47 protein-coding genes and 1 pseudogene are annotated in these 50,431 nt (G+C 66.4%); 30 read left to right on the top strand and 18 right to left on the bottom strand.

The window, feature by feature from the left end; genetic code table 11:
- Nucleotides 1-737: murein hydrolase activator EnvC family protein (locus RKE40_RS21110; RefSeq protein ID WP_316020183.1), on the top strand; the 737-nt coding region annotated here is incomplete at its 5' end.
- Nucleotides 738-971: 234 nt separating this feature from the next.
- Here the strand turns inward: RKE40_RS21110 and RKE40_RS21115 are convergent.
- Complete coding sequence (locus RKE40_RS21115; RefSeq protein WP_316020184.1) at nt 972-1,850, bottom strand: ATP-binding protein; 879 nt, start codon at nt 1,848-1,850, stop codon at nt 972-974.
- 300 nt (nt 1,851-2,150) lie between these two features.
- Between RKE40_RS21115 and yajC the strand changes: the two genes are divergently transcribed.
- From yajC to RKE40_RS21140, 5 genes are all read left to right on the top strand, one after another.
- Nucleotides 2,151-2,420, top strand: coding sequence for a preprotein translocase subunit YajC (yajC, locus tag RKE40_RS21120; RefSeq protein ID WP_066470227.1), 270 nt, complete (start codon nt 2,151-2,153; stop codon nt 2,418-2,420).
- Nucleotides 2,421-2,531: 111 nt separating this feature from the next.
- Nucleotides 2,532-4,142 (top strand): protein translocase subunit SecD, encoded by a 1,611-nt coding sequence (gene secD / locus RKE40_RS21125; protein WP_066469852.1) that lies wholly within the window; start codon nt 2,532-2,534, stop codon nt 4,140-4,142.
- 27 nt (nt 4,143-4,169) lie between these two features.
- Nucleotides 4,170-5,111, top strand: coding sequence for a protein translocase subunit SecF (gene secF / locus RKE40_RS21130; protein WP_066469845.1), 942 nt, complete (start codon nt 4,170-4,172; stop codon nt 5,109-5,111).
- A gap of 25 nt (nt 5,112-5,136) precedes the next feature.
- The gene (locus RKE40_RS21135) at nt 5,137-5,517 is read left to right on the top strand and encodes an Mth938-like domain-containing protein (protein ID WP_316020185.1); all 381 of its coding nucleotides are present in this window, start codon (nt 5,137-5,139) and stop codon (nt 5,515-5,517) included.
- Between the two features lie 220 nt (nt 5,518-5,737).
- Entirely contained in the window at nt 5,738-6,622 is an 885-nt protein-coding gene (locus RKE40_RS21140) for a phytoene/squalene synthase family protein (RefSeq protein ID WP_316020186.1), read from the top strand.
- A gap of 87 nt (nt 6,623-6,709) precedes the next feature.
- On the opposite strand, the gene RKE40_RS21145 is transcribed toward RKE40_RS21140, so the two are convergent.
- From RKE40_RS21145 to RKE40_RS21155, 3 genes are all read right to left on the bottom strand, one after another.
- On the bottom strand, nt 6,710-8,020 hold the full coding sequence (locus tag RKE40_RS21145) for an MFS transporter (RefSeq protein ID WP_316020187.1): 1,311 nt from the start codon (nt 8,018-8,020) through the stop codon (nt 6,710-6,712).
- Between the two features lie 294 nt (nt 8,021-8,314).
- Nucleotides 8,315-9,727, bottom strand: coding sequence for a methylenetetrahydrofolate--tRNA-(uracil(54)-C(5))-methyltransferase (FADH(2)-oxidizing) TrmFO (gene trmFO / locus RKE40_RS21150; RefSeq protein WP_316020188.1), 1,413 nt, complete (start codon nt 9,725-9,727; stop codon nt 8,315-8,317).
- A 150-nt stretch (nt 9,728-9,877) separates the two neighbouring features.
- Nucleotides 9,878-10,033 (bottom strand): DUF1127 domain-containing protein, encoded by a 156-nt coding sequence (locus tag RKE40_RS21155; RefSeq protein ID WP_083533033.1) that lies wholly within the window; start codon nt 10,031-10,033, stop codon nt 9,878-9,880.
- A 442-nt stretch (nt 10,034-10,475) separates the two neighbouring features.
- On the opposite strand from RKE40_RS21155, the gene RKE40_RS21160 reads away from it, so the two are divergent.
- The 4 genes from RKE40_RS21160 to RKE40_RS21175 all read left to right on the top strand — a co-directional run bounded on the left by RKE40_RS21160 (nt 10,476) and on the right by RKE40_RS21175 (nt 13,006).
- Entirely contained in the window at nt 10,476-11,135 is a 660-nt protein-coding gene (locus tag RKE40_RS21160) for a ceramidase domain-containing protein (RefSeq protein WP_316020189.1), read from the top strand.
- A gap of 223 nt (nt 11,136-11,358) precedes the next feature.
- Nucleotides 11,359-11,697, top strand: a complete 339-nt coding sequence (locus tag RKE40_RS21165) for an ArsR/SmtB family transcription factor (protein ID WP_316020190.1) — start codon at nt 11,359-11,361, stop codon at nt 11,695-11,697.
- A complete protein-coding gene (locus tag RKE40_RS21170; protein WP_316020191.1) occupies nt 11,694-12,161 on the top strand; it encodes an SRPBCC domain-containing protein in 468 nt (155 codons plus the stop codon). Before RKE40_RS21165 ends, RKE40_RS21170 begins: the two co-directional genes overlap by 4 nt.
- A gap of 179 nt (nt 12,162-12,340) precedes the next feature.
- Nucleotides 12,341-13,006: an RraA family protein gene (locus RKE40_RS21175; RefSeq protein ID WP_316020192.1), complete on the top strand. Its 666-nt coding sequence runs from the start codon at nt 12,341-12,343 to the stop codon at nt 13,004-13,006.
- 27 nt (nt 13,007-13,033) lie between these two features.
- On the opposite strand, the gene RKE40_RS21180 is transcribed toward RKE40_RS21175, so the two are convergent.
- From RKE40_RS21180 to RKE40_RS21190, 3 genes are read right to left on the bottom strand one after another with little or no spacing between them, the layout of a single operon-like run.
- Nucleotides 13,034-13,675: an invasion associated locus B family protein gene (locus RKE40_RS21180; RefSeq protein WP_316020193.1), complete on the bottom strand. Its 642-nt coding sequence runs from the start codon at nt 13,673-13,675 to the stop codon at nt 13,034-13,036.
- Nucleotides 13,630-14,454 carry an arylamine N-acetyltransferase family protein gene (locus RKE40_RS21185; protein ID WP_316020194.1) on the bottom strand — a complete coding sequence of 275 codons (825 nt, stop codon included), beginning with the start codon at nt 14,452-14,454 and terminating at the stop codon, nt 13,630-13,632. The genes RKE40_RS21180 and RKE40_RS21185 overlap by 46 nt, the downstream gene beginning before the upstream one ends.
- A 7-nt stretch (nt 14,455-14,461) precedes the next feature.
- On the bottom strand, nt 14,462-14,740 hold the full coding sequence (locus RKE40_RS21190) for a c-type cytochrome (protein WP_316020195.1): 279 nt from the start codon (nt 14,738-14,740) through the stop codon (nt 14,462-14,464).
- A 1,770-nt stretch (nt 14,741-16,510) separates the two neighbouring features.
- Here RKE40_RS21190 and RKE40_RS21195 point away from each other — a divergent pair.
- Entirely contained in the window at nt 16,511-17,611 is a 1,101-nt protein-coding gene (locus tag RKE40_RS21195) for a three-Cys-motif partner protein TcmP (protein WP_316020196.1), read from the top strand.
- Between the two features lie 9 nt (nt 17,612-17,620).
- On the top strand, nt 17,621-18,382 hold the full coding sequence (locus RKE40_RS21200; RefSeq protein ID WP_316020197.1) for a DUF5131 family protein: 762 nt from the start codon (nt 17,621-17,623) through the stop codon (nt 18,380-18,382).
- A 137-nt stretch (nt 18,383-18,519) separates the two neighbouring features.
- Here RKE40_RS21200 and uvrA read toward each other — a convergent pair whose 3' ends face one another.
- The 3 genes from uvrA to RKE40_RS21215 all read right to left on the bottom strand — a co-directional run bounded on the left by uvrA (nt 18,520) and on the right by RKE40_RS21215 (nt 23,669).
- Complete coding sequence (gene uvrA / locus RKE40_RS21205; RefSeq protein WP_390893474.1) at nt 18,520-21,495, bottom strand: excinuclease ABC subunit UvrA; 2,976 nt, start codon at nt 21,493-21,495, stop codon at nt 18,520-18,522.
- A 142-nt stretch (nt 21,496-21,637) separates the two neighbouring features.
- Entirely contained in the window at nt 21,638-22,816 is a 1,179-nt protein-coding gene (locus tag RKE40_RS21210) for an MFS transporter (RefSeq protein WP_316020198.1), read from the bottom strand.
- Nucleotides 22,817-22,997: 181 nt separating this feature from the next.
- Nucleotides 22,998-23,669 carry a GNAT family N-acetyltransferase gene (locus RKE40_RS21215; RefSeq protein ID WP_390893475.1) on the bottom strand — a complete coding sequence of 224 codons (672 nt, stop codon included), beginning with the start codon at nt 23,667-23,669 and terminating at the stop codon, nt 22,998-23,000.
- Nucleotides 23,670-23,924: 255 nt separating this feature from the next.
- Here RKE40_RS21215 and RKE40_RS21220 point away from each other — a divergent pair, with 255 nt between their 5' ends.
- The 8 genes from RKE40_RS21220 (at nt 23,925) to RKE40_RS21255 (ending at nt 31,446) form a co-directional block, all read left to right on the top strand.
- The gene (locus RKE40_RS21220) at nt 23,925-24,809 is read left to right on the top strand and encodes a LysR family transcriptional regulator (protein ID WP_316020199.1); all 885 of its coding nucleotides are present in this window, start codon (nt 23,925-23,927) and stop codon (nt 24,807-24,809) included.
- A gap of 323 nt (nt 24,810-25,132) precedes the next feature.
- On the top strand, nt 25,133-26,128 hold the full coding sequence (locus tag RKE40_RS21225; RefSeq protein ID WP_316020200.1) for an ABC transporter substrate-binding protein: 996 nt from the start codon (nt 25,133-25,135) through the stop codon (nt 26,126-26,128).
- Complete coding sequence (locus RKE40_RS21230) at nt 26,125-26,997, top strand: ABC transporter permease (protein WP_316020201.1); 873 nt, start codon at nt 26,125-26,127, stop codon at nt 26,995-26,997. The genes RKE40_RS21225 and RKE40_RS21230 overlap by 4 nt, the downstream gene beginning before the upstream one ends.
- A 90-nt stretch (nt 26,998-27,087) precedes the next feature.
- Entirely contained in the window at nt 27,088-27,387 is a 300-nt protein-coding gene (locus RKE40_RS21235) for a putative quinol monooxygenase (protein ID WP_316020202.1), read from the top strand.
- Between the two features lie 230 nt (nt 27,388-27,617).
- On the top strand, nt 27,618-28,889 hold the full coding sequence (locus tag RKE40_RS21240; protein ID WP_316020203.1) for a 3-phosphoshikimate 1-carboxyvinyltransferase: 1,272 nt from the start codon (nt 27,618-27,620) through the stop codon (nt 28,887-28,889).
- A 230-nt stretch (nt 28,890-29,119) separates the two neighbouring features.
- Nucleotides 29,120-29,830, top strand: coding sequence for a L,D-transpeptidase (locus RKE40_RS21245; protein WP_316020204.1), 711 nt, complete (start codon nt 29,120-29,122; stop codon nt 29,828-29,830).
- A gap of 239 nt (nt 29,831-30,069) precedes the next feature.
- Nucleotides 30,070-31,155, top strand: a complete 1,086-nt coding sequence (locus RKE40_RS21250) for a glycosyltransferase family 47 protein (protein WP_316020205.1) — start codon at nt 30,070-30,072, stop codon at nt 31,153-31,155.
- A gap of 81 nt (nt 31,156-31,236) precedes the next feature.
- Nucleotides 31,237-31,446, top strand: coding sequence for a hypothetical protein (locus RKE40_RS21255; protein WP_316020206.1), 210 nt, complete (start codon nt 31,237-31,239; stop codon nt 31,444-31,446).
- A 93-nt stretch (nt 31,447-31,539) separates the two neighbouring features.
- Here the strand turns inward: RKE40_RS21255 and RKE40_RS21260 are convergent, their stop codons facing one another.
- A complete protein-coding gene (locus RKE40_RS21260) occupies nt 31,540-33,066 on the bottom strand; it encodes a DUF1254 domain-containing protein (RefSeq protein WP_316020207.1) in 1,527 nt (508 codons plus the stop codon).
- A 65-nt stretch (nt 33,067-33,131) separates the two neighbouring features.
- The gene (locus RKE40_RS21265) at nt 33,132-34,142 is read right to left on the bottom strand and encodes a DUF1254 domain-containing protein (protein ID WP_316020208.1); all 1,011 of its coding nucleotides are present in this window, start codon (nt 34,140-34,142) and stop codon (nt 33,132-33,134) included.
- Between the two features lie 571 nt (nt 34,143-34,713).
- On the opposite strand from RKE40_RS21265, the gene ssb reads away from it, so the two are divergent.
- The 5 genes from ssb to RKE40_RS21290 all read left to right on the top strand — a co-directional run bounded on the left by ssb (nt 34,714) and on the right by RKE40_RS21290 (nt 39,157).
- Nucleotides 34,714-35,259 (top strand): single-stranded DNA-binding protein, encoded by a 546-nt coding sequence (gene ssb, locus RKE40_RS21270; protein ID WP_316020209.1) that lies wholly within the window; start codon nt 34,714-34,716, stop codon nt 35,257-35,259.
- A gap of 114 nt (nt 35,260-35,373) precedes the next feature.
- Nucleotides 35,374-36,012, top strand: a complete 639-nt coding sequence (locus RKE40_RS21275; RefSeq protein WP_316020210.1) for a VOC family protein — start codon at nt 35,374-35,376, stop codon at nt 36,010-36,012.
- Between the two features lie 166 nt (nt 36,013-36,178).
- A complete protein-coding gene (locus RKE40_RS21280; RefSeq protein ID WP_316020211.1) occupies nt 36,179-37,294 on the top strand; it encodes a M20 family metallopeptidase in 1,116 nt (371 codons plus the stop codon).
- 227 nt (nt 37,295-37,521) lie between these two features.
- Nucleotides 37,522-38,700 carry an E22 family MetX-like putative esterase gene (locus RKE40_RS21285; protein ID WP_316020212.1) on the top strand — a complete coding sequence of 393 codons (1,179 nt, stop codon included), beginning with the start codon at nt 37,522-37,524 and terminating at the stop codon, nt 38,698-38,700.
- A gap of 10 nt (nt 38,701-38,710) precedes the next feature.
- Complete coding sequence (locus tag RKE40_RS21290; RefSeq protein WP_316020213.1) at nt 38,711-39,157, top strand: GNAT family N-acetyltransferase; 447 nt, start codon at nt 38,711-38,713, stop codon at nt 39,155-39,157.
- Nucleotides 39,158-39,165: 8 nt separating this feature from the next.
- Here RKE40_RS21290 and RKE40_RS21295 read toward each other — a convergent pair whose 3' ends face one another.
- On the bottom strand, nt 39,166-40,128 hold the full coding sequence (locus RKE40_RS21295) for a GlxA family transcriptional regulator (protein WP_316020214.1): 963 nt from the start codon (nt 40,126-40,128) through the stop codon (nt 39,166-39,168).
- A 74-nt stretch (nt 40,129-40,202) separates the two neighbouring features.
- On the opposite strand from RKE40_RS21295, the gene RKE40_RS21300 reads away from it, so the two are divergent.
- From RKE40_RS21300 to RKE40_RS21315, 4 genes are all read left to right on the top strand, one after another.
- Complete coding sequence (locus RKE40_RS21300) at nt 40,203-40,868, top strand: DJ-1/PfpI family protein (protein WP_316020215.1); 666 nt, start codon at nt 40,203-40,205, stop codon at nt 40,866-40,868.
- Nucleotides 40,869-40,891: 23 nt separating this feature from the next.
- A complete protein-coding gene (locus tag RKE40_RS21305; RefSeq protein WP_316020216.1) occupies nt 40,892-41,239 on the top strand; it encodes a gamma-glutamylcyclotransferase family protein in 348 nt (115 codons plus the stop codon).
- Between the two features lie 72 nt (nt 41,240-41,311).
- Nucleotides 41,312-41,716, top strand: coding sequence for a hypothetical protein (locus RKE40_RS21310; RefSeq protein ID WP_316020217.1), 405 nt, complete (start codon nt 41,312-41,314; stop codon nt 41,714-41,716).
- A 99-nt stretch (nt 41,717-41,815) separates the two neighbouring features.
- Nucleotides 41,816-43,204, top strand: coding sequence for a PepSY-associated TM helix domain-containing protein (locus RKE40_RS21315; protein WP_316020218.1), 1,389 nt, complete (start codon nt 41,816-41,818; stop codon nt 43,202-43,204).
- A gap of 86 nt (nt 43,205-43,290) precedes the next feature.
- Here RKE40_RS21315 and RKE40_RS21320 read toward each other — a convergent pair whose 3' ends face one another.
- The 3 genes from RKE40_RS21320 to RKE40_RS21330 all read right to left on the bottom strand — a co-directional run bounded on the left by RKE40_RS21320 (nt 43,291) and on the right by RKE40_RS21330 (nt 45,065).
- Entirely contained in the window at nt 43,291-43,863 is a 573-nt protein-coding gene (locus RKE40_RS21320; protein ID WP_316020219.1) for a hypothetical protein, read from the bottom strand.
- Between the two features lie 2 nt (nt 43,864-43,865).
- Entirely contained in the window at nt 43,866-44,291 is a 426-nt protein-coding gene (locus tag RKE40_RS21325) for a hypothetical protein (protein ID WP_316020220.1), read from the bottom strand.
- A gap of 138 nt (nt 44,292-44,429) precedes the next feature.
- Nucleotides 44,430-45,065, bottom strand: a complete 636-nt coding sequence (locus tag RKE40_RS21330; RefSeq protein WP_316020221.1) for a MarC family protein — start codon at nt 45,063-45,065, stop codon at nt 44,430-44,432.
- Nucleotides 45,066-45,277: 212 nt separating this feature from the next.
- Here RKE40_RS21330 and gyrA point away from each other — a divergent pair, with 212 nt between their 5' ends.
- Nucleotides 45,278-48,082, top strand: a complete 2,805-nt coding sequence (gyrA, locus tag RKE40_RS21335) for a DNA gyrase subunit A (protein ID WP_316020222.1) — start codon at nt 45,278-45,280, stop codon at nt 48,080-48,082.
- A gap of 207 nt (nt 48,083-48,289) precedes the next feature.
- Here the strand turns inward: gyrA and RKE40_RS21340 are convergent, their stop codons facing one another.
- Both RKE40_RS21340 and RKE40_RS21345 read right to left on the bottom strand, forming a co-directional pair.
- Nucleotides 48,290-50,029 carry an AsmA family protein gene (locus RKE40_RS21340; protein WP_316020223.1) on the bottom strand — a complete coding sequence of 580 codons (1,740 nt, stop codon included), beginning with the start codon at nt 50,027-50,029 and terminating at the stop codon, nt 48,290-48,292.
- 148 nt (nt 50,030-50,177) lie between these two features.
- Nucleotides 50,178-50,431: pseudogene (locus RKE40_RS21345) on the bottom strand (iron ABC transporter permease); the annotation flags it as partial.

Here is a 50,431-nt window from a genome sequence, read left to right on the forward strand (position 1 = left end):
CTATTCCTGCCGCCCGCCCGGTCGCCGCCGCTCCGAAGGCGGTCAGCGCCGCCGAGGCGAAGGCGCAGGCCGCTGCCGAGGCGAAGGCCAAGGCTGCCGCCGACGCCAAGGCGATGAGCGAATCCCGGGCCCGCTTCGCCGCCGAGGCCAAGGCCAAGGCGGCTGCGAAGCCGGTGGCCGAGGCCAAGCCGGTTGCGCCGACCCCGGCGCCCGTCGCTGCGGTCAAGCCGAAGGCGGCGACCCAGGTTGCGAGCCTGCCGGCCGAGCAGAAGCCGGCCGCGCAGTCCAAGCCGGAGCCGAAGCCGGTCGCCGAGCCGCAGACCACCGCCAGCCTGCCGCCGAAGGCGGAAGAGCCGGCCGCCGGCCCGAGCGCCGATTTCCGCTGGCCGGCCCGCGGCCGCGTCATCGCCGGCTATAATGGCAAGGGCGGCAATGAGGGCATCAACATCGCCGTGCCGGAAGGCACGCCGGTGAAGGCAGCCGAGGGCGGCGTCGTCGCCTATGCCGGCAGCGAGCTCAAGGGCTACGGCAATCTCGTGCTGATCCGCCACCCGAACGGCTACGTCTCGGCCTACGCCCATAATGGCGAGCTCAACGTCAAGCGTGGCGACCAGGTCAAGCGCGGCCAGGTTGTCGCCAAATCCGGCCAGTCCGGCAACGTCAACTCTCCGCAGCTGCACTTCGAGCTGCGCAAGGGTTCGACGCCGGTCGATCCCGTTCCCTACCTGAACAACTGAGCCGAATTCACCATTCGACCGGATTCGCGAGACCCTGCCGGTCGACACGAGACGGGGCGGTCCCAGGAAAGGCCGCCCCGTTTTCTATTTGTTTGAAGGCGTCATGGTCGGGCTTGGCCAGACCATCTTGGAGGCCTGAAGCCGCCCGCGCTGAGATTCCCGGGTCTGCGCGGAGTTTATCACTGGGCCGATCGCAGGTCGGACCCGAGCGCTTCGCCCGAGAATGATGCGCTCTCAGCCCTCCAGCTTCTTCTCCAGCCTGCCGGCGAGGTCCTGGATGTACTGCCAGGCGGTGCGGCCCGAGCGCGAGCCGCGCGTCGTCGCCCATTCCAGCGCCTCGCTGCGCAACTGCTCGGGCTCGATCGCCAGGCCGAAATGGCTGACATAGCCGTCGATCATGGCGAGGTACTCGTCCTGGCTGCACTTGTGGAAGCCGAGCCAGAGCCCGAATCGGTCGGACAGCGAGACCTTCTCCTCGACGGCCTCTCCGGGATTGATCGAGGTCGAGCGCTCGTTCTCGACCATCTCGCGCGCCAGCAGGTGCCTGCGGTTCGAGGTCGCATAGAACACGACATTGGCCGGCCGGCCTTCGACGCCGCCGTCGAGCGCCGCCTTCAGCGACTTGTAGGAGGTGTCCTGCCCGTCGAAGGAAAGATCGTCGCAGAAGACGATGGCCGGGTGCGGGTCCGCCTTGAGCAGCCCCATCAGCACCGGCAGGCTCTCGATGTCCTCGCGATGGATCTCGATCAGCTTGAGGGGCAGGGCTCCGGCAGGCAGGCGCTGGTTGGTGTCGGCGTGCACTGCCTTGACCAGCGAGGACTTGCCCATGCCGCGGGCACCCCAGAGCAGGACGTTGTTGGCGGGCAGGCCGCGGGCGAAGCGCTCGGTGTTCTCGGCCAGCGTGTCGCGCACCCGGTCGACGCCGCGCAGCAGCGAGAGTGCGACACGGTTGACCTTCGGCACCGGGGAGAGAGCATGGCCCGCCGCCTGCCAGACGAAGGCGTCGGCGGCAGTGAGGTCGGGCGCGCGCTTTGCCGGCGGGGCGAGGCGCTCCAGCGCGGCGGCGATCCGCAGCAGGGTGTCGAGGGTCTGGTCGGCGGCGATGTCGGTCATCGGAAAGGGCTTCCGCTGGGCTGGATTGTACCGAACGGTACGGTACGCTCCATAGACCGCAGCGCAAGGCTGAAATCAAGACCATTGCGCGAAGGGCAGGGACCTCATAGGTGAGGGCGGCGAAGGGGGAAAACCGCCTCCTCGCATTGATTTCAGCTCGCCGCTGACTATAGTCCGCCCGTTTTTGCAACCCCCGCGCCGGCCGGCCGAGCACTCGGCCCGGCGACGTGAAGGAGCCTTCCCGTGATCACCCCCGCTTTCGCCCAGGGCCTTGGAGGCGGCGGCACCAACGACATCCTGATGTCGCTGGTCCCGTTCGTCCTGATTTTCATCATCATGTGGTTCCTGATCATCAGGCCGCAGCAGAAGCGGGTGAAGACCCATCAGGAGATGATCAAGAACGTCCGTCGCGGCGACACGGTCATCACCTCCGGCGGCATCATCGCCAAGGTCTCCAAAGTGGTCGACGACACCGAGATCGAGGCCGAGATCGCCGACGGCGTGCGCGTGCGCATTCTCAAGGGCATGGTCCAGGACGTTCGCTCCAAGGGCGAGCCGGTCAAGAGCTGAAGGCGCGCTAGGCGCGGCCGGACAGGGCATCTGAAGCGGGAGCCGGTCTTCTGATCGGCTTCCCTTCGACGCCCCCGGACCGTGCCGACGCAGAAAAGGCTTCCCAAGCAGATGCTTCGTTTCCAGGCCCGCAAGGTCATCGTCGTCCTCCTCGTCCTGCTCTTCGGCTGCGGGCTCGCATTGCCGAATCTGTTCTCGCCCGAAACGCGCAAGGCGATCGAGCAGGGCGCTCCGTCCTGGATTCCGAAGTTCCTGCTGCCGATCCATGCGGTCACGCTCGGGCTCGACCTGCAGGGCGGCTCGCACGTCCTGCTCGAGATCGACCGGGCCGACCTGATCCGCAGCCAGGTCATGCAGCTGCGCGACGACGTCCGCCGCATCCTGCGCGAGGAGCGCGTCTCCTTCCAGGGTGGCATCGGCCTGACGCCGCGCGGCGTGCAGCTGCGCGTGCCGGACGCCGCCGACCGGGCCAAGCTGCTGCCGAAATTCCGCGAGCTGGCGCAGCCGGTCGGGACGCTCGGCGCCTTCGGCCCGTCGGGCAACCAGACCATCGAGGTCAGCGAGACACCCGATGGCCTGATCCAGCTCAACGTCACCGAGGCCGGCTCGAACGAGCGCATCCGCCGCGCCGTCGAACAGGCCATGGAAGTGCTGCGCCGGCGCGTCGACGCGCTGGGCACGACCGAGCCGAACATCCAGCGCCAGGGCCTCGACCGAATCCTGGTGCAGGTCCCCGGCCTGCAGGATCCGCAGCGCCTGAAGGATATTCTCGGCCAGACCGCCAAGCTGCAGTTCCGCATGGTCGCGGATTCGCCCGGCGGCGATGTCGACATGCTGCCCTCGCAGGATGCCGGCGGCCAGCCGATCCCGGTGCAGCGGCAGGTGATCGTCGAGGGTGAGGACCTGATCGACGCGCAGCCGGCCTTCGACCAGCGCACCAGCCAGCCGATCGTCAATTTCCGCTTCAACATCCGCGGTGCCCAGCGCTTCGGCCAGGCGACGACCGAGAATCTCGGCCGCGCGCTCGCCATCGTGCTCGACAACAAGGTGATCTCGGCGCCGGTCATCCAGTCGCCGATCACCGGCGGCTCCGGCCAGATCTCGGGCAATTTCACGGTCGAGGCGGTCAACAACCTCGCCATCCTGCTGCGCGCCGGCGCGCTGCCGGCCAAGATGACGATCGTCGAGGAGCGCACTGTCGGCCCCGGCCTCGGCCAGGATTCGATCCAGGCGGGCAAGATGGCGACGCTGATCGCGACCGTGCTCGTCATCCTCTACATGATCGGCAACTACGGCATCTTCGGCGTCATCGCGAGCGTCGCGCTGCTCGTCCATGTCTGCCTGATCTTCGGCCTGATGTCGTTGCTCGGGGCGACCATGACCCTGCCTGGCATCGCCGGAATCGTGCTGACGATCGGCACGGCGGTCGACTCGAACGTGCTGATCTACGAGCGCATGCGCGAGGAATCGCATCTCGGCCGGTCGCTGGTCTCGGCGCTCGAGGCGGGCTTCACGCGCGCCTTCGCGACCATCATCGACTCGAACGTGACCATGCTGATCGCGGCGGTGGCGCTGTTCTCGCTCGGCTCCGGCCCGGTGCGCGGCTTCGCGGTCGTCTTCATCCTCGGCATTCTCACCACCGTCATCACCGCGGTGACGCTGACGCGGATGCTGATCGCGCTGTGGTATCGCCTGGCGCGGCCCAAGACCCTGCCGTTCTGACGCTGCTGGTTCAGGAGATTTAAAAGCATGCGTCTGCTTCGCATCGTTCCGGACAATACCCGCTTCAAGATCGTCCGCTTCCGGCGGTTCTCGTACCCGTTCTCGGCGCTGTACTCGATCCTGACCCTGGTGCTCTTCGTCACCGTCGGGCTCAATTTCGGCATCGACTTCCGCGGCGGCACCCTGATGGAGATGCAGGCCAAGAGCGGCAAGCCCGACATCGCCCATGTTCGCCAGACCGCGAACGCCTTCGGCTTCGGCGAGGTCGAGGTCCAGGAGTTCGGCAGTGCCGGCGATCTCTCGATGCGCTTTGCCCTGCAGCCCGGCGGCGAGGTCGCGCAGCAGGCAGTGGTCACCAAGGCGCGCGCCGCCTTCGCGCAGGAATACGATTTCCGCCGCGTCGAGACCGTCGGCCCGCGCGTCTCGGGCGAGCTCGTCCAGGCCGGCACGATCGGCGTCGTGCTCGCGATCATCGGCGTGCTGATCTATCTCTGGTTCCGCTTCGAGATGCAGCTCGCGATCGGCGCCATCGTCGGCACGATGCACGACATCGTCCTGACGCTCGGCTTCTTCCTGATTACCCAACTCGAGTTCAACCTGACCTCGATCGCGGCGATCCTGACCATCGTCGGCTACTCGCTGAACGAGACGGTCGTGGTGTTCGACCGCACCCGCGAACTGCTGCGCCGCTACAAGACGATGCCGGTCGAGGAACTGCTCGACCTCTCGGTGAACTCGACGCTGTCGCGCACCGCGATCACCTCGACCACCACGGTGCTGGCGCTGATCGCCCTCGTGCTCTTCGGCGGCACGGCGATCGAGGGTTTTGCGCTCGTCATGCTGTTCGGCGTGATCGTCTGTACCTATTCGGCGATGTTCATCTCGACGCCGGTGCTGCTCTATCTCGACGTCCGCGCCGGCCGGCTCGACCAGGGCGAGGACGCCGCCGAGGCCAAGGCCCGCGTCTGAGCGGGCTTGTCGCCGGGGCTGAACAATGGATCGTCGCTTCGACGGCTTCGTACCCGGCAGGCACCTGATCGACGCCTTTGGCGACGGCGGCTTCCGCTTCGCCGAGATGAGCCATCGCGGCTCGATCCTGGCGACGCCCGGCGGGGTTAGGATCTGGCCGGTGACCCGCTTCGCCGAACTGACGCTGGAGAGCCTCAAGCCCGTCTTCGACGAGGCGGAGGCGATCGACTTCTTGATCCTCGGCATCGGCCATGAGATCGCCTTCTTGCCGCCGAGCCTGCGCGATCCGCTGCGCGAGGTCGGGATCACCGTCGAGGCGATGGCGACGCCGGCGGCGGCGCGGACCTACAACGTTCTGGTCGGCGAGGAGCGGCGGGTCGCTGCGGCCCTGATCGCGGTGGAGTGATCAGGTCATGCTCGGGCTTGATCCGAGTGGCTCAGGTCGGATGAGCTGTGGTCCGTGCCTTTTCGTCCTGAGATTCTCGGGTCTGCGCTGCGCTTTCCCCGAGAATGACGGGTATCGATCAAATCCCATCGGCCATGCCCGGTCCGCGTAGCCAATCGGGAATGGCGAGCCTAGACTGACGGCGACTTCTGATCGCGTCACAGCGATCGCGGGAGGGTGCATGACAACCGAAACCGAGCATCGCGCCGGCACCGCACCGGCCCCGCTGTCGCAGGCCTATGCGCATTGCGCCGCGTTGCTGCGGGAGGCCGATCCCGACCGCTACGTCGCCTCGCTCTATGCGCCGGAGGCACTGCGGCCGGGCCTGTATGCGCTCTATGCCTTCAGTCACGAGATCGCGCGCGTCCGCGAGCAGGTCAGCGAGCCATTGCCGGGCGAGGTGCGCCTGCAATGGTGGCGCGACGTTCTCGAAAGCGGCGAGGCCGGCGGCAGCTCGGCGCACCCGGTGGCGCAGGCGCTGCTGGACACGGTACGCCGCTTCCGCTTGCCGGTCGCGCCGTTGTCCGGACTGATCGAGGCGCGCGTCTTCGACCTCTATGACGATCCGATGCCCTCGCTCTCGGATCTCGAGGGCTATGCCGGCGAGACCTCGAGTGCGCTGATCCGGCTTGCCTGTCTCGTGCTGGCGCAGGGGCGCGATCCGGGCGGGGCGACCGCCGCCGGCCATGCCGGCGTCGCCTATGCGCTGACCGGGCTGATGCGGGCCTTCCCCTGGCATGCGGCGCGAGGGCAGGTCTATCTGCCTGCCGACATTCTCGCCCGCAACGGCGTCACCCGCGAGGACATCGTGCGCGGCCGCGGCGGCCCCGGCGTCGATTACTCGCTGAAGGAATTGCGGGCGCTGGCGCGGATCCACCTGCGCAAGATGAACGATCTGCGCGCCACGGTGCCGGCCGCGATCATGCCGGCCTTCCTTCCGGTGGCGTTGGTCGAGCCCTATCTGAAGGCGATGGAGCGGCGCGGCTACGATCCCTACCGGACCATCGTGACGCTCTCGCCGCTGCGCCGGCAATGGGCGCTCTGGCGCGCGTCTCGCGCGCGCTGAGGCGAAACTCTAAACTCTAGAAGGCGGTATTCGCAGGAGGCAGTCACCGGCGCGCCTGCGACGCGCCGGTGTGTGTCGGGTACGCGGTTACTCGTGCACGGAGCGATTCTGGATGACCAGGATCGCGAAGATCGCCAGCGCGCAGCAGGCCATCAGATAGGCGGCGACATAGGTCGGCCGGCCATCGGCGGCGCCGACCAGAGCCTGTGCGATCAGCGGCGTCGGCCCGGCGACCAGCACGCCATTGAGCTCGCGCGACATGGCGAGGCCCGAGAAGCGATAGCGCGTCGGGAACAGGTTGGTGAGGAACGCCCCCTGCGCGCCGGCCATGGCGCCGAAGCCGATGCCGTAGCCGAGGCTGATGCCGAGCGTCGACCAGAACAGGCTGCCGGTGTCGAACATCCAGAACAGCGGATAGGCGAGGAGCAGCACGAACAGCGCGCCGCCCATATAGACCTTCGCGCTGCCGATCCTGTCGGCCAGCATGCCCATGAAGGGCACGCCGGCAATGCCGAAGAGCGAGCCGATGGTGACGGCGATCAAGCCGTCGGTGCGGGCCATGCCGACCGTGTTGGTCATGTAGCTCAGCGAGAAGGCGCTGAGGATGTAGGCATTGGCGTTGTGGCCGGTCACCGAGAGGAAGCCGAACAGCACCTCCTTCGGGCTCTTGCGGAAGAGCTCGCCGAGTGGGACCTGCTGCTCGTGCTTCTTGGCCTCGGCGCGGGCCATGGCCTCGACATATTCCGGGGTCTCGTCGAGATGCTTGCGGATGTAGATCGCGACCAGGAAGAGCACGCCGGAGAGCAGGAACGGCACGCGCCAGGCCCAGCCGAGCAGCACCTCTTCGGGCAGATAGGAGATCACCAGGAAGGAGAGCGTCGCCAGCATGATGCCGACCAGCGTCGCGGCGTTGGGCAGGCCGGTGTAGAAGGCGCGCCGGTTCGCCGGGGCGTATTCGGCGACGAGGACGATCGCGCCCGCGAGCTCGGCGCCGGCGCCGAAGCCCTGAACCAGGCGCAACAGCACGAGCAGGATCGGCGCTGCGATGCCGATGCTCTGATAGGTCGGCAGCAGACCCATCGCGACGGTGGCGAGGCCCATCAGCAGGATGGTCAGGATCAGCGCCGGCTTGCGGCCGAACTTGTCGCCGATATGCGAGATCACGATGCCGCCGATCGGCCGGGCGAAATAGCCGACCGCGAAGGTCGCGAAGGCGGCGAGCAGGCCGGTGGCCGGCGACAGGTTGGGGAAGAACAGCTTGTTGATGATCAGCCCGGAGGCAGCGCCGTAAAGCGCGTAGTCATACCATTCGATGACCGTGCCGACCGTCGCGGCGGTCACGGCCTTGCGGATGTTCGCGGCACTGGCCTGCGGCCGCGCGCTATGCGTATCAGTCATAATTTAGAGCGTCTCCAGTCCTTTGACTTGCACTTGATGCAGGACTGTTAGAGGCCCGGAGTGCGCGCGGCCACGGCCTCAGGACCTGCCTGCCATGCATCGGGCGAGCGCGTCGGAGGCGCTCGCGACGCCGACGGCGCATGCGCCGGCGGAGCCTCGGATAGGCTCTCGGAAACGATTATATATCAAAGGCTTGCGAGCGCCGCTTGCGGGCGAGATTCAGCTTACGGAAGGGCATCGGCGGCGCCGCCACGCAGCGCGGCGCCGTTCACATTCGTGTGGATTCCGCCGCTGCTACTCTGCTGCCTGGGCTTGCGTGCCGGAAATCCAGCCGTCGAGTTCGACTTTCGCCCGTGCGGTCAGCGCCTGCTTGCGGGCGACGCTCTTGGCCGGGCCCTTCAGGCGCTTGCCGTCCGGCCCATGCGTGGCCTGGCCCTCGATATGGGGGAACAGGCCGAAATTGATGTTCATCGGCTGGAAGGAGCGCGGCCCCTCGTCGATGGTGACGATGTGGCCGCCGGTGATGTGGTTGACCAGCGCCCCCAGAGCCGTCGTCGCCGGCGGCAGTTCGAGCTCCCGGCCGAGACGCTCGGCGGCGGCGAGGCGGCCGGTCAGGAGACCGATCGCGGCGCTCTCGACATAGCCTTCGCAGCCGGTGATCTGCCCGGCGAAGCGCAGGCGCGGATCGGACTTCAGGCGCAAGGTCGGGTCGAGCAGCTTCGGCGAGTTCAGATAGGTGTTGCGGTGGATGCCGCCGAGCCGCGCGAACTCGGCGTTCTGCAGGCCGGGGATCATCCGGAAGATCGCGGCCTGCTCGCCATATTTCAGCTTGGTCTGGAAGCCGGTCATGTTGAACAGCGTGCCGAGCGCATTGTCCTGGCGGAGCTGGACGACGGCATAGGCCTTGACCGTCGGGTTGTGCTTGTTGGTCAGGCCGACGGGCTTCATCGGCCCCCAGCGCAGCGTCTCGCGGCCGCGCTCGGCCATGACCTCGATCGGCAGGCAGCCGTCGAAATAGGGCGTGCCCTCCCATTCCTTGAACTCGGTCTTTTCCGACGCCAGCAGCGCGTCGATGAAGGCCTCGTACTGGTCGCGGTCGAGCGGGCAGTTGATGTAGTCGGCACCGGTGCCGCCGGGGCCCGGCTTGTCGTAGCGCGACTGGAACCAGGCGGTGTCCATGTCGATCGAATCGAAATGGACGATCGGTGCGATCGCGTCGAAGAAGGCGAGCTCGCTCTCGCCGGTCAGCGACTTGATGCCCTCTGCCAGGGCCGGGGAGGTCAGCGGTCCCGTGGCGATGATGACCTTGTCCCATTCGGCCGGGGGCAGGCCGGCGATCTCGCCGCGGTCGATGGTGACCAGCGGATGCGCCTCGAGCGCTGCGGTCACCGCCTGCGAGAATCCGTCGCGGTCGACCGCGAGCGCGCCGCCGGCCGGGACCTGATGGGCGTCGCCCTTGGCCATGATCAGCGAATCGAGCCGGCGCATCTCCCAATGCAGCTGGCCGACCGCATTGCTCGACGAATCATCGGAGCGGAAGGAGTTGGAGCAGACCAGCTCGGCCAGCCCCTCCGTCTTGTGCGCGTCGGTGCCGCGCACCGGGCGCATCTCATGCAGGATGACGGGAACGCCGGCCTGGGCGATCTGCCAGGCGGCTTCGGAGCCGGCGAGGCCGCCGCCGACGACGTGAACGGGTGCGATACTCATGGCCGCGATGTGTCCGCGCGCGCGCGGAAGGTCAAGGGGCAGGAGGCGTTTCAGGCCCCAAAACGCAAAATGCCCGCTCGAAAGCGGGCATTCGCTCTTCGACCAGACCGAGGGGAGGACACGGTCCGGGAGAAATCAGGCGTCTTGTGTTCAGACCGCGGCGTGCGAGCGCGCGACGAACTGGATCTCGGAGCGCGACAGGCCGAGATCGTCGAGCTCGCGGTCGGTCAGACGGGACAGCTCACGGACGGTCTCGCGGTAGCGAAGATAGGCGCGGATCTTGGCGGCGATCATGGTGACGAACATGGTGGTTCTCCTTGTTATTGCAGGGCTCAACCCCTGACAGCGATGAATTCGTTGTGCACTGCATATAGAGCGGTCAGCCTGCTTATTGCAGGGGCTGTTCCATCAGTTCCGTTATGCTCTGGATGCATGGTGAATTAAGAGACCGTTTGGAAAGTTCCCCAGACCCGCGCAGGGCGCTTAACAATTTGATAGGAACCGTGAGATTCGTGCCTATCTGATGTGCAGAATCGAGAGCTTCAGCTGCGCCTCTCAGATTTCGCCCAAACTGGCGCCAGATTGCCTGTCTCTGCCATGCGATGTTGCGCCGCAATATGGTTAGGGACGTCCCGGCGGTTGAAACGTAGCGTTCACCATGACGGATTTCGCGCATGCGATATGGTCGCGACGACGTCGTCCGGCAATGGCAAGCCGGGGCGAAAGCTGGGCGGGAGGCGAGGGGCGCATGAACGTTTACGGCTATTGCGAGCGCGCCGATCCTTCCTTCTGGGCCGAGCCGCTGAATGCGGTCAGCAACGGTGCCTTCCTGCTTGCGGCGCTGGCCGGCCTCGTGCTGCTCTGGCGTGCCGGGCGCCCTGATCGGCCGGCCGCCATACTGACCGCCTTGGTCCTCGCCATCGCGATCGGCTCCTTCCTGTTCCACACCATGCCGCAGCGCTGGACACTGCTGGCCGATGTTGTGCCGATCCAGCTCTTCGCCTTCTTCTATTTCGGGCTGGCGCTAAGACGCTTCTTCGGAGCGTCGGCGGCGGGCGCGATCCTCGGCACGCTCTTCTTCCTGGCCGCCTCCTCGGCGCTGGCGGCGCTTCTCGGGCTCTGGCTGCCGCCGGTCCTGCGCGGCTCGACCGGCTATGCCGGTTTCGTGCTCGCGCTGCTCGCGATCGCGGCTACGCTGGCTTCGCGTGGGCAGGCTGGTGCCGCGCGCCAGATCGGGCTGGCCGGCCTCGTCTTCGCGCTGTCCCTGACTCTGCGCTCGCTCGATGGCGTGCTCTGCCAGCACGTGCCGCTCGGGCTGCACTGGGCCTGGCACCTGCTCAATGCCGTCGTGCTCTATCTGCTGCTGCATGCTGCGATTGCGCATCGCAGTTCGTCAGGTCGCATCTAGGCGCGCTGCCGGCCGCGCGCTGCTCAGCAAACGACCACCGCGCCGCGCCCGCGCGACGACGGTGCCACGAGCGCCGCGGGCGCAGGCTGCGGCGTCGGGCTCTGGGCGCCGTCGCTCGCCCCGTCTCGGCGTTCCACAAGGCAATTGTACCGCCTCTCGCCACGGGGAGGCTTGACGACGTTGCGATCATTAAATAACAAATTGGTTATATAAGGAATCAGGCATGAAGAGACTTGATGCTGCCTTCGCGGCGCTCGCTGACCCGACTCGACGGGCGATCCTGGCGCGGCTGTCGCTGGGCGAGACCACCGTGATGGAACTGGCGCGGCCGTTCGAGATGACGCAGCCGGCCGTCTCCCGACACCTCAAGGTGCTGGAAGAGGCCGGCCTGATCGTCCGGCGCATCGAGGGCACGAAGCGGCCCTGCAGCCTGGCGCCGACGGCGCTGAACGAGATCGACCAATGGCTCGGCATGCTGCGCCGGGCGCTGGAGGCGAATTACGACCGGCTGGACGCGGTTCTGGCCGAGATGGAGCCTAGCAAGGAGAAGGACCGTAGATGAACAGGCTTACCCTCAAGACCGAAGGCGATACCCATGTCGTCGTCACTCGCCGCTTCAAGGCTTCGCCGGAGGCGGTGTACCGCGCCCATACAGAGCCGGTCCTGATCCAGAAATGGCTGCTCGGGCCGGATGGCTGGACCATGCCGGTCTGCATCAACGAGGCCCGGCCCGGCGGCCGCATCCGCTATGAGTGGAGCGACGGGAAGGGCAACGGCCTCACCCTCACCGGCGAATATGTCAGCCTCGAACCCTTCGGTCGCATCGTTCATGTCGAGCGCTTCCACATGCCCGATGCCACGCCCGACAACCATATCGAGACCCGCTTCGAGGCAGATGGCGCCGGCACCCTGATGACGATGCGCATGACCCTGCCGGACGCGGCGACCCGCACCGCCATGTTGGCGACCGGCATGGAGGACGGCATGGAGGCGAGCTACGCCCGGCTTGACGCGATGCCAGGTTGATTCCACGCGCTTTCGGCGCTGCATTCAGCATTTCGACGGGGCCTTTGCGGCCCTGTCACCTTTTTGGGGATGGCTCGCAGCCCTGCGTTCCGCGCACTGCCCCAAGAACGCCGGCTCGGTTGACCCTTGCAGCAGGCGCCGACAAGCTTCCGCAAAACATGGGGGAAGCGATGTCTGAGTTGGCTGCTACGTTCGATCTGGAATCTCTGAAGACCCGGCTCTATTCCGCCGTCCTATCGGACGTGCTCGACCAGCTCGGCTATCCGAACCAGGCGGTGAAGCCTTTCGTGCGGCCGGTCGACGACAATTCCGTCCTCTGCGGCTTCGCCCGGACCGGGCTCTACATGAAGCGCTATCACCTGCCGGAAGGGCATAATCCCTACGCGCTCGAAATGGACCTGATCGACAGCCTGAAGCCGGGCGAAATTCCGGTCCTGGCCTGCGACGGGCCGACCGACCGGATCGCGCCCTGGGGCGAGTTGCTGACCGCGGCCTCGATGGTGCGCAAGGCGGCGGGCTGCCTGACCGACGGGCTGGTACGCGATGTCCGCCGCATCCGCGAGCTCGGCTTCCCGCTCTTCCATGGCGGCATCGGGCCGCTCGACACCAAGGGTCGCGCTGAGATGATGGCGGCCGACGAGCCGGTCGAGGTCGCCGGCGCCCGTGTCGAGCCCGGCGATTTCATCTTCGGCGATGTCGACGGCGTCGTGATCGTGCCGCAGAAGATCGCCGCCGAGGCGGTCAGGTTGGCGCTCGAGAAGATCGAGGCCGAGGACAGCACGCGCGACGAACTCCTGGCGGGCGCGAGCCTGCGCTCGGTCTTCGAGCGTCACGGCGTTCTCTGAACGCCGCGGGCTGTCCCGCGGCTGCCTTCAGCTGCACTGATCGAGCAGGCGCGAGGCGGCGGTGACGCCGTCGAGCGAGAAGGTGTAGCTGGTGTCGTTGCCGCGGGCGGAGGTCGCCTCCAGCACCATCGAAGAGCCGGCCTTCATTGCCGCCAGCAGGTTGGTCTCGTTTTCCAGCCGGTTGAGCCAGGCGCCCTTTCCGAGCGTCAGCATCTGGAATTCCGCATCGCCGATGGTGATGCGGACGACCGAGTCCTTGGCGAATTCATAGCCGGTCTGGAAGCTGGTCTCGGTGTTGCTTGCCTTGCCGTCGCTGGTCTGAACGAAGAAGAAGACGTCGCCGTGCCGCAGCTGGTCCGGTTTCGCTGTTGTTGGTGTGCTGGTAATATAGCAACGCTGGCTATTGCCGTTCTGGTAGGATGCGGCGTTCCAGTCCTTGAACTGTCCCATGGATTTGGCGGGGCTCGCCTGTGCCGTTCCGGCAGCGGCAAGAAGCAGGAACACCGCTGGCGCCGTCAGTCTCATCATAGCCTCATCTCCTTTTGCCTGCGCAAGGGATGAAACCTCGGTGATTAACGAGGCGTAAAAAAGATCGTCAAAAATGCGTGTAGCGACGATCCGCGTCAGGCGGCCGGTGCCGCAGCGATTCGCGCCAGCGCGGCCTGCCACTGGTCGTCGTCGAGCACGATTGCGAAGCGGCTTTCGAGCGCCTCGCGCAGCGCGGCGTCGTCCGCGATCTGCTCTGGCAGCGAGGCTTCGCCGAGCCGGTGCTCGGTCAGGCGGCGGTCGAGCAGGGTCAGCCGGCCATGCGGCAGGATGCGGGCGGCGCGCAAGGTGAAGGTGAAGGCCGAGGCCGGATGGGTCGCGACATAATGGTTCGCCACGACCTCGTCGATCGCCGGAACCGGCTGCAGGGTGAAGCGGTAGAGCAGGCGCCATTCGCCTGATATCTCGGCGCGCAGCCACCAGTCCTCGCCGCTGCGGTTGAGCCGGTAGGGCTCGTGCGGCGTCTTCTGCGGGGCGCCGTCTGCGAGGCGCAGCGGCCCGGTCAGCGTCATGCCGCCGAAGCCGACATCGGCGATCAGATCCTCGCCCTCGCAGGTGACGCGCAGCAGCTTGTGGGAGCGGGCGACCTGCGCATCCTCGGCCTGGCCCATCAGCACGCGCCCGCCGAGCGGCGTCACCGGGAAGCCGAAGGCCTCGAGCACGGCGTGGAACAGGGTGTTGTGCTCGAAGCAATAGCCGCCGCGCCGCCGGCCGACGAGTTTTTCGAAGACGGTGGGCAGCCCGATCTCCACGCTCCTTCCGGCGAGCGCGTCGAAATTCTCGAACGGGATCGCCTGCGGATGCAGGAAATGCAGCCGCGCCAGCGCGACCCGGGTCGGCGCGACCTCGCCATCATAGCCGATGCGGGCGAGATAGGCGGCAAGGTCGTCCGGGGCGAGCATGGTGGCCTCAGCGCGGTGGCAGGGCGGCGTAATAGGCCGCGATCGCCGCGACCTCCTGCACGGTCATATGGCGGGCCATGAAGCGCATCTCCTTGTGCGGGCGCTTGCCGGCGCGGAAGGCCATCATCTGGTTGAACAGGTACTTTTCGTTCTGGCCGGCGAGATGCGGCACTTCGGTATCGCGCGCGATTCCGTCCTCGCCATGGCAATAGGCGCATTGCTCGACCGGCGAGGAGCGCGGCTCGGCCAGCGCCGGACCGGTGCTCGCCGCCATCGCCAGCGCCATGGCCCAGCGTCGCCCTCTGCGATGTCGTTCCGTCAAAATCCGAATCCCCCGCTTCTTGTTTGCGGCGAGATTAGACGGGCAGCGGGTAAACAAAAGCCGCAGCCTCGCGCAGCTGCTCCGCGAAAACTGCCGTACCGGCAGGCCGATCCGCCGCGCCGACGATGTCGCGCTCGCCCTCAGCACCAGCGTCAACGTCGCCTGCGACGTGCTGCTCGACTTGCCGCTCGACTTGCCGGCGGTGAGGCGGGCTCCAGCAAGCGCCGGGGCGCGTGCGTAATGCGGAAAGGAGAGGAACCGGAGCGGAAAACCCTCTCCTGCAAGGAGAGGGAGGTGTACGCGCTCGGACCAGTTTGCGTCGCGCTGACCGCGGCGATGTCGACGCCAGCGATCTCTCTCCCGAACGCCTCACCCCTGCCCCTCTGCACTGATCTCGGGCTTGCCCGAGATCAGCACTCAGAGTGATCGAAGTCGGGTAGACCCGACTTCGATGCAGGAGAGGGGTTCTGTCGCGCTTCCCGCACCCTTTGCTTCACCCACGCGCCAATCCCGCCCGCAGGCCTGCCTGCGGGGCGCTTCGGAATACGGGGCTGGCGGAGCGCCGCGAGGCGCGTCGAGTAGCATCCGCTTCCGTTGAGCCAGGAAGCGGCGCGGATGAAGCCTCATCCGCACGCCCCGTGGCGCTCCGCCTTCGGCGATTTTAAAGCTCCGGGCCGCGCTTCTGCGAAGCCGGCTGCTGGCCGTGCCGCGATGCCCTCAGAAGCCAGGTCCCCTCTTCGGGTCGTCGCTCCCTCAGCGCAATCGCGATGGCGGCTGCAGCCGCTTCATCTAGCGAGCTCCTCGCGCAGGGGTCGTAATGCCCCAGGTCGGTTCCCGAAGCCTCCCGGGAGCGGGGCGTAACCCCCGCCCGCAGGCGCCGACCCTCACCCAGCCTCTGGCATACCTCCGGACGGCCGCCCCGTATGGGTGATGGGCGAGGGGATCATACGGGAGGTTTTGGCGGCGGGGATAAGTTTGCGGCCTATCCCGTAACGCACTCGAACCGCGACCCAGCCTTCTCCCGGATGAGAGAAGGTGGCGCGGAGCGCCGGATGAGGGCCTGCCCTCTCCGCAGAAGGCGCGGCGGTGCCGCCTCGCCCTAACAATCAGCGGCGGTCCCTCACCGCTGCCCCTCTCCCATCCGGGAGAGGGGTTCTCGCGCTTTGTCCTGAGAGGGGCGGTGCCCCGAAGCCTCCCGGGAGCGGGGGCCCGCCCGCAGGGGCCGACCCTCCCCTGGCATACCTCCGGACGGCCGCCCCGTATGGGTGATGGGCGAGGGGATCATATGGGAGGTTTTGGCAGCGGGGATAAGTTTGCCTCTCCGGTCATGGTCGCCCTTGTGGCGACCATCCACGTCTTTGCGCCGGAGTGGCCGGCGAGCGGCGTTTCGTAGGTCGGCGCCTGCCAGTCGCCTCACAAGACGTGGATGCTAGGGACAAGCCCTAGCATGACGGAAAGGCGAGGGAACCGCGACGCCTCTTGCCTTCTCCCGGATGGGAGAAGGTGGCGCGAAGCGCCGGATGAGGGCCTGCGCTTGCCACAGAAGGCGCGGCGGTGCCGCTGTGGCCTCATGCGGCGAGGGCGGACCCTCATCCTCGCACGTCTCTCCTGAAGAGGCGTCCCCTGCCAAGGGACGTTGACATTGTACGTGTTCTTGATATGTTCTTATTGCAAGTGCTGGCTGTATCGGCCTCACTTCTCTCCTATGAGTCGAAAAACGGGGAGGGGGGCGCAGTGGCAGAGAAATTCTTTGAAGAAAGGGAGGATCAGTCCGAAGTGAAGGCTCGGATTGTCTCAAAATATTTCTATGCATGGGCGAATGTAATTCTGCCGTCAGCGTCTGCGCATAATAGCAAGATCGCATATATTGATCTTTTTGCGGGACCTGGCCGCTATAAAGATGGTGCAGTGTCAACGCCTTTAATGATCGTTGAGAAGGCAATAGAGACACCAAAATTGAGAGACAATCTCGTCACGATGTTTAATGATGAGAATCCCAGTCATACCAAGAACCTTGAGGGCGAGCTGGGAAAACTAAATAACATTCGAATGTTAAAATACAGGCCGGTAATTTCAACGGGCAGTGTTGGCGAAGCTATTGCGGATCAGCTTGCGACGGTGCGATTGGTTCCGACGTTCTCGTTTATTGATCCGTTTGGATATAAAGGGCTTTCTCTAAAGCTAATAAATGGCGCCATTAAAGATTGGGGTTGTGACTGTGTCTTTTTCTTCAATTATAACAGAATTAATGCGGGAGTTTCGAATTCAATTGTCGATAGACATATAAATGCGCTCTTCGGTGATGAAATTGCCACGGATCTAAGGACGCAGTTAAGCGGGCTCACTCCACCAGAAAGAGAGCAGCTTATCCTTGAGAAACTGGCTCAAGCAATCAAGGCTCTCGGCGGTAAATATGTACTACCGTTCCGCTTTAGGAATGCCGCCGGAACGCGCTCGACGCATCATCTTGTGTTTGTTTCCAAGCACGAGAAAGGGTACGAAATAATGAAAGAAATACTTTATAAAGAAAGCTCTACTCATGATCAAGGTGTCGCTTCACTTGAGTATTCTCCAGCAAATGCTAGGACTCCCTTGCTATTTTCTCTTCAGCAGCCGCTCAATAAACTTGAAGGGGAGTTGCTAAATCTCAACAAAGGCAAGGCTCTGCGTGTTATAGACATATACAGATCGCATCATGTTGATACGCCGTTCATAAAAAGAAATTATAAAGAGTGTCTCCTGCAGTTGGAGGCTCAATCCAAGGTATCTGCCGAGCCAGCCAAGCGCCGAAAAGGTACCATGGCAGATGATGTGATCGTTACATTTCCGCCGTAGGAGCGCGACATGGCTATTGGCTCTTCAATCGAATGGACTGAGGCGACGTGGAACCCAGTCGGCGGTTGTTCGATTTTGTCGCCGGGCTGCACCAATTGCTACGCCATGCGGATGGCACGTCGTTTGGAGGCCATGGGGCAGGCGAAGTATGCCGGCACGACGCGGGTGTCTGGAGGGCGTCCGAAGTGGACCGGCAAGATAGTTCTGGACGAGCGTTCGTTGAGCCTTCCGAAAGGCTGGAAGAAGGGACGTCTTGTATTCGTTAATAGCATGTCGGACCTTTTTCATGACGACGTGCCTTTCTATTTTATAGAGAGAGTATTTGATACAATGCGCGATACGCCGCAGCACACGTATCAAATATTAACAAAAAGAGGGGAGCGCTTAGAGGAGCTTGGCAGCTACCTTCGTTGGCCCAAAAATGTCTGGATGGGCGTTAGTGTGGAAAGCCAAGATTATTGGTGGCGCGTTGAACATTTGCGTAGAACGCCAGCGGCAGTTAAATTTCTGAGCCTCGAACCGCTTCTGGGAGGAATGGTAGAACCGGATTTCGCTGGTATCGACTGGGTTATAGCTGGCGGCGAAAGCGGCCCTAATGCTCGTTCTGTTGATCCCAGTTGGATCAGAAATATTAGAGATGCCTGTGTCGAGCAGGGTGTAGCGTTTCATTTCAAGCAATGGGGTGGTTCTAACAAGAAAGCTACTGGTCGCGTTTTAGATCATCGCACGTGGGATGAAATGCCTGCATCTTATGCTGGAGCTAGTGTCTAACCTGATCTGGTGTTTGGAATTGCGCGCTTCTCAATAATGGACGGATATCAAAGCCTCGTATCGTATGGAAATAGCGCGATGCCGAAAATACATCTCGCATCTATTTACAGAGTTGGCATTAATATCCGTCTTTCATCTCACTCCGCCGCCTGCCGCGCCCCTTTCCCCTTCAACGGCCGCCGCTCCAGCACCTCCTTGAGGAAGCGCGCGGTGTGGCCCTTGCCGATGCGGACGACATCCTCCGGCGTGCCCTGCGCCACGACCTCGCCGCCGCCGTCGCCGCCTTCGGGGCCCATGTCGATGACCCAGTCGGCGGTTTTGATCACTTCGAGATTATGCTCGATCACCACCACGGAATTGCCCTGCTCGACCAGTTCGTGCAGCACCTCCATCAGCTTGGCGACGTCGTGGAAATGCAGGCCGGTGGTCGGCTCGTCCAAGATGTAGAGGGTGCGGCCGGTAGCGCGCTTGGAGAGCTCCTTGGAGAGCTTGACGCGCTGCGCCTCGCCGCCCGAGAGCGTCGTCGCCTGCTGGCCGACCTTGACATAGTCGAGGCCGACGCGGGCGAGCGTCACCATCTTCTCGCGGATCGAGGGCACGGCCTTGAACAGCGTCTTGGCCTCCTCGACCGACATGTCGAGCACGTCGGCGATCGACTTGTCGCGATACTTCACCTCGAGCGTCTCGCGGTCGTAGCGCTTGCCCTTGCAGACATCGCAGGTGACGTAGACGTCGGGCAGGAAGTGCATCTCGATCTTGATGACGCCGTCGCCCTGGCAGGCCTCGCAGCGGCCGCCCTTGACGTTGAACGAGAAGCGGCCGGCCTGGTAGCCGCGCGCCTTGGCCTCGGGCAGGCCGGCGAACCATTCGCGGATCGGCGTGAAGGCGCCGGTATAGGTCGCCGGGTTCGAGCGCGGCGTGCGGCCGATCGGCGACTGGTCGATGTCGATGACCTTGTCGAGATGCTCCATGCCCTCGATGCGGTCGTGGGCAGCCGGATGCTCGATCGAGCCGTTGAGCTTGCGCGCGACCGCCTTGTAGAGCGTGTCGATGATCAGCGTCGACTTGCCGCCGCCCGAGACGCCGGTGATGCAGGTGAACAGGCCGAGCGGGATGTCGACCGTGACGTCCTTGAGGTTGTTGCCGCGGGCGCCAACGATCTTGAGGGAGCGGCCCTTCTGCGGCTTGCGGCGCTTCAGCGGCACCGGCACGCTCATCTCGCCGGTGAGGTATTTGCCGGTCAGCGAGTTCGGATCGTCCAGAATGTCCTGCGGCGTGCCCTTGGCGACGATCTCGCCGCCATGGATGCCGGCGCCGGGGCCGACATCGACGACATAGTCGGCGGTCATGATCGCGTCCTCGTCATGCTCGACGACGATCACGGTGTTGCCGAGGTCCCTGAGGCGGCGCAGCGTGCCGAGCAGGCGCTCATTGTCGCGCTGGTGCAGGCCGATCGAGGGCTCGTCGAGCACATAGAGCACGCCGGTGAGGCCCGAACCGATCTGGCTGGCGAGGCGAATGCGCTGGCTCTCGCCTCCGGAGAGCGTGCGGGAACCGCGCGCCAGCGTCAGGTATTCGAGGCCGACATCGAGCAGGAAGGTCAGCCGGTCGCGGATCTCTTTCAGGATGCGCGGGGCGATCTCGTTCTGCTTCGCCGACAGCCGCGAGGGCAGGGCCGTGACCCAGGCGAGCGCGTCCTTGACCGAAAGCTGCGAGATCTCGCCGATATGCGCCATGTCGATCTTGACCGCCAGCGCCTCGGGCTTGAGCCGGAAGCCGTTGCAGGCGGCGCACGGCGTCTCCGACATGAAGCGGCCGATCTCCTCGCGGGCCCAGTCGCTCTCGGTCTCCTTCCAGCGCCGCTCCATATTGGTGATCACGCCCTCGAAGGGCTTCTTCACCTCATAGGCGCGCAGGCCGTCATTGTAGGCCATGCGCACGGCTTCGGTGCCGGTGCCGAACAGGATGGCATCGCGGGCACTCTGCGGCAGCTCCGACCAGGGCTTGGTGGTCGAGAAGCCAAAGTGCCTGGCGAGCGCATCGAGGGTCTGGCCGTAATAGGGCGAAGTCGACTTGGCCCAGGGCGCGATCGCGCCCTTCTTCAGCGAGAGCGAATGGTCCGGGACGATCATCTCCGGATCGATCCGCATCTCGTGGCCGAGGCCGTCGCAGGTCGGGCAGGCGCCGAACGGGTTGTTGAACGAGAACAGACGCGGCTCGATCTCGGGGATGGTGAAGCCGGAGACCGGGCAGGCGAACTTCGAGGAGAAGGTGACGCGCTTGGCCTCGCCGTTCTCTTCCTTCTCGTCGGCATACTCGAAAACCGCGATGCCCTCGGCGAGGTCGAGCGCCTGCTCCAGCGAGTCGGCGAGGCGGGCGCCGAGATCGGGGCGGATGACGATGCGGTCGACGACGACGTCGATGTCGTGCTTGAACTTCTTGTCGAGTGAAGGCGCGTCGGCGATCTCGTAGAACTCGCCATTGACCTTGACGCGCTGGAAACCCCGCTTCAGCCAGTCGGCCATCTCCTTGCGGAACTCGCCCTTGCGGCCGCGGACGACGGGCGCGAGCAGGTAGCCGCGGGTCTTCTCAGGCAGCTCGACCAGCCGGTCGACCATCTGCTGCACGGTCTGGCTCTCGATCGGCAGGCCGGTGGCGGGCGAATAGGGGATGCCGGCGCGCGCCCAGAGCAGGCGCATATAGTCGTGGATCTCGGTGACGGTGCCGACGGTCGAGCGCGGGTTCTTCGAGGTCGTCTTCTGCTCGATCGAGATGGCGGGCGAGAGCCCGTCGATCTGGTCGACATCGGGCTTCTGCATCATCTCGAGGAACTGGCGGGCATAGGCCGAGAGCGACTCGACATAGCGGCGCTGGCCCTCCGCATAGATCGTGTCGAAGGCGAGCGAGGACTTGCCCGAGCCGGAAAGCCCGGTGAACACCACCAGCTTGTCGCGCGGAATGGCGAGGTCGACATTCTTGAGATTGTGCTCGCGCGCGCCGCGCACGGAGATGACGCGGGCATTCCGATCGGCCGCCGAATCCTGTGCGGATTTGCGGTCGAACATGTCTTCCAGCGTCGCGGCCTGTTCGGCGAGCGTGGTCTTGCGGGCCATGGTGGTGTCCGATTGAGCTTTAGCCGTACAGATAGGGCAATCGCCGGGCCGTGCCAGTGCAGCTGGGCGAGAGGCGGGCATGAGTAGCACGCAGCCGCGGATGTTGCTGCATTGTTCTTGTCGCGCTTGCTGACAGGCGCTGTCAGGAGCGTGGCAGGCTGCGGAAGCGTCGCCGGAGCAGTATCGCCGAAACCAGCATGGCGAGCGCCAGCGTCCCCGACAGGATCAGCGCCGCCGAGGCGCCATAGCGCTCGATCAGCAGCGCGTAGCCGAGCGGCGAGGCGGCCGACAGGAAGAAGCCGGGCGCCAGTAGCCGGCCGACATAGGCGCCATAGCTTTTCGGATCGAACAGCATCAGCGGCAGGGTGCCGCGCGTGATCGTCAGCACGCCATTGCCGGCGCCATAGCAGAAGGCGAAGGCCAGCGCCGCGATGGCGCTCGCCCCGCCGGCGAGCCCGACGACGAAGCAGAGCGGCAGCACCAGGCAGGCGACGAGGTTGAGATCGAACGGGCTGGTGCGCGAGCCGAACAGCACCTCGCCGAGCCGCGCCAGCGACTGGCCGATGCCGCGCGTCGAGCCGATCCAGACCGCGGCCGCAGCGGGCAGGCCGAGCCCGGCGAGGATGCCGATCATATGGGCGGACATGCCGGCATTGAGGATGCCGGCGAAGGTGACGATCAGCGCGTAGAGCAGGCCGGCGAAGCGGGTATCGGCCGGGCTGAGCGTGACGACCGGCTTCGCAGCGGCCGCGTCGGATAAAGGCCGCGCCGAGGCGGCCGGCAGCGTCAGGTGCAAGGGCAAGGTGAGCAGCGCGAAGCCCGCATAGGCGATGAGAGCGCCGCGCCAGCCGAATTGCTCGGCGAGCACATGGCCGAGCGGCCAGAACACGGTCGAGGCGAGGCCGCCAAGCAGGGTGATCTGGGCTATCGGCCGACGCGCGGCGCTGCCGCCGATCCGGGCGAGGGCGGCGAAGGCGGCATCGTAGAGGCTGAGCCGCATGGCAAGGCCGAGGCAGAGCCAGGCGGCGTAATAGGCGGGAATCGTATGGGCGAAGGCGAGGCCGAGGCAGCCGGCGGCCGTCAGCAGCGAGCCCACGCACATCACCGTGCGGCCGCCATGGCGGTCGATCAGGCGGCCGACTGCGCCCGAGGTCAGCCCCATCACCAGGAGCCCGGCCGAGAGCCCGCCATGGATGATCGCCTGCGACCAGCCGAGTTCGCCAGCGATCCGTTCGCCGAAGGCGCCGACCAGATAATAGGAAATGCCCCAGGAGATGAGCTGCGCCAGCCCGAGGCAGAAGACGGTGAGGCGGGGGATCATCATAGGCTCATCAGCAGCAATGCGCAGTCACATTCGACCCTGACGCGTGTCATCCCGGACAAGCGGCCGGAGGCCGCGCCGATCCGGGATCCATTCCTGAGCCTTTCCGAAAGAGGTTCCGGAATGGATCCCGGGTCTCCCTTCGGTCGCCCGGGATGACCTGAGCTGTGGAGCAATGGCACTAAGCAATCCCGCCGGGTAGCGTCCGGTCCCCTGGCCCCAAACTGCGCTGCATCAGCACGGTGTCGACCCAGCGGCCAAACTTGAAGCCGGTCGAGCGCAAGGTGCCGACAGGCTCGAAGCCGAAGCGGCGGTGCAGGCCGATCGAGCCGGCATTGGCGCTGTCGCCGACATTGGCGAGCATCTGGCGCCAGGGGCCGGTCTCACAACGGGCGATCAGCGCACCGAGCAGGGCCGAGCCGATCCCGCGACCGCCGAAGCCGTCGGCAACATAGACCGAGTCCTCGATGGTGTGGCGGTAGGCCGGGCGAGGGCGATAGGACGTCGCGTAGCTGTAACCGACGATCCGGCCGCCCTGTTCGGCGGCGAGATAGGGCAGGCCGAGGCCCAGCACCGCCTGCCGGCGCGCCAGCATCTCCTCGACGCTCGGCGGGGTCTCCTCGAAGCTGGCGAGACCGTAAAGGACATGATGGGTGTAGATCGCCTGGATCGCGGCCATGTCCGCCTCCTGCGCATCGCGGACGAGGATGGGCGGCGCGGTGTGGCCGGCGAACTCGGAGATCGTCATCGCAATCGTTCCGACCCCGCAGGGCCGCCTTTCCGTCTGGTCGGGGCGCTCGGTCAGCGCCTCCTGTCGCGTCACGCCGATATCGGCGTGCCCTTGAGCCCTCATCCTGAGGAGCCGCGGTAGCGGCGTCTCGAAGGATGCACCAGACGGCCTCGGAGCCTCCTGAAGCATCCTTCGAGACGCAGCCTGTGGCTGCTCCTCAGGATGAGGGCTCAAGGGCACGCCAGAAATCTCTTGTTGGCAGCTTCATCGTTGCTGTTCCTGCGGCCGCCGTTCTCGCGCCGACCAAGCCACCTTGCGCTTTGCCGTCTCATAAATGAAGCTTCTCGAAGTTATGCAGAGCATGAGAAATTCTTTGAGATGCGCGATCTTCGCCTCGACCAGCTCGACAGCTTCCGCCAGGTGATCGCGCTCGGGAGCTTCTCGGCCGCGGCCGAGAAGCTTGGCCTGAGCCAGCCGGCCGTCAGCCTGCAGATCCGCGAGCTCGAGCGGCGGCTCGGCCTGACCCTGATCGAGCGGGTCGGGCGCCGGGCGCAGCCGACCGCAGCGGGCACCGAACTGCTCGACCATGCCGGGCGGATCCAGGCGGCGGTCGCGGCGGCGCAGGAGGCGATGGCGCGGCATGCGACCGGGGCGATGGGTCGCGTGCGGATCGGCACCGGCGCCACCGCCTGCATCTTCCTGCTGCCGCCGGTGCTGCGGGAACTACGCCAGCGCCATCCGACGCTGGAGATCACTGTCAGCACCGGCAACACCTCCGACATCGTCAAGGCGATCGAGGACAACCAGATCGATATCGGCCTGGTCTCGCTGCCGGCCGCCGGCCGCAGCCTCGACGTGACGCCGCTGCTCGATGATGAGTTCGCGGTGATCGCGCCGCCGGGCATGGAATTGCCGGTGCGACTGACGCCGGAGGCACTGGCGCGGCTGCCGGTGCTGCTGTTCGAGCCAGGCGGCATCACGAGGCGCATCGCCGATGAATGGTTCGCCCGCGCCGGCGTGACGCTGAAGCCGGTGATGTCGCTCGGCAGTGTCGAGGCGATCAAGCGGCTGGTCGGCGCCGGGCTCGGCTGCGCCGTGCTGCCCGGCATGGCGGTGCGCGGCGAGAGCGAGGGACTGGTCGTGCGCTCCCTGTCGCCGCGGGTGCACCGCACGCTCGGCCTCGTCCTGCGCAAGGACAAGCCGCTGCATCGCGGCCTGCGCGAGACACTGAAGGCCTTGCGGGCGCTGGGCACACCCCGCTGAGGGCCCTTCGGAACCGAGGCGTTCATCCTGAGCGCTTCGCCATCGCATTGTCGTCCCGGATCTCCGCTTCGCTACGTCCGGGACGACTCGATCTTATGTTGGACGACAAGATCCCATGCTGATGGCCAGCGGCCGCCACCGCTGCTGACAGGCCCGGTCGGACAGGCGGGCCATGCCATCACCCGTTTGCGCAGTGCCCAAGGCGGTAAGTGGCGCTAATGTCGTCGCCTGCCGGGCGGAACATTTCGCTCGCTTTCGCGCTTCGTGGACATGCCCAACCGTCAAGTGCCCAGACCGGGCACGGCAGCCAGCGGGGGATCGTCATGATGAAAGCCGTTCTGCGCACTGCAACTCTGCTGCTTGGTCTCGGGCTGGCCGCGCCCGTTCTCTCCTGTGAGCTCGACAGGCCGCTGAAGATCGCCGGGCTCGACTACGATTCCGCCGCCTTCCACACAGCCGTGGCGCGGGCGGTGGTCGAGAAGGGGTTTGGCTGCAAGGTCGAGCGCGTGCCGGGAGTGGTCGCGCCGCTGGTCAACGGGCTGGCGCGCGGCGATGTCGACGTGATCATGGAGATCTGGCTGGCGAACCCGGTCGAGGCCTGGACCAGAGCGGAGGCCTCCGGGAAGGTGATCCCGCTCGGCACGACCTTTCCCGATGCCAATGAGGGCTGGTACGTGCCGCGCTATCTCGTCGAGGGCGCGGATGCCAAGGCGAAGGACCTGAAGACGGTCGCCGATCTCAAGCGCCACAAGGCGCTGTTCCCCGATAGGGAGGAGCCGGGCAAGGGCCGTTTCTACAATTGCGTCGCCGGCTGGGTCTGCGAAGGCATAAACACCAAGAAGCTCTCCGCCTATGGGCTGGCGGACGACTACAACAATGTCCGTGGCGGTTCCGGCGAAGCGCTGGTCGCTGCGATCGAAGCGAATCTCAAGCGCAGGCAGCCGGTGCTGTTCTATTATTGGAGCCCGAGCTGGCTGATCGGCGCCTATGACCTCGTCAAGCTCGGCGAGCCGGCCTTCGACCCGGCGATCTGGGCCGAGCTGAAGGCGAGCGACAAGCCGACCAGGGCGACCGCCTACCCGGTCAGCAAGGTGGTCATCGGCGCCAATCTCGCCTTCACCCAGGCGGCCCCGCAGCTGACGAGCTTCTTCAAGAATTACGGCATCAGCAGCGCGCTGACCTCACAGATGCTGGGGGATGCCCGCAAGGCGGGGATCACGCCGGAGGAGCAGGCGCTGCGCTTCCTCAAGGACCGGCCGGATGACTGGCGGCATTGGGTCACCGCCGAGGTCGCTGCGAAGGTTCAGGCCGGCTTGTGAGCGCTGGCCTGCTGCCTGATCTCGGCAAGCCGCTCCAGGGCGTCGTCAACCGGCTGGTCGATGCGCTCGTCACCGGTTCCGGCGACAAGCTCGATGCCGTTTCGGACGGGCTGACCGCGCCCGTACGGCTGCTCGAAAGTGCGCTGGCGCAGGTGCCGCCGGAGGCGGGCATCGCCATGGTCGGGCTCGCGGCCTGGCTCGCCACGCGACGGATCGCCTTCGCGGCCGGCATGGCCGCGCTCGTGCTGATGCTCGCTCTGCTCGGGGTCTGGCCGGCCGCTATGCAGTCGCTGGCGCTGATCGTCGTCGCGGTCGCGCTGATCGTTGTGCTCGGGCTGCCATTGGGCGTCGCGGCTGCCAGGGTGCCGCGGCTCTCACGGGCGCTGACGCCGCTCTACGATTTGATGCAGACCGTGCCGAGCTTCGTCTATCTCATCCCCGTCGCGATGATCCTCGGGCTCGGTCGCGCGCCGGCGCTGGTCGCGACCCTGATCTATGCCTTGCCGCCCTTCGCCCGCCTGACCGAACTCGGCCTGCGCGAGGTCGATCAGCGTGCGGTCGAGGCGGCACGGGCGCTGGGATTGAGTGCGCGCCAGGGCCTCTGGCTGGTCGAGCTGCCGCTGGCCCGCCCGGCGATCCTGCAGGGGCTCAACCAGGCGATCATGATGGCGCTGGCGATGGTGGTCGTCGCCTCGATGATCGGCGCCAAGGGGCTGGGCGAGACCGTGCTGCTCGGTCTGCAGCGCGCCGATCCCGGCCTCGGCTTCGTCGGCGGGCTCGGCATCGTCCTGCTCGCCGTGCTGCTCGACCGGCTCGCCCAGGCGATTTTTCGCGCACAGCGTTCGCCGCGCCGGCCCGGCGTACCGTGAGGCTGCTGACACTGGCCGTCAGGGAGCCGGTTGCGCATGCGCCGGCGCGTCGGCAGCTTGCCGGCCGCAATGACAGCGGAGAGGCGCGACATGTATGGTCTGATCGGACGAATGTTGGCCAAGCCGGGCGAGCGCGAGGCGCTGATCGGCCATATCCTCGGCAGCAGCGCGGCGATGCCGGGCTGCCTGAGCTATGTCGTCGCCCGCGATCCTGCCAATCCCGATGCGATCTGGGTCACCGAGGTCTGGGACCGCGAGGAAAGTCATGCTGCCTCGCTGCACCTGCCGGCCGTGCAGGCGGCGATCGCCAAGGCCCGCCCACTGATCGCGGGCTTCGACAATCACACCGTGACCGAGCCGGTGGGTGGGCATGGTTTGGCGCCGGGCTGAGCGTCGGCTTCGACCTGTCTTTCCGCTCTCTCCAGACGTCATTCCGGACAAGCCGCAAAGCGGCGCCGCTCCGGAAACCATCGGAGAGCGCCAGCGTCTTACGATGGATTCCGGCGCTCCGCTTCGCTGAGACCGGAATGACGCGCTTGGGAGGATCGCGCGGCTTCCGCTTGCGGATCGCTCGGGCTAAGAGCCTCGCAACGCAGCCGAACGGCGAGGGCGAGCCTGTCATGACCGATTCCGAAGTCCGCAAACTCACCATCATGCCCTTCGCCGGGGCGCTGCGCGGCAAGGTGACACCGCCGGGCTCGAAGTCGATCACCAACCGGGCGCTGCTGGTCGCGGCGCTGGCCAAGGGCACCAGCCGGCTGTCGGGCGCGCTGAAGAGCGACGACACGCTCTATATGGCGCAGGCGCTGCGGGCGATGGGCGTCACCGTCGAGGAGCCGGACGCGACCAGCTTCGTCGTCACCGGCGATGGCAGGCTGCGGGCGCCGACGGCACCGCTCTTCCTCGGCAATGCCGGCACGGCGACCCGCTTCCTCACCGCCGCGGCGGCGCTGGTCGAGGGGCAGGTCGTGGTCGATGGCGACGAGCACATGCGCAAGCGGCCGATCGCGCCGCTGGTCACGGCGCTGCGCACGCTCGGCGTCGCGGTTGAGGCGCCGAGCGGGTGCCCGCCGGTGACGATCGCCGGGCAGGGCGGTTTTGCAGGCGGCCGCGTCGAGGTCGATGGCGGGCTTTCCAGCCAATATGTCTCGGCGCTGCTGATGGCCGGCGCCTGCGCGCGCGGGCCTGTGGAGGTCGCGCTGACCGGCAAGGAGATCGGAGCTCGCGGCTATGTCGACCTGACGCTGGCGACGATGGCGGCCTTCGGCGCCAAGGTTTCGCAGCCCGATGCGGCGAGCTGGCGGATCGAGCCGACGGGCTACCGCGCTGCCGACTATCTGATCGAGCCCGACGCCTCGGCCGCGACCTATCTCTGGGCGGCTGAGGTGCTGACCGGCGGCGCCATCGACCTCGGCGTGCCGGCGGCGGCCTTCACCCAGCCCGACGCCAAGGCGCATGCGCTGATCGCCGCCTTCCCGAACCTGCCGGCCGAGATCGACGGCTCGCAGATGCAGGATGCGGTGCCGACGCTCGCCGTGCTCGCCGCCTTCAACAGGACGCCGGTGCGCTTCACCGGCATCGCCAATCTGCGCGTCAAGGAATGCGACCGGGTCTCGGCGCTGTCGCAGGGCCTGTCACGGATCCGGCCGGGCCTCGGGGTGGAGGAGGGCGACGATCTCCTCGTCGCCTCCGATCCCGGACTCGCCGGGCAGACCCTGCCGGCGGAGATCGACACCTTCGCCGACCACCGTATCGCGATGAGCTTCGCGCTGGCCGGGCTGAAGATCGGCGGCATCACCATCCTCGATCCGGCCTGCGTTGCGAAGACCTATCCGGATTACTGGCGGGCGCTCGCCTCGCTCGGCGTGCGCTTCGAGGGCGAGGCGCCCTGAGGCGCGAAACCCATGCAGTCCGGGGGATGAAGCCCGGTCGAGGTCGTCGCCAGGCGAGGCGGTTTGAGCGGCTGGAGTGCGCCGATTTTGGTTGGCGGGCTGACGCTTCGGCAATGTCGCGCGCTTGCCAGCCGGGCGGGATGACGGCAATCTCCGCCCAGCGATACCTTAAGCGGGCCTATGCCGAAGCGTTTTCTCTTCGGGCAACAGGACATGGGAAGCCCAGAATCATGATCATCGACGATAGGAATGCCGATGCCGGCAAGCTGCACGCGGCCGCCTTGCGCGGGCGCCGGATCGGCGGGCTCGACCGCCGGTCGTTTCTGGCCGGCTCGGCCGCCGGTCTCGGCGCGCTGGCGCTGGGCGGTTGCGCTACATCCGACGGCATGAGCCTCGCCGAGGCGCAGAAGCTCTACGGCCCGGTGCCCGAGGAGAAGTTCCCGGTTCCGGCGATCGATGTCAGCAAGGTCGATCCGAAGTACTTCCGGCGGACGGTCGCCTACGACACCAAGGAGCCGGCCGGTACGATCATCGTCGATCCCGCCAATTACTATGTCTATCGCGTCGCGGGCGACGGCACCGCGACCCGCTATGGCGCCAATGTCGGCCGCGACGGCTTCCGCTGGAACGGCAACGCCTATGTCGGGCGCAAGTCCGAATGGCCGACCTGGACGCCGCCCAAGGAGATGATCAAGCGCCAGCCCGAGGTCGCGAAATATGCCCGCGGCATGCCGGGAGGCCTCGAAAACCCGCTCGGCGCGCGCACGCTCCATCTCTACCAGAACGGCGCCTACACGCTTTACACGATCTATGCGTCCCTCGACGCGGAATCGATCGGCAACGGCATCACAAGCGGCTGCGTCGGCCTGCTCACGCAGGACATGATGCACCTCTACGCCCAGACCCCGGTCAAGACGAAGGTGGTCGTCCTGCCGGCCTAGGCGAAAGCTGACGAAACCGCTGCATTTGCGCAGCGCGATGCGCCGCCGCTTCCCGGAAGCGGCGGCGTTGTCGTTTCCGCCGCTCTCGACGGTCGGGCGAATCTCGAACGGGATTCGGGGAGGCGATGTCCGCAGGGCTACCCCCGAAGAGCCGTGGCCTTGCGCAGGCCCCGAAGCCAACATGGCGCTTGCGTGTGTGACGGGCGCCTTCGCGCGCCGGCATTGGGGCTTTCGGCGGAATGACCGAGGACAGCAAGTTTCGATACTTCCTGTGCCGCCATGCGCACGATCCCGTCGAGATCAACCTGTCGGAGTATGTCGACCCTTTCGTCGACGTCTTCCTGGCGTATTGGGTCGGTGTCCTGAAGATGCTCGAGGTCCTGCTCGATGCAGAGGGCCTCGTTTTCTACATCGTCTGGGGTACGGAGACGGTGCGGGAGCTGCCGAGCTACGGGAAGAACGTCGTCGTCCTGCTCCTGATGGAGGAGTTCTGCGAGATACCGCCCTATTTCGACAAGGTGCGCTACGTCTTCAAGACGCACGGCTTCTTCCCCTATGTGAACACGCTTCAGCTGGGCGCGAGCGTGGCATTGCTGGTGAAAGCGGTCAGGGACGCCGCTCGCTGGGCCTGCAGCAGCGGCCTGCTGGCGCTCCGGCACAAGGGCGCGATCGCCCGCGAGGAGGGCGGCATGACCGTGCCGCTCGGCTATGCCAGGCAGACGGACCTGCCGGGCAAGCCCTTCGCGGAACGCCGCTACGCGATCTCCTTCATCGGCAGCGTGAAGCAGCGTGCCTACCACCCGCTCTCCATCCGCGCGCTGCTGGGAACGCCGAAGGACATTGCGCGTTCGCGCATGATCGACGAATTGCAGTGCCTCGCACAGAGCAGGCCGGGCGAGGTATTCTGGGCCGATTCAGGCTCCTACATGAACGGGGTGCTCTCCGACGGGGTCCGCTATTCCGAGCTGATGGCCGATTCCAAGATCTGCCTTGCCCCACGCGGATCCTCGACGGAGACCTTCCGGCTGTTCGAGGGCATGCGTCAGGGCTGCGTCGTGATCTGCGACCGGGTGCCCCGGCACTGGTTCTTCGAGGATTGCCCCTTCATCCAGCTCGACGACTGGTCCGAGCTCGGCCCTTGCGTGAACGACCTGCTCGCCGACCCGGAGCGCCTCGAAGAATTGCACAGGCGCGCGCTCGACTGGTGGCAGCGGCGCTGCGCGCCTCAGGCGCTCGCCGGCGTCATGGCGGAGCGCCTCGCGCGGGCGCCGCAGATCGGCGGCCGAGCGGAGGCGGATGTTTCTGGGCTGGAGCCTCAGCTCTGAGCCGCGCTAGACGCGCAAGTTTTGCAAGTGGCTCCAGCAGTGCGATCGCCGCACGTTCGGGGGCGAACAGGCGAGGGCACTATGGATACGGACCCGGCGGACAAGGATCGCGTCACACAAGTCCTGAAGAAGCATCTGGAACTCGCGCAGGAGCAGCTCGACATGGCCGAGCGCGGCGTCCTTCTGTCGATCGACGGCGCGCCGGAAGGCATCAACCTGACCAGGGAAGCCCTGGCGATCCGCGTGGAACAGTTGCAGGGCGCACTCGACAGGCAGCAAGGGCGCGGCTGAAATCGGCTCCCGACCCGACACGGACGACGATGTCGTCCGCATTCTGCCAGCTATGCGGGATCCAGAGCTTTCCGCTCAATGCGATCCGCGATGCTATTGGACCAGCTCGAAGTCGCCGGGCTTCCAGCTCTGGTCGAACCAGGGCTGCAACGGCGCATAGAGCCTCAGAATGGCCTGCCAGCTTTTGCCGGAGCGGGTTTGCACCCAGTTTCCTTCCTGACCTGCGGGGGCCTTCGGGCCGAACCAGAGGGAGAAGGAGCCGTCCGAGTTGGCCTTGAGGCGCTTCTCGCTGCTGTCGATGCCTGCGCTCTTCTGGTCGGTCTCGAGCATCGACCGCGTCTGGGAGTCGTAGACCGTGAAGGACCAGAACTGTCCGGCCGGCACCGGGCCGGGCAGCGTGATCTTGTAGGTCTTGCCGCCGTCGAGGAACTCACCCTTCGCATCGCGGGCGGCAAAAGCGTAGGCCGAGCCGGTGCCCGGTTTCGCGGCCGCCATCGCCGGGGTGATGCCGGTCGCCGCGTAATGGAACAGGGTCCGCGCATCCAGCATCCGCTCGCCTCTGTCGAGGAACTGATAGCTGTTGCCGATGAAGCCGTTGCCCCATTGGCGGTCAGGGAAGAACTTCACCCTTGGATCGCGGGGCGCGAACAGGATGGCGCGCGCAGTGGCGTTGCCCACCGCGACTGCCTCCACGAGGATCGCCTTCAACCGCGCGTCCGGGGCAAAGGGTTGCCCCTTCTTGATGCCGATGGCTGCGAACAGTCCGACGATCTCGGGGTCGAACGCATCGGCAGGTTCATGCTGGATGACCTCGTTGATCTCTTCGTAGAACTTGAAGTCGTTGGAGTGGATCGTGTTGATCTGCTTGCCGGAGATGTCGACAAACGCGGTTGGTGGCGGGTTGGCGGCGGCAGCAAAGGGGTAAACTCGCAGACGCTCCTTCACCACCCTCACCGCCGCCGCGACGTCGTTGTTCTCGACGAAAACCCGGGCCAGGAGCCAGTTGATGTAGGTCGGTGATCGAGCAATGAAGTAACCGTCGGTCGGCAACTCCCCCTTGTAGTCAGGCGGCACGAACAGATACTTGCCGCCCTTGCCACGGTCCGGCCCGGTCAAGCCGACATCAGTCACGAAGCGGAAATAGGCATCGTCGACCGGACCGAGGGCGTTCGGCGGTACCTCGACGACGACGGGACCGTCCTTCAGATCGACGCAGAAGAAGTTGTAAACGGTTGTCGCGTTCGGGGTCAGGAAGAGCGAGCGCGCATCCATCAATTCCTCGGTGATACCGACCGCCTTGTTGTTGGCGACACCGGCGTCGTTCAAGCCCTTGCACATTGCATGCAGGGACGCGGCCGGAATGCCGGACAGGAACGCCTCGATGCCGCGTGAGAAATCGAGTTGGTCGTAGACCTTCCTCACCGTTTCACCGTCCGGCAGGCCATCGAAGAACTTCAGCGTGCCGATCCGGGTATCGATGCTGCCGGGTGTCGTGATCGACGGCGGGACCTTGGCGGCATATTTCGGCGCCTCCTGAGCTGGAGCCGCGACAGAACCCAGCAACAGCAGGGCAGAAACTGTGGTGGCGAATGTCGAAACGGCGTTGTTGTTCAAGGCCATCGTCATCTTCTCCAAACGTCACTGACTGAAAAGCCGTCGCCGGACCGGCGATAGCCCCGATCCGATCAGTTTCCGGCCTGTGGGGTCGGAAACGACCACTGTCCCTTGAGCACCTCCTCGCGGGGGCGATAGAGCCGCACCAGGTAGTTCCAGCCCTTCATGATGGGGAGGCAGTTGGCGACCTTGCCATCGCAGCCTCCGAACTGGAGCGAGACGGAGCCGTCCGCATTCTTCTTGGCGGTGACATTGTTGAAGGCGTAGGCGTCGTACGGGTTCTTCTCGAAATAGCCTTCGGCGTTGTAGACCGTGAGCGACCAGAAGCCGTCGACCGGAACGTCCTTGGGGACAGTCAGGCGATAGACCGTCGTGCCGTCGTTCTTCGGCAACGTCACGTTGAGATAGATGGCATCCTTGTCGGGGTTTCCACCCCAGCCCGCCGCTGTTCCCAGCAAGTGCCGGATCGGATCGACGTCACGACGGGCGCCGAATGCGTTCTTGAAGTCCGGCAGCGTCGATTGCAGCGTCAACAGGGCGTCCCGGACCTTCTTCTGACTGGCCGGATCCCATTGGGTGATGCTGAAGCTTCCGACGTTCGCCTGCTCGATCTTCAGGGCATCCTGCAAGGCGTGGACCTGTTCGAGGTCTTTCGGGTTCGCGGGATCGACGAATGTCCGCACTCCCAGAAGAAAATAACGTGTCCCGACCTTGTCCTTCGAGAAGGTGTAGGTGCCCGGCTTGTAGAACACGCCACCGACGTAGTGATCCTGGTCGATCGTGAACAGTGACATGAAGCGTTGCCCGGCGTCGGGAAGCGTAACGCTGACGGGACCCGCATCGAGATCGATCACCGCCGAGGAGTAGAGCGTGTCGCGGTTCAACCTCACGACCGATTGCGCGTCGACCGATGGCGGCTGGCGATGATGGAAGAACGTCCCGAGACCGCCTTGCTTCACCATGCCGCCGAAATAGAGGTCGGTTTCGGCACGCGTGAAATTATCCACGGTGACGGGCTGAGGCTGCGCCAGAGCACCGACGGTCGACAACAGCATTACAACGCCTGCCACGGCCGTTCTCATCAGGGGGGCCTCCACGCCAATTCCGAGGGCAGCGCCGCGCGATCCGAAGGTGCGAGCAGTTGCTCTGCTTGCCATTGTCCTGCGGATCGCTACGGCGCGAATGCGGCAAGGTCGGATGGCGTCATCAATACTGTCAAGCCGGAATGACGCCGTGTATCCGGTCGATCAACCGTCCCGAAACGATCCACGAAATCTTAAGCATGGGAGCGCCAGCGATCCAGCGGCCTCCCAAGCTGAGCAGTCCGGCGGACTCGCGGCCAAGCCGTATGCATGGACATGTCGGACATCCCACCACCGAACCTTTGCCGGAGATGCTCTTGGCAGGAGGCGACCGGCTTCAACGGCTGCTCTTCGGCGTCGAGGAAAGGTCTGCTTTTCGTCGCCGCCGCTTTGCGCTTGTCGGCAGGTAACCCGGCGCTGACGGGGAGGCTACGAATCTCCGGGGACAACTTCCGATTTGGCCCTTGAACAAAACGAGAACATCATTGATAGTCCGTGCCGGGATCGCTAGGGTCCGCTTCCGGTCGATCGGCCGGTTTGTGGTGAAGTGCGCAGGAAAACGGAGCCTGTCATGGCTGGTAGCGTCAACAAGGTCATTCTGGTCGGCAATCTCGGGCGCGACCCCGAAGTGCGGCGCCTCGGCAGCGGTGAGCCGGTCGTCAATCTGCGCATCGCCACTTCGGAAACCTGGCGCGACAAGCAGTCGGGCGAGCGCAAGGAGCGCACCGAGTGGCATTCCGTGGTGATCTTCAACGAGAACCTCGCCAAGGTCGCCGAGCAGTATCTGAAGAAGGGCTCGAAGGTTTACATCGAGGGCCAGCTCCAGACCCGCAAATGGCAGGACCAGTCCGGCGTCGAGAAGTACACGACCGAGATCGTGTTGCAGCGCTTCCGCGGCGAGCTGACCATCCTGGACAGCCGCGGCCAGGGCGGCTCTGACGAATATGGCGAGGGCGGCGGTGGTTCCTTCGAGGATCGCTCCTCCGGTGGCGGCTCCTTCGGCCGCCAGAGCCCGATGGGCGGCAGCGGCGGCGGCTCGCGCCAGCCGGCGATGTCGGGCGGCGGTTCGGGCGGCTCGCGGTCCTCGAGCCATCTCGACGACGACATCCCGTTCTAGTTTCGCGGCGGACGGACGGTTTCGTCGGTCTCTCGGTCAGGGGGCGTCTCGCAAGAGGCGCCTCTTTTCGTATGGTGCGGGACGAGGGCGCGGGCGGGAGCGATGCAGGGCGGCATGCTGAAGCTGGACCATCTCACCGTGATCGCCCCGACGCTTGCCGAGGGCGCCGCGCATGTGCGGGCCTGCCTCGACCTCGACGTCCCCTTCGGCCAGCGCCATCTCTACATGGGCACGCATAACCACCTGCTGCAGCTCGGTGGCGGCGTCTATCTGGAGATCGTGGCGCTGGATCCGGAGGGTAGGGCGCCCGGCCGGGCGCGCTGGTTCGGCCTCGACGATCAAAAGCGGGTCAGGGCCGATTGGGAGGAGGGGCGGCGCCTGCGCGGCTGGGTCGCGCGGACCGATGCGATCGATGCGGTGCTCGCTGGCCGGGGCGGCATGTTCGGCCGCAAGGTCGCGCTTCCCGCAAACGATCCGGCCTTCGATTTCGCGATTCCCGACGATGGCGCGCTGCCGCTAGACGGGACGATGCCCTCGATCATCGACCGGCGTGGCAAGCCGCGCTCGATGGCTGCGATCGCCGATCTCGGGGCGCGCCTGCGCGGCTTCTGCCTCGCGCATCCGGAGCCGGAGACCATCGCGGCGCTCTATCGCGAGCTCGCGGTCGAGGGCGCTCCGGTGCTCACTCAGGGTCCGAGGCTGCGCTATCGCGCGCAGATCGAGACGCCGACGGGGCTGAAGGACCTCACCTGAACGCTGCCGATGCGCGGTTCGCAGCTGGTCGATGCGGCCGGTCGGAAGGCCGTCGGCGAACCTCCCGCGAACCGCAGGGCGGCTGCCCGCCAGCGGCGATGGACAAAGCCGGCGAAATGGCCAATCTCCTCGTTATCGCCACGCTGTCCTGCGAAACCCTGCCATCATGACCATTCACGATTCCGCCGTTCCCGCGCTCTCCGTCTGGGTCGCGCTGGAGAGCCCCACCCATCACGTGCCCGGCGTCAACGGCATGATGGACCTCGTCGCGAGCGAGGTCGAAGGCCTGCCGATCGCGGTCGAGCGCATTCCCGGCCGCGACGGGCTCGGCGACAGCCTGGTGCTGCGCGCCGGCGTCGACAATGGCGAGAAGGCCGTCGCGCTGATGTCGCATCTCGACACGGTGCACCCGGTCGGCACCACCGCCAAGGACCTGCCGGTCCGGGTCGAGGGCGACCGGCTTTACGGGCCCGGCGTCTACGACATGAAGGGCGGTGCCTGGCTGGCGCTGCAGGCCTTCAAGGATGCCGCCAAGGCCGGTGCGGCCCGGCGGCCCATGGTCTTCCTGTTCACGCCGGACGAGGAGATCGGCTCGCCGACGACACGCGGGCTGATCGAGGATATCGGCGGCCGGTCGATGGCGGTGCTGGTCACCGAGCCGGCGCGCGAGGGCGGCAAGATCGTTACCGCGCGCAAGGGCGTCGGCCGCTTCGAGGTCAAGATCGAGGGGCGCCCGGCCCATTCCGGCTCGCGCCATGCCGATGGCCGCAACGCCATCCGCGAAGCGGCGCACCAGATCCTCGCGGTCGAGGCGATGACCGACTATTCGCGCGGCATCACCACCACGGTCGCGCTGGTCGGCGGCGGCACGGCGGCAAACGTCATCCCGCAGCATGCCTGGTTCAGCGTCGATTGCCGCGTCACCACCGTTGCCGACGGCGCCGCAATGGAAAAGCGCATTCTCGGCCTCAAGCCCCATGATCCGGACGTGAAGGTCACGGTCAGCGGCGGCATGAACCGTCCGCCCTATGAGAAGAGCGCCGAGGTCGCTGCGCTCTACGAGAAGGCGAGGGCGATCGCCGCCGCAAGCGGCTTCGACCTGCAGGACTGCCCGATGACCGGCGGCGGCTCGGACGGCAATTTCACCGCGGCGCTCGGCGTCCCGACGCTGGATGGGCTCGGCATCGACGGCGACGGCGCCCACACCTTGCAGGAATACGGGCTGATCCCGTCGATCGCCCCGCGCCGGGCGCTGATCAAGGGGCTGCTCGAGACGCTGTGAGATTCCCTTCTCCCCTCGGGGGAGAAGGTGCCGGCAGGCGGATGAGGGCGGTGCGACCGGGGGACCCTATAGTCGCCTGAGCCTGTCCTTCCCTCATCCGTCAGCGCTTCGCGCTGCCACCTTCTCCCCCGAGGGGAGAAGGAAGAAGAGCCCCCTTCCGTTAGCCGGGCAAATCCGCTCTGATCCGCCTCAAGGCCGAGAAGCCGGCCGGAGCAAGGGAGCGCGGCATGAAGGGCTGGATCGCGGGCGTGCTGGGTGTCGTCGGGATGATGGTGACGGGAATGGCGGACGCTCAGGAGCTGATCGTCGAGAAGAAAATCTTCGAGCTGCCGAGCTACACCACGCAAGGCGGGCGCACGCTGAAGAACGTCAAGGTCGGCTGGGAGAGCTACGGCACGCTCAACGCCGACAAGTCCAACGCGATCCTGATCTGCCATTTCTTCTCGGCCAATTCGCACGCTGCCGGCAAATATGCAGCCTCCGACGCAGCGCCCGGCTATTGGGACGCGATCATCGGCCCCGGCAAGGCGATCGACACCGACAAGTATTTCGTCCTGTCCTCGGACACGCTGGTCAACCTCAACACCGGCGATCCGAAGACCACGACCACCGGCCCGGCCTCGATCGATCCCGACACCGGCAAGCCGTATGCGCTCGACTTCCCGATCGTGACCATCGGCGATTTCGTCAATGTCCAGAAGGCACTGGTCGAAAGCCTCGGCATCAGGAAGCTGGTCATGGTCGCCGGGCCGTCGATGGGCGCGCTGCAGACCTATGAATGGGCCGCGAGCCATCCCGACATGGTCGGCAAGGCGATGGCGGTGATTGGCGCGGCCGAGGCCGATGCCCAGCTGATCGCCTGGCTCGACGTCTGGGCGGCTCCGATCCTGGTCGATCCGAACTGGAACAAGGGCGACTACTACGGCAAGACGCCGCCCAATGCCGGGCTCGCCAAGGCGCTGACCGCGGTGACGCTGCAGGCCAATCACGGCGACTGGACCAATGGCACCTTCGGCCGCCGCCCCGCCAAGGAAGGCGACGACCCGGCCAAGGCGCTCGGCAACAAGTTCCAGGTGCAGAGCGTGCTCGACAATGCCGGCGAAGCGCGCGCCAAGCTCTCGGACGCCAACCATTTCCTCTATCTGGTCAAGGCGAACCAGCTCTATGCCGCTGGCGGAAAATCGCTTGCCGACGGGATGAGCCGGATCAGGGCGCCGCTGCTGATCGTCAGCCAGCCGAAGGACCTGGTCTTTCCGGATGAGATGATCCAGCGCAGCGTCGCCGAGGCGAAGAAGGCCGGGCGCGACGTCTCGCACGTCACCATCCAGGGTACGCGCGGCCATCTCGACGGGGTGATCTCGATGAAGCAGGCCGAAGGGGCGGTGAAGGCCTTTCTGGAGAAGTGAGGAGGATCGGTTGAGAGCGCCGATCGTCTCGCTGCGTGAGGTGACCGCCGATACGGTGCGCACAATCTGCGAGCTCTCGCCGCACGAAGCGCAGAGTGGCTTCGTCGCGCCGAATGCGGTCTCGATCGCGCAAGCCCACTTCAACCCGGCCGCGGTTTTTCGCGCCGTCTATGCCGATGACGAGCCGGTCGGGTTCATGATGTGGCGCCCGGGCGATGAGAGCGGGGGCTGCTTCCTCTGGCGTTTCATGATCGCTGGGGGACATCAGGGCAAAGGCTATGGGCGCGAGGCGATCGGGCTCTGGCTGAAGAGCCTGCCGCCGCAGGGATACAAGCTCGCCCAGACCAGCTACGTCGCGGGCGATGGCGGGCCGCACGGCTTCTATCTGGCGCAGGGTTTCAGGGACACGGGCGAGACCCGCGCCAATGGCGAAAGGGTCATGGAGCTGGCGCTGTAAGAGGTTTCCTACTGCGCAAAGCGCTCGCGATAGGCCTGCGGGCTGGCGCCGAGCCGGCGCAGGAAGGCGCGGCGCAGGGTCTCCTCCGAGCCGAAGCCGCAGCGGCGGCCGGCCTGGGCGACGGAGAGGCCCTGTTCGAGCAGGCGGCGCGCGGTCTCGATCCTGATCTCCTCGACGGCGCGGGCCGGCGTGCGGCCCGTGGCCTGGCGATAGTGCCGGGCGAAGCTGCGCAGGCTCATATTGGCCTGCCCGGCCAGTCTCTCCAGCGAGAGGTCGCCGCGCAGGTTCTCGACGATCCAGCCATGCAGGCGGTCGAAGCGCTCGTCTTTCTCCTGCAAGGTGAGCGCGGCGCTGAACTGCGCCTGGCCGCCGGGGCGCTTGAGGAAGACGACGAGCTGGCGGGCGATGGCGAGCGCCGGCTCCCGGCCGAGATCGGCCTCGACCAGCGCCAAGGCGAGATCGATGCCGGCGGTGACGCCAGCCGAGGTCCAGACATCGCCGTCGCGGACATAGATCGGGTCGGACTCCAGCCGCACGGCGGGGAACATCGCCCGGAATTCATCGCAGCGGCCCCAATGCGTCACGGCGCGCCTGCCGTCGAGCAGGCCGGCGGCCGCGAGCAGGAAGGCACCGCTGCAGACCGAGGCGACACGCTTGGCGGCCTCCGCGCGCTGCCGGACCCAGCCGAGCAGTGCCGGATCGCGGCAGGCAGCATTGACGCCATAGCCGCCGGCGACGACCAGCGTGTGCAGCGGCGCGGTTGGGTCGGGGAGCGGAGCCGCACCGAGTTCGAGCTTCGCGCTCGTGACGACGCGGCCCTCTTCCGCCACCACCGCGGTCTCGTAGGGCAGCGGACGTCCGGCGAGATGGGCGAGGTCATTGGCGGTGGCGAAGACCTGCAAGGGGCCGGCGACGTCGAGCAATTGCCCGCCGGGGAAGGTCAGGATCTCGATGCGGCGCTGGTTTGGCATGAAGCGAGGGCTTGTTGGCAATCCGGCCAAAGCTTCTTCCTCTAGGCTGCTTCCGTCAACCAGGAGATCATCCCATGTCCCTCAGCTTCGGCATCCTCGTCTTTCCGCAGGTTCAGCAGCTCGACCTGACCGGCCCCTACGAGGTCTTCGCCTCGGCCAAGGGTGCAGAGGTGCATCTGGTCTGGAAGGATACCGCTCCGCTCAAGGCCGCGACCGGGCTGACGCTGACGCCGACCACGACCTTCGCCGACTGCCCGCCGCTCGACGTGCTCTGCGTGCCGGGTGGTGCGGGGGTCAACGCGCTGCTGCAGGACGAGGCCGTTCTCGCCTTCCTGCGCGAGCGGGCGGGGCAGGTGCGCTATCTCACCTCGGTCTGCACGGGATCGCTGGTGCTCGGCATGGCCGGGCTGCTGAAAGGCAAGCGCGCGACCAGCCACTGGAATGCACATGATTTTCTGGCGCGTTTCGGCGCGATCCCGACACAGGGGCGCGTGGTGCGCGACGGCAATCTGATCACCGCCGGCGGCGTCACCTCCGGCATCGATTTCGGGCTGACGGTGGTCGCCGAACTGCTCGGCGAGGCGGAGGCGCAACTGATCCAGCTCTCGCTCGAATACGCGCCGGAGCCTCCCTTCCGGGCCGGCACGCCGCAGGAGGCGCCGGAGCCGATCCTGGCTGCGGCACGCCAGCGCCTTGCCGCTTCGCGCGCGGCGCGCGAAAAACTGCTAGCGGCGTCGTGAGCCGCGGTTGAACCGGAGCGGGCATGGCCGACGAGCGCAGCATCCTTCTGTTTTCCTACGGCACGCTGCAGCAGGAGAACGTCCAGCTTTCCTCCTTCGGGCGGCTGCTCGACGGCCATGACGACGCCATGCCGGGCTTTGTCCAGACCATGCTGGAGATCACCGACCCCGAGGTGATCCGCACCAGTGGCAAGCGTTTCCATCCGGTGGTGGCGCCGAGCGACGATCCGGCCGACAGCGTGCCCGGCAAGGTCTTCAGCATCACCGCCGAGGAACTCGCCGCTGCCGACCGCTACGAGGTCGCCGACTACAAGCGCATCAGCGTTCGGCTCGCCTCGGGCAAGCAGGCCTTCGTCTACGTCAAGGCCTAGTGCCGCTGCGGCAGTTCGGCTGATGGACAGGTTTCCGGGGCATCGCTATCGACGGCGCAGGAGAGCCTGTCGTTGAGCGCAGCCGAGTCCGTCAGAACAAGGTCTATTCGAGCCAGGTCCTGGGTCGCGATCGTCGCGGCCTATGTGCTCGTGTTGCAGGGGCTGTTCGGCGCGGTTCTGTCCGGGCAGAGCCTTGCGCCGGCGCTGCTCGACCGGACGATCTATCTCACGCTGTGCGCGCCGGGCTCCGAGAGTCTGCCGCTGCCGGGGGAGGAAAGGGCGCCGCACCTGCCGGCGTGCTGCCTGCTCGGCTGTGTCTGGATCGGCGCGGCCCATGCGCCGCCGGTTCGGGCCGCGATAGCCGAGCGAGCAGAGCCCCGTGTCGAGCCCGTCAGCTTCGGCGATCTCATAGCGCCGCCGCTGCCCGGGGAGGAGCGGCTCGCCGCCCGTCCTAGAGGTCCTCCTCACCTGACCTGACGCCGCAGCGGCCTTCCGGCCGCCCTGTCGCAATGACCGAAGCTCCGCCCGGCCCGGGCCGCCAGTGGAGCGTCGGCAGGTCAATCGAGGAATTCAGCAATGACCGCTCACGCGGATGTCCAGACGCGCGCCAATTCCGGCCGCGCCTTCGCCTTGTCTTTGGAATTCAAGGCCTTCATCACGAGGCTGCACTTCTATGCCGGGCTGCTCGTCGGCCCCTTCATCCTGATCGCAGCGCTGACCGGCACGCTCTATGTGCTGACGCCGCAGATCGAGCATCTGATCTACCGCGAGCAATTGACAGCGACGGCAGTAGGCGAGCCCGCTTCGCTCGCTGCGCAGGTCGAGGCCGCGCGCCGGCATATCGGCGACGGGCCGCGCTTCTTTGCGATCCGCCCGGCGCCGCGACCCGGCGAGACCACGCGGGTGATGTTCGCGCAGGCGGGGCTCGGTGATTCCGAGAGCCGGGCGATCTTCGTCGACCCGGTCTCCCTGGCGGTGAAGGGCGATCTTATCGCCTATGGCACCAGCGGCATCCTGCCCTTCCGAATCCAGCTCGACTATTTGCACCGCAACCTGCTACTCGGCGAGTTCGGTCGCAATTACAGCGAGCTCGCCGCATCCTGGCTCTGGGCGGTGGTGCTCGGCGGCAGCCTGATGTGGTTCTGGCGGCGTAACCCGAAGGCCGCCGAGCGAGTCCGTATCAATCCGGCGCTGCGCGATCGGCGTTGGCATGGGCTGATCGGCCTGACGCTTTCGCTCGGCCTCGTCTTCCTGTCGGTGACGGGGCTGACCTGGTCGAAACATGCCGGCGATCGGATCGACGCGCTGCGGGCCAATCTCGGCTGGGTGACGCCCTCGGTTTCGCTGAAGCTCGGCGCTGCGCCCGCAGTCGGTGGCGAGCACGCTCATCACGGCGATCACGGCCCTGCAGTGGGAGGGGCTGCTCCCGGCAGTGTCGGCCAGCTCGATGCCGTCTTCGCGGCGGCAAAGGCGGCGGGGATCGATTCCGGGCATGTCGAGATACGGCCGCCGCGCGGCGAAGGCCAGGCCTGGCTGGTGCGCGAGTACGACCGGAGCTGGCCGACGCAGGTCGACACGCTCGCGCTCGACCCGCGCGATCTCGCCGTTGTCAGCCGGGCCGATTTCGAGACCTTCCCGCTGGTCGCCAAGCTGATCCGCTGGGGGATCGACGCGCATATGGGCGTCCTGTTCGGTTGGCCGAACCAGTTGCTGATGGCGCTGCTCGGTTTCGGGCTGATGGTGGCGACCGTGCTCGGCTATCGGATCTGGTGGCGCCAGCGGCCGGCGCCCGGTGGGCTGCCGCGCACGCTCCTCCTCGCCTGGCTACGGCTGGGCTGGCCGGGCCGGGCGGCGACCATCGGGATGGCTGCCGCCCTGGGCTGGGCGCTGCCGCTGGTCGGCTTCAGCCTGACGCTGTTCTGCCTCGTCGATCTCGCTCGCTGGCGCCTCTCCAGGCCGGCCTGAGCGACCGAGCGCCGGGGCGTGCGTCGGCTGTCTCTCTGCCCGGCGCGGCTCAACCGCGGCGCCGGGCACATGGGGACCCCCGCCTGCTAGAGCGGCCGTTCCCGCAACGCCTTGAGCGCGACCTCCTTGGCGCCGTGGGCCAGTGCTTCCGTCGGATAGTCCTGGCGACGGAAGCGCCATTTATCGCGCAGCAGCCCGGCCTTGCCGACTGGCTCGGCTGCGAGCTTCGCAAGTTCGGCCTCGCGCGTCCGGCGCTTGGCCTCAAGTGTCGCGGCTGCTTCTGCCGCCGCGCGCTCCGCCGCACGGCGTTCACGCTCGTCCTGCTGTTCCTGGCTGATCTCGACCCAGCGCTGGGCGACCACGACGAGCCCCTCGGTATAGGGTGCGCCATAGCCGACGCCGTAGCCGCCCCAGTTCGAGCGGTCGAGCGAGACCATGTACTGGCTGGCGGCGTAGTAGTAGCTGGCGATCAGCGGCGTGACCGCCTTGATCTCCCAGCCGCCATCGTTCAGCTCTGCCGTCAGCGCGGCGAGGCTTTCGTCCAGCGCCTTCCGGTCGGGAGCGAGATGGCCCCAGGAGGCATCGCCCTTGCTGCCGGTGCTTTCGTCCTGGCAGCCGCAATAGAGCCGGTCGGTACGGCTCTCGAGGATGCGCGGCATGCTCAGATGTCGCCCATCTCTTCGAAGACAAGGCGCGAATGGGCGCCGGTCGTGCCGATGATGGCGCAGGAGGCCCTGTCGCGGCGGGGCGCCGGGCCGGTCATCACGATCCGCGAGCCGAAACCGCGCGGATTGTCCTCGATCACGCCCGAGACCGGATAGGGCGCCGGCTCGCAGCCCTTCTTGAAGACATAGGCGGTGCCGCTGACCCGCTTGCCGGCGAAGCGTCCCTCGAACAGCACCGTGCCGCGGCGGACCGTGCCGGCGATCGATGCCTTGGGCTCGTCATAGACGATCCTGCCGGCGCTCTGCTCCAGCACCATGGCGGAGCCATTATGGTCCCAGAGCGAGCCGTCGAGGCCGGCGGCGGAGCCGGGGCTGGCGGCTGTGGCGAGTGCGAAGCAGGCGGATAGGATGACGAGGCGCATATTGATCTCCCGATGCAGCCTCGTCTTAGCTGCAGGGCGTAAGCTTTTGTTCTTCCCTCGCCTTTCAAGTCGAGCGAGCGGATTTACCACTCCTTAGCCCGCACCTGCGCTGCCACGGTCGTCCCGGCCGAGGTTCGGCTAGCCGCCGCCGCCGACGACCGCGCGCACGCCGTCGATCACGAACTGCACGGCGAGCGCCGCGAGGATGACGCCGAGCAGGCGCGTCAGCACGACATTGCCGGTGACCCCGAGCAGGCGGGCGATCGGCACCGCCAGGAAGAAGACGGCGAGGCAGGAGAGGATGACGAGCCCGCAGATCACGGCGAGGGAGGTGAGCATCGCGACGTCGCCACCGGCGCGCCCGGCGAGCAGCATGACCGCCGTCAGAGCGCCGGGGCCGGCCATTAGCGGGATCGCCAGCGGGAAGGCGGCGACATTGCGGATATGGTCCTGGGTGATCGCCGTCTCGGCGGTCGCCTGCTTGCGCTCGTTGCGGCGCTCGAAGACCATCTCGAAGGAGATCCAGAACAGCAGCAGCCCGCCGGCGATGCGGAAGGCCGGCAGCGAGACGCCGAGCGCCTTCAGTACGAGGTCTCCGGCCAGCCCGAAGAAGGCCATGATGCAGAAGGCGATCAGACAGGCGCGGATCGCGACCTGGCGGCGCTCGTCATTGGTCATGCCGCGGGTCAGCGACAGGAAGATCGGCGCGAGCCCCGGCGGGTCGAGCGTCACCAGCAGCGTGACGAGGGCGGAAGTGAGATATTCGGCGAACATCCGGGGACCTTACGCATGGCGGCGCGCCGGCGTCACGCGCGAAACATGGCGAGATTGCGTCGGGGCTGCGGAACCGATTCAGGAATGGGCGGTAAAGCGCTGAAAAATCAGAGACTTATTTTCACTGGATTGTCTCGCCTTTTGCTGGCTTCGGCGCGTGGAATCGGATAGCCAGAAAGCTGAAAAACTGGGTTGAATCGGGGCATTTTCCCTTGAGCGAAGACAACGACGACAAGCGCGACGACGGCCCGCAGTTCGGTGGCGACATCAAGCCGATCGCGATCACCGACGAGATGAAGAAGAGCTATCTCGATTACGCGATGAGCGTGATCGTGAGCCGCGCTCTGCCCGATGTCCGCGACGGTCTGAAGCCGGTGCACCGGCGCATCCTGTTCTCGATGCACGAGAACAAGAACCTGCCCGAGCGGCCCTACACCAAATGCGCCCGCATCGTCGGCGACACGATGGGTAAATACCATCCGCACGGCAACCTCGCGGTCTATGACGCGCTGGTGCGCATGGCGCAGGACTTCTCGCTGCGCCTGCCGCTGATCGACGGCCAGGGCAATTTCGGCTCGATGGACGGCGACAGCCCGGCGGCTGATCGTTACACCGAGGCGAGGCTCGACAAGGCGGCGATGCCGCTCCTTGAGGATCTCGACCTCGACACGGTCAACTTTCAGCCGAACTATGACGGCAAGGAGCATGAGCCGACCGTCCTGCCGGCGCGCTATCCGAACCTCCTGGTCAATGGCGCCGGCGGCATCGCCGTCGGCATGGCCACGAACATCCCGCCGCATAATCTCGGCGAGGTCATCGATGCCTGCATCGCGCTGATCGAGAACCCCGAGATCACGATCGACGAGCTGATCGAGATCGTGCCCGGCCCGGACTTCCCGACCGGCGCCTCGATCATGGGCCGCAGCGGCATCCATTCGGCCTATCATACCGGCCGCGGCTCGATCGTGATGCGCTCGAAGACGCATATCGAGGAGCTGCGCAAGGAGCGCGAGGCGATCGTCGTCACCGAGGTTCCCTATCAGGTGAACAAGGCCTCGATGGTCGAGAAGATCGCCGATCTCGTCCGCGAGAAGCGGATCGAGGGCATCTCGGACCTGCGCGACGAGTCGAGCCGCGAGGGCGTGCGCGTCGTCATCGAGATCAAGCGCGACGCCGTCGCCGATGTCGTGCTGAACCAGCTCTACCGCTTCACGCCGCTGCAGACCTCGTTCGGCGCCAACATGGTGGCGTTGACCGGTGGCCGGCCGGAGGTGCTGAATCTCCGCGACTTCATCTCGGCCTTCGTCGAGTTCCGCGAAGAGGTGGTCTCGCGGCGCACGCGCTATCTGCTCAACAAGGCGCGCGAGCGCGCCCATGTGCTCTGTGGCCTCGCAACCGCCGTCGCGAATATCGACGAGGTCATCCGCCTGATCCGCACGGCTCCGACGCCGTCGGCCGCGCATGAGGCCCTGATGGCGCGCGACTGGCCGGCGGAGGACATCGCGCCGCTGATCGCGCTGGTCGACGACCCACGCCATCCGATGAATGCCGACGGCACCTACCGGCTCTCCGATGCGCAGGCCAAGGCGATCCTCGAATTGCGCCTCGCCCGCCTCACCGCCCTCGGCCGCGACGAGATCGGCGACGAGCTGGAAAAGCTCGCCAAGGAGATCGCCGACTATCTCGACATCCTGCGCTCGCGCGCCCGCATCCAGGAGATCATCAAGACCGAGCTCGCCGAGGTGAAGGCCGCCTTCGCCACGCCGCGCCGGACCGAGATCATGGACTGGGGTTCCGACCTCGACGACGAGGACCTGATCGCCCGCGAGGACATGGTCGTCACCGTCAGCCATGCCGGTTACATCAAGCGCGTTCCGCTCTCGACCTACCGGGCGCAGAAGCGCGGCGGCAAGGGTCGCTCCGGCATGGCGACCAAGGACGAGGATTTCGTTACCAGGCTCTTCGTCGCCGACACGCATACGCCGATCATCTTCTTCTCCTCGCTGGGCCAGGCCTACAAGGAGAAGGTCTGGCGCCTGCCGCTCTCGGCACCGAATGCGCGCGGCAAGTTCCTCAACAACATGCTGCCGCTCGACCAGGGCGAACGCATCACCACGGTGATGCCGCTGCCGGAGGACGAGGAGAGCTGGAGCCGTCTCGACGTGATGTTCGCGACGAAGAGCGGCAATGTCCGCCGCAACAAGCTCTCCGACTTCGTCCAGGTCAACCGCAACGGCAAGATCGCGATGAAGCTCGACGAGGGCGATTCCATCGTCGACGTGCAGATCTGCTCCGAGCATGACGACGTCCTGCTGACGACGGCGGAAGGCCAGTGCATCCGCTTCGCCGTGCCGGAGGTCCGCGTCTTCAAGGGCCGCGACTCGACGGGCGTGCGCGGCATCAACCTCGCCAAGGGTGACGAGGTGATCTCGCTCGCGATCCTGCACCACCTCGATGCCACCGCCGACGAGCGCGCCGCCTATCTCAAGCTCGCTTCGGCGGCACGGCGCGCCGTGACCGGCGATGGCGAGGAGGCGAGCGCTCCGGCCGCGGATTCGGAGGAGGCCGTCGGCGATATCGAGCTCGGCCAGGAGAAGTACGCCGAGATGGGCGCTTCCGAGCAGTTCATCCTGACCGTGTCGGAAAAGGGCTACGGAAAGCGCACCTCGTCCTTCGAGTATCGGGTGACCGGTCGCGGCGGCAAGGGCATCGTCGCCATGGTGGTGAACGAGCGCAACGGCAAGCTGATCGCCTCCTTCCCGGTGGTCGAGTCCGACCAGATCATGCTGGTCACCGATGGCGGCCAGGTGATCCGCGTTCCGGTCGATGCCGGGCCCAACAACCGCATCCGCATCGCCGGCCGCTCGACCCAGGGCGTCACCGTGTTCAACACCCATGGCGACGAGAAGGTCGTCTCGGTCGAGTGCATCGGCGATGCCGGCGAGGACAGCGAAGGCGAGGCTGAAGCCGAAAGCGGCGAGGGCGGTGACGCCGGAGAGGCCGGCGGCGAGGCCTGAGCGGCCAGTCACTGCCGAAGCTGGCAACCTTGATCGGGGCGCCGCTGCCTGGCCGGGCAGCGGCGCCCCTTCTCGTTTGGGCGCGGCAAGGCGGGCCTAACGCTAGTCAGGGCTGCGGGGCGACGGCCATGGCGGCGTGCGTGGTCGGGAAGAGCCGATTATCGCCGGCACCGCCCGGAGAGCAGGCGCCTGGTGGCAGCGCTCTGGCTAGCGGGTCGCGCCGGTCGGATGGATGGCGGCGGCGTCGGGGGTCGGCGTGAAGACAGCGTCGTTGAACGGCCCGCGGATCTTGAAGGGGGTGCGGGCCGTGCCGCTGGTCGCGCTCAGCACGCCGGCGAGTTCGAGCCAGCGCCGGCCTAGATCGGCGCTGCCGGTCATCGACAGCGCATAGCCCGGGCCTGCCATCTGCGCTTCGGTGAGGGTCAGCACGCCGCGGTTGGCGAGCGCCGCGAACTGGGCGGTTTCAAAGGTGGTCCTGCCGCCGCGCCAGTCACGTCCGAGAGGGGGCTTCTCGGCACGGCGCAGCAATTCGGCGAAATTCAGCCCCTTGAACTCGCCCTGGCGCAGCGTCGCATTGGCGCGGCCGGTCATGGAGCCGACGACCTCCTCCAGACTGTCGCCGCTGCCGTCGAGCGCGATCTGCCCGGTGGCGAAGCCGGTCAGCCCGCCGAGCAGCTCGGGAAGGTCGGCGCCTGCCTGCCCGAGGTTGACGCGGTCGAGCCCGAACTGCAGCTTGACCTCGGCTCCGGCCGGAACGGCGGTGGCAAGAAGGCGGGCGCGGGCCGTGCCGCCATAGGCCGAGGCGCGCAGCACCGACGCTTCGAACCGGCCCTTGCGGACCATGAGCTGCGCCGCGAGCTCGCCGAGCCGGGTCGGGCCGAGGCGGGCGGCGTCGAGCGAGATGCGCAGATCGACATCGTGGGCGGTCCAGCTGTCGAATTCGAGAGGCGTCCCGCCGGCCTCGCCGGTCGTCGGCGGCTTCTGTTCGCCGCCCTGGCGGAGCAGCCTGGCGAGATCGAACTCGGCGCCGGCCAGCGTGCCCGACAGCACCCTGCGAGCGCCGTCGCCATCGAGCTTCAGGACGCCCTCGAGCTGGTCGCCGTCGAGCTTGGCGATGACGCTGCTGAGCGAGATGTTGTCGCCGGCGAGCTGCGCCTCGGCCGTGAGCTCGACCTGCCGGACCAGGGTGGCGATGCGTGGACGCGGGCCGATCCAGGCGAGGGCATCGGGCAGGGAGCGCGTGTTGAATTCGACCTGGCCGGTGGTGACACCCTGGGCGGCGGAGCGCATGCCGTTGAGGCGGAAGCTCATCAGGTTCGAGGAGAGCGCGAACGCGACCCGGGAGCGCTCACCGGTCACCGGCCAGAGCAGGTTCACCTTGGTGGCTTCGCCACGCCAGGTGAAGCTGCCGGCGAAGGCGATCGGCTCGTCCGCCTCACGATCGTCGACGACGAGATTGACGTCGCGCAGGGTGGTCAGGATCGTGTTGCCGGAGCGCGCCATCAGGCTGCCCGAATGGATCACGAGCCGCGTCTCGCCCTTCAGCCCGGCGAGATAGCCCAAGGGTGGTGCGACCCAGCTGGCGTAGCTGTCGAGCCCGCCGGGAACGGCGATGTCAATTTCGGGCCTGATCAGATCGACCCGGTCGAAATCGAGCTGGCCGCCGACCAGCGAGAGCAGGCGCGTGCGGGCCCGCAGCCGCAGGGCCGTCCCCGACAGCGTGCCATCGGGCGCGGAGAAGGTGACCTCGGACAGGCTGACGCGCGGCATCGGCAGGAAGGCGATCTCTGCCCGCTTCAGGGACGTGACCTTCAGGCCGACACGCTTCTCGATGCCGGCGACGACCTGCCGTTCGACCAGCGCCAGTGCCAGCCCCCAGGATTGCAGCCCGAGCACGAGCAGCAACGCGGCAACTGCCAGGCCGAGAATGGAAGCGCGTCGTGTCATGGGCCTCGGTCTGCGCCGCGGCTGCCGTTCGGGCCGCATTGCAAAGGGGTGATCGCAAGCGAATCAGCGCCAACAGGGCCGAAACGGCACTCGCGCGGCAAACGGTGTATTCCCCCCTCTCGCGAATGTCGAGTTTACAAGGCCGGATTCAACTGCCGGTGGCCAGTTTCTCGCCGTCGCCGGCGCGCGCCAGCATGATCGCCGGGTAGATCCCGATCAGGACGATCAGCAGCGCCGCCAGCGCGCCGTCCTCGAAGACGCCGCGCGAGGCGTGGCCATAGACCAGCGTCGCGAGCGTGTCGAAGTTGAGCGGCCGCAGCAGCAGGGTCATCGGCAATTCCTTCATGCAGTCGACGAAGACCAGCAGGGCGGCGGCGGCGACGGCGGGGCGGGCCAGCGGCC

Source organism: Allobosea rubneri (genome assembly GCF_032464875.1).
GTDB classification, from domain to species: Bacteria; Pseudomonadota; Alphaproteobacteria; order Rhizobiales; family Beijerinckiaceae; genus Allobosea; species Allobosea rubneri.

Bases quoted from the DNA above. Each gene is read 5' to 3' on its own strand.
- RKE40_RS21115 (WP_316020184.1), bottom strand. From the start codon at position 1,850: ATGACCGACATCGCCGCCGACCAGACCCTCGACACCCTGCTGCGGATC.
- yajC (WP_066470227.1), top strand. From the start codon at position 2,151: ATGTCGCTGGTCCCGTTCGTCCTGATTTTCATCATCATGTGGTTCCTG.
- secD (WP_066469852.1), top strand. From the start codon at position 2,532: ATGCTTCGTTTCCAGGCCCGCAAGGTCATCGTCGTCCTCCTCGTCCTG.
- secF (WP_066469845.1), top strand. From the start codon at position 4,170: ATGCGTCTGCTTCGCATCGTTCCGGACAATACCCGCTTCAAGATCGTC.
- RKE40_RS21135 (WP_316020185.1), top strand. From the start codon at position 5,137: ATGGATCGTCGCTTCGACGGCTTCGTACCCGGCAGGCACCTGATCGAC.
- RKE40_RS21140 (WP_316020186.1), top strand. From the start codon at position 5,738: ATGACAACCGAAACCGAGCATCGCGCCGGCACCGCACCGGCCCCGCTG.
- RKE40_RS21145 (WP_316020187.1), bottom strand. From the start codon at position 8,020: ATGACTGATACGCATAGCGCGCGGCCGCAGGCCAGTGCCGCGAACATC.
- trmFO (WP_316020188.1), bottom strand. From the start codon at position 9,727: ATGAGTATCGCACCCGTTCACGTCGTCGGCGGCGGCCTCGCCGGCTCC.
- RKE40_RS21155 (WP_083533033.1), bottom strand. From the start codon at position 10,033: ATGTTCGTCACCATGATCGCCGCCAAGATCCGCGCCTATCTTCGCTAC.
- RKE40_RS21160 (WP_316020189.1), top strand. From the start codon at position 10,476: ATGAACGTTTACGGCTATTGCGAGCGCGCCGATCCTTCCTTCTGGGCC.
- RKE40_RS21165 (WP_316020190.1), top strand. From the start codon at position 11,359: ATGAAGAGACTTGATGCTGCCTTCGCGGCGCTCGCTGACCCGACTCGA.
- RKE40_RS21170 (WP_316020191.1), top strand. From the start codon at position 11,694: ATGAACAGGCTTACCCTCAAGACCGAAGGCGATACCCATGTCGTCGTC.
- RKE40_RS21185 (WP_316020194.1), bottom strand. From the start codon at position 14,454: ATGCTCGCCCCGGACGACCTTGCCGCCTATCTCGCCCGCATCGGCTAT.
- RKE40_RS21190 (WP_316020195.1), bottom strand. From the start codon at position 14,740: ATGGCGCTGGCGATGGCGGCGAGCACCGGTCCGGCGCTGGCCGAGCCG.
- RKE40_RS21200 (WP_316020197.1), top strand. From the start codon at position 17,621: ATGGCTATTGGCTCTTCAATCGAATGGACTGAGGCGACGTGGAACCCA.
- uvrA (WP_390893474.1), bottom strand. From the start codon at position 21,495: ATGGCCCGCAAGACCACGCTCGCCGAACAGGCCGCGACGCTGGAAGAC.
- RKE40_RS21210 (WP_316020198.1), bottom strand. From the start codon at position 22,816: ATGATCCCCCGCCTCACCGTCTTCTGCCTCGGGCTGGCGCAGCTCATC.
- RKE40_RS21215 (WP_390893475.1), bottom strand. From the start codon at position 23,669: ATGAGGGCTCAAGGGCACGCCGATATCGGCGTGACGCGACAGGAGGCG.
- RKE40_RS21220 (WP_316020199.1), top strand. From the start codon at position 23,925: ATGCGCGATCTTCGCCTCGACCAGCTCGACAGCTTCCGCCAGGTGATC.
- RKE40_RS21225 (WP_316020200.1), top strand. From the start codon at position 25,133: ATGATGAAAGCCGTTCTGCGCACTGCAACTCTGCTGCTTGGTCTCGGG.
- RKE40_RS21235 (WP_316020202.1), top strand. From the start codon at position 27,088: ATGTATGGTCTGATCGGACGAATGTTGGCCAAGCCGGGCGAGCGCGAG.
- RKE40_RS21240 (WP_316020203.1), top strand. From the start codon at position 27,618: ATGACCGATTCCGAAGTCCGCAAACTCACCATCATGCCCTTCGCCGGG.
- RKE40_RS21245 (WP_316020204.1), top strand. From the start codon at position 29,120: ATGATCATCGACGATAGGAATGCCGATGCCGGCAAGCTGCACGCGGCC.
- RKE40_RS21250 (WP_316020205.1), top strand. From the start codon at position 30,070: ATGACCGAGGACAGCAAGTTTCGATACTTCCTGTGCCGCCATGCGCAC.
- RKE40_RS21255 (WP_316020206.1), top strand. From the start codon at position 31,237: ATGGATACGGACCCGGCGGACAAGGATCGCGTCACACAAGTCCTGAAG.
- RKE40_RS21260 (WP_316020207.1), bottom strand. From the start codon at position 33,066: ATGGCCTTGAACAACAACGCCGTTTCGACATTCGCCACCACAGTTTCT.
- RKE40_RS21265 (WP_316020208.1), bottom strand. From the start codon at position 34,142: ATGAGAACGGCCGTGGCAGGCGTTGTAATGCTGTTGTCGACCGTCGGT.
- ssb (WP_316020209.1), top strand. From the start codon at position 34,714: ATGGCTGGTAGCGTCAACAAGGTCATTCTGGTCGGCAATCTCGGGCGC.
- RKE40_RS21275 (WP_316020210.1), top strand. From the start codon at position 35,374: ATGCTGAAGCTGGACCATCTCACCGTGATCGCCCCGACGCTTGCCGAG.
- RKE40_RS21280 (WP_316020211.1), top strand. From the start codon at position 36,179: ATGACCATTCACGATTCCGCCGTTCCCGCGCTCTCCGTCTGGGTCGCG.
- RKE40_RS21285 (WP_316020212.1), top strand. From the start codon at position 37,522: ATGAAGGGCTGGATCGCGGGCGTGCTGGGTGTCGTCGGGATGATGGTG.
- RKE40_RS21295 (WP_316020214.1), bottom strand. From the start codon at position 40,128: ATGCCAAACCAGCGCCGCATCGAGATCCTGACCTTCCCCGGCGGGCAA.
- RKE40_RS21300 (WP_316020215.1), top strand. From the start codon at position 40,203: ATGTCCCTCAGCTTCGGCATCCTCGTCTTTCCGCAGGTTCAGCAGCTC.
- RKE40_RS21305 (WP_316020216.1), top strand. From the start codon at position 40,892: ATGGCCGACGAGCGCAGCATCCTTCTGTTTTCCTACGGCACGCTGCAG.
- RKE40_RS21315 (WP_316020218.1), top strand. From the start codon at position 41,816: ATGACCGCTCACGCGGATGTCCAGACGCGCGCCAATTCCGGCCGCGCC.
- RKE40_RS21320 (WP_316020219.1), bottom strand. From the start codon at position 43,863: ATGCCGCGCATCCTCGAGAGCCGTACCGACCGGCTCTATTGCGGCTGC.
- RKE40_RS21325 (WP_316020220.1), bottom strand. From the start codon at position 44,291: ATGCGCCTCGTCATCCTATCCGCCTGCTTCGCACTCGCCACAGCCGCC.
- RKE40_RS21330 (WP_316020221.1), bottom strand. From the start codon at position 45,065: ATGTTCGCCGAATATCTCACTTCCGCCCTCGTCACGCTGCTGGTGACG.
- RKE40_RS21340 (WP_316020223.1), bottom strand. From the start codon at position 50,029: ATGACACGACGCGCTTCCATTCTCGGCCTGGCAGTTGCCGCGTTGCTG.